The 47,785-nt window shown below is 40.8% G+C and carries 36 protein-coding genes and 1 other annotated feature (1 of these 37 only partly in view); of the genes, 1 reads left to right on the top strand and 35 read right to left on the bottom strand.

Annotated elements, in window-relative coordinates; all coding sequences use genetic code 11:
* Window positions 1-480: 480 nt before the first annotated feature.
* From trpA to G622_RS0109430, 11 genes are all read right to left on the bottom strand, one after another.
* Window positions 481-1,251: a tryptophan synthase subunit alpha gene (gene trpA, locus G622_RS0109480; RefSeq protein ID WP_026510520.1), complete on the bottom strand. Its 771-nt coding sequence runs from the start codon at window positions 1,249-1,251 to the stop codon at window positions 481-483.
* Entirely contained in the window at window positions 1,244-2,434 is a 1,191-nt protein-coding gene (trpB, locus tag G622_RS0109475) for a tryptophan synthase subunit beta (RefSeq protein WP_026510519.1), read from the bottom strand. Before trpB ends, trpA begins: the two co-directional genes overlap by 8 nt.
* Complete coding sequence (locus tag G622_RS0109470) at window positions 2,431-3,078, bottom strand: phosphoribosylanthranilate isomerase (RefSeq protein ID WP_026510518.1); 648 nt, start codon at window positions 3,076-3,078, stop codon at window positions 2,431-2,433. The genes trpB and G622_RS0109470 overlap by 4 nt, the downstream gene beginning before the upstream one ends.
* Before the next feature lie 133 nt (window positions 3,079-3,211).
* The gene (trpC, locus tag G622_RS0109465; RefSeq protein ID WP_026510517.1) at window positions 3,212-3,991 is read right to left on the bottom strand and encodes an indole-3-glycerol phosphate synthase TrpC; all 780 of its coding nucleotides are present in this window, start codon (window positions 3,989-3,991) and stop codon (window positions 3,212-3,214) included.
* Window positions 3,992-4,133: 142 nt separating this feature from the next.
* Window positions 4,134-5,168 (bottom strand): anthranilate phosphoribosyltransferase, encoded by a 1,035-nt coding sequence (gene trpD, locus G622_RS0109460; RefSeq protein ID WP_026510516.1) that lies wholly within the window; start codon window positions 5,166-5,168, stop codon window positions 4,134-4,136.
* A 121-nt stretch (window positions 5,169-5,289) separates the two neighbouring features.
* Window positions 5,290-5,537 (bottom strand) — a binding site (T-box leader).
* A 119-nt stretch (window positions 5,538-5,656) separates the two neighbouring features.
* The gene (locus tag G622_RS0109455) at window positions 5,657-8,050 is read right to left on the bottom strand and encodes an HD-GYP domain-containing protein (RefSeq protein ID WP_026510515.1); all 2,394 of its coding nucleotides are present in this window, start codon (window positions 8,048-8,050) and stop codon (window positions 5,657-5,659) included.
* A gap of 25 nt (window positions 8,051-8,075) precedes the next feature.
* Window positions 8,076-8,834 (bottom strand): response regulator, encoded by a 759-nt coding sequence (locus tag G622_RS0109450; protein WP_044957411.1) that lies wholly within the window; start codon window positions 8,832-8,834, stop codon window positions 8,076-8,078.
* A 254-nt stretch (window positions 8,835-9,088) separates the two neighbouring features.
* Window positions 9,089-13,357, bottom strand: coding sequence for a hybrid sensor histidine kinase/response regulator (locus G622_RS22390; protein ID WP_155831443.1), 4,269 nt, complete (start codon window positions 13,355-13,357; stop codon window positions 9,089-9,091).
* Between the two features lie 77 nt (window positions 13,358-13,434).
* The gene (locus G622_RS0109440) at window positions 13,435-15,606 is read right to left on the bottom strand and encodes an HD domain-containing phosphohydrolase (protein WP_049945772.1); all 2,172 of its coding nucleotides are present in this window, start codon (window positions 15,604-15,606) and stop codon (window positions 13,435-13,437) included.
* A 123-nt stretch (window positions 15,607-15,729) separates the two neighbouring features.
* Window positions 15,730-16,695, bottom strand: coding sequence for a methyl-accepting chemotaxis protein (locus G622_RS22385; RefSeq protein ID WP_044915028.1), 966 nt, complete (start codon window positions 16,693-16,695; stop codon window positions 15,730-15,732).
* A gap of 51 nt (window positions 16,696-16,746) precedes the next feature.
* Window positions 16,747-17,805 (bottom strand): FIST signal transduction protein, encoded by a 1,059-nt coding sequence (locus G622_RS0109430; protein WP_026510512.1) that lies wholly within the window; start codon window positions 17,803-17,805, stop codon window positions 16,747-16,749.
* Window positions 17,806-18,065: 260 nt separating this feature from the next.
* Between G622_RS0109430 and G622_RS24560 the strand changes: the two genes are divergently transcribed.
* On the top strand, window positions 18,066-19,253 hold the full coding sequence (locus tag G622_RS24560; protein ID WP_049945771.1) for an acyltransferase family protein: 1,188 nt from the start codon (window positions 18,066-18,068) through the stop codon (window positions 19,251-19,253).
* 10 nt (window positions 19,254-19,263) lie between these two features.
* On the opposite strand, the gene G622_RS0109420 is transcribed toward G622_RS24560, so the two are convergent.
* The 24 genes from G622_RS0109420 to G622_RS22360 all read right to left on the bottom strand — a co-directional run.
* Window positions 19,264-20,907, bottom strand: a complete 1,644-nt coding sequence (locus G622_RS0109420) for a bifunctional metallophosphatase/5'-nucleotidase (protein WP_026510511.1) — start codon at window positions 20,905-20,907, stop codon at window positions 19,264-19,266.
* Window positions 20,908-20,963: 56 nt separating this feature from the next.
* On the bottom strand, window positions 20,964-21,773 hold the full coding sequence (gene phnE / locus G622_RS0109415; RefSeq protein ID WP_026510510.1) for a phosphonate ABC transporter, permease protein PhnE: 810 nt from the start codon (window positions 21,771-21,773) through the stop codon (window positions 20,964-20,966).
* 13 nt (window positions 21,774-21,786) lie between these two features.
* Window positions 21,787-22,608: a phosphonate ABC transporter, permease protein PhnE gene (gene phnE, locus G622_RS0109410; protein ID WP_026510509.1), complete on the bottom strand. Its 822-nt coding sequence runs from the start codon at window positions 22,606-22,608 to the stop codon at window positions 21,787-21,789.
* 6 nt (window positions 22,609-22,614) lie between these two features.
* Window positions 22,615-23,403: a phosphonate ABC transporter ATP-binding protein gene (phnC, locus tag G622_RS22375; RefSeq protein WP_044915023.1), complete on the bottom strand. Its 789-nt coding sequence runs from the start codon at window positions 23,401-23,403 to the stop codon at window positions 22,615-22,617.
* A 349-nt stretch (window positions 23,404-23,752) separates the two neighbouring features.
* Window positions 23,753-24,856, bottom strand: coding sequence for a phosphate/phosphite/phosphonate ABC transporter substrate-binding protein (locus G622_RS0109400; RefSeq protein ID WP_026510508.1), 1,104 nt, complete (start codon window positions 24,854-24,856; stop codon window positions 23,753-23,755).
* A 231-nt stretch (window positions 24,857-25,087) separates the two neighbouring features.
* Complete coding sequence (locus G622_RS0109395; RefSeq protein WP_026510507.1) at window positions 25,088-25,453, bottom strand: DUF1667 domain-containing protein; 366 nt, start codon at window positions 25,451-25,453, stop codon at window positions 25,088-25,090.
* A gap of 15 nt (window positions 25,454-25,468) precedes the next feature.
* Entirely contained in the window at window positions 25,469-26,728 is a 1,260-nt protein-coding gene (locus tag G622_RS0109390; protein ID WP_026510506.1) for an NAD(P)/FAD-dependent oxidoreductase, read from the bottom strand.
* Window positions 26,728-28,188, bottom strand: coding sequence for an NAD(P)/FAD-dependent oxidoreductase (locus tag G622_RS22370; RefSeq protein ID WP_044957433.1), 1,461 nt, complete (start codon window positions 28,186-28,188; stop codon window positions 26,728-26,730). Before G622_RS22370 ends, G622_RS0109390 begins: the two co-directional genes overlap by 1 nt.
* Window positions 28,189-28,412: 224 nt before the next feature.
* Window positions 28,413-29,918: a glycerol kinase GlpK gene (gene glpK / locus G622_RS0109380; RefSeq protein ID WP_026510505.1), complete on the bottom strand. Its 1,506-nt coding sequence runs from the start codon at window positions 29,916-29,918 to the stop codon at window positions 28,413-28,415.
* An 85-nt stretch (window positions 29,919-30,003) separates the two neighbouring features.
* Window positions 30,004-30,582, bottom strand: a complete 579-nt coding sequence (locus G622_RS0109375) for a glycerol-3-phosphate responsive antiterminator (RefSeq protein WP_026510504.1) — start codon at window positions 30,580-30,582, stop codon at window positions 30,004-30,006.
* Between the two features lie 349 nt (window positions 30,583-30,931).
* Entirely contained in the window at window positions 30,932-31,168 is a 237-nt protein-coding gene (locus tag G622_RS0109370) for a hypothetical protein (protein WP_026510503.1), read from the bottom strand.
* A 111-nt stretch (window positions 31,169-31,279) separates the two neighbouring features.
* Window positions 31,280-32,698: a serpin family protein gene (locus G622_RS0109365; RefSeq protein WP_026510502.1), complete on the bottom strand. Its 1,419-nt coding sequence runs from the start codon at window positions 32,696-32,698 to the stop codon at window positions 31,280-31,282.
* Between the two features lie 16 nt (window positions 32,699-32,714).
* The gene (locus G622_RS0109360; RefSeq protein WP_044915013.1) at window positions 32,715-33,335 is read right to left on the bottom strand and encodes an NUDIX hydrolase; all 621 of its coding nucleotides are present in this window, start codon (window positions 33,333-33,335) and stop codon (window positions 32,715-32,717) included.
* A 97-nt stretch (window positions 33,336-33,432) separates the two neighbouring features.
* Window positions 33,433-34,128, bottom strand: a complete 696-nt coding sequence (locus G622_RS0109355) for a metallophosphoesterase (protein ID WP_026510500.1) — start codon at window positions 34,126-34,128, stop codon at window positions 33,433-33,435.
* A 156-nt stretch (window positions 34,129-34,284) separates the two neighbouring features.
* Window positions 34,285-35,658: a transglutaminase domain-containing protein gene (locus G622_RS0109350; protein WP_026510499.1), complete on the bottom strand. Its 1,374-nt coding sequence runs from the start codon at window positions 35,656-35,658 to the stop codon at window positions 34,285-34,287.
* A 249-nt stretch (window positions 35,659-35,907) separates the two neighbouring features.
* Window positions 35,908-37,440 carry a glycosyltransferase family 39 protein gene (locus G622_RS0109345; RefSeq protein WP_026510498.1) on the bottom strand — a complete coding sequence of 511 codons (1,533 nt, stop codon included), beginning with the start codon at window positions 37,438-37,440 and terminating at the stop codon, window positions 35,908-35,910.
* 245 nt (window positions 37,441-37,685) lie between these two features.
* Entirely contained in the window at window positions 37,686-37,913 is a 228-nt protein-coding gene (locus G622_RS0109340) for a hypothetical protein (protein ID WP_026510497.1), read from the bottom strand.
* A 381-nt stretch (window positions 37,914-38,294) separates the two neighbouring features.
* Window positions 38,295-40,595 (bottom strand): beta-galactosidase, encoded by a 2,301-nt coding sequence (locus tag G622_RS0109330; RefSeq protein WP_044957409.1) that lies wholly within the window; start codon window positions 40,593-40,595, stop codon window positions 38,295-38,297.
* A gap of 145 nt (window positions 40,596-40,740) precedes the next feature.
* Window positions 40,741-41,736: a LacI family DNA-binding transcriptional regulator gene (locus G622_RS0109325; RefSeq protein ID WP_026510494.1), complete on the bottom strand. Its 996-nt coding sequence runs from the start codon at window positions 41,734-41,736 to the stop codon at window positions 40,741-40,743.
* Between the two features lie 137 nt (window positions 41,737-41,873).
* Window positions 41,874-42,740: a sugar ABC transporter permease gene (locus G622_RS0109320; protein WP_026510493.1), complete on the bottom strand. Its 867-nt coding sequence runs from the start codon at window positions 42,738-42,740 to the stop codon at window positions 41,874-41,876.
* Window positions 42,737-44,134: a carbohydrate ABC transporter permease gene (locus G622_RS0109315; RefSeq protein ID WP_026510492.1), complete on the bottom strand. Its 1,398-nt coding sequence runs from the start codon at window positions 44,132-44,134 to the stop codon at window positions 42,737-42,739. The genes G622_RS0109320 and G622_RS0109315 overlap by 4 nt, the downstream gene beginning before the upstream one ends.
* A gap of 223 nt (window positions 44,135-44,357) precedes the next feature.
* Window positions 44,358-45,743: an extracellular solute-binding protein gene (locus G622_RS0109310; RefSeq protein ID WP_026510491.1), complete on the bottom strand. Its 1,386-nt coding sequence runs from the start codon at window positions 45,741-45,743 to the stop codon at window positions 44,358-44,360.
* A gap of 359 nt (window positions 45,744-46,102) precedes the next feature.
* Complete coding sequence (dprA, locus tag G622_RS22365; RefSeq protein ID WP_049945770.1) at window positions 46,103-47,272, bottom strand: DNA-processing protein DprA; 1,170 nt, start codon at window positions 47,270-47,272, stop codon at window positions 46,103-46,105.
* Window positions 47,269-47,785, bottom strand: the 3' portion of a protein-coding gene (locus G622_RS22360) for a YifB family Mg chelatase-like AAA ATPase (protein ID WP_081675253.1). 1,166 nt of this gene lie beyond the right edge of the window; 517 of the gene's 1,683 nt are visible here — the last part of the coding sequence; its start codon lies beyond the right edge, outside the window; it ends in the stop codon at window positions 47,269-47,271. The genes dprA and G622_RS22360 overlap by 4 nt, the downstream gene beginning before the upstream one ends.

Below are 47,785 nucleotides of genomic sequence, written 5' to 3'. Positions count from 1 at the left end.
CTTATGCCTGCCATGCAGTCTATTCGCGTACTTGCTTTCCATAGACTCCCTCTGCGGCCTTTTACTTATGCCTGCCATGCAGTCTATTCGCGTACCTGTTTTTATTAGACTCCCTCTTCGAGAAAAAAAATACTGTCAGTGATCAGTCTGTTATAGTGTTATTGTCTTATGAGACTGAATGCTGATATAAATGTGTTATTTTATAGTCAGTCACTAATGTATCATTCTTCTTCAAGGACTCATCCTTACCCTAAACTCTATTACAATCCTCACAGTCTATTTCAAATTTCTTCGCGCCCTGACTGATTACAGATCGTAACGATGTACCCGCGAAGGGAGTCTTAATCGGTAAATGTCACATTGGGACTCCTTCAACGCCAACACAAAAAAACTTTATTCCAATTGCTATATCAAAAAATGTCTTTATTTCTCTTGTTACACTAAAGATTGTCTTTATTCCTCTTGTTACACTAAAGAATATCAAGCATATGCACTCTTCATATTGTTAACAAACTGTCCAACGTGAGCTGGTGCGTCTTTTCCATACTGTTCAATAATTCGGACAATTGCTGACCCAACGATTGCACCGTCAGAGATACTTGCCATTTCTGATGCCTGTTCAGGAGTGGAGATTCCAAAACCCACCGCGCAGGGAACATCAGTAGCTTTTCTTATCTTTTCAACAAGTCCCTTTACATTACTGTTTATTTTGGTTCTTGTTCCTGTTACGCCAAGACTTGAAACTATGTAAATAAAGCCCTTTGCATCTTTAGCTATGGTTGCAATTCTCTCCTCTGAGGTAGGTGCCACCATTGAAATAAAATCAATTCCATACTGAGAAGCTGTGACTTCAAATTCTTCCTTCTCTTCATAGGGAACGTCAGGTAGAATAACGCCATCCATCCCAATTTCCTTGCATTTCTCAAAGAATCTGTCCATGCCATAGGAAAAGATCACATTAGCATAGGTCATAAACACCATTGGAATTGTGACATCTTTTCTGACTTCCTTTACCATCTCAAAAATGTCGTCAGTAGTTATTCCATTTTTCAAAGCTCTGATATTTGCGCCCTGAATCACAGGACCTTCGGCTGTAGGATCTGAAAAAGGGATGCCAAGCTCAATAAGGTCTGCTCCGTTTTTCACAAGCTCTCCTATGATTTTCCTGGTTGTGTTAAGGTCCGGATCACCACAGGTTATAAATGGTATGAACGCCTTTTTGTTGCTAAATGCTTCTGCTATTTTACTCATGGATATCCTCCCCTCTGTATCTGGCAATTGCTGCACAGTCCTTATCGCCTCTTCCTGAGATAGTAATTACAATTATGTCGTCCTTACTCATGGTCGGTGCTATTTTAATCGCATGGGCTACTGCGTGTGATGACTCGATCGCAGGAATTATGCCCTCTGTCTTTGATAAATATTCAAATGCATTAACTGCCTCATCATCTGTAACAGGAACGTATTCAGCTCTTCCGATGTCATGAAGATGAGCGTGCTCAGGTCCTACTCCCGGATAGTCAAGTCCTGCAGATATGGAGTAAACAGGTGCTATCTGTCCGTATTCATCCTGGCAGAAATATGATTTCATTCCGTGGAAAATCCCAAGCTTTCCGGTATTTATTGTTGCAGCTGTCTCAAATGTGTCTATTCCGCGGCCTGCTGCTTCGCAGCCTATGAGTCTTACTCCCTCGTCCTCGATAAAGTTGTAAAAGCTTCCGATGGCGTTTGATCCGCCGCCTACACATGCAATAACAGCGCTTGGAAGTCTGCCTTCCTTTTCAAGAATCTGCTGTTTGATTTCCTTTGAGATTACTGACTGAAAATCGCGGACTATTGTAGGAAAAGGATGAGGTCCCATTACGGAGCCAAGACAATAATGAGTATCATCAATTCTCGTTGTCCACTCTCTCATAGCCTCTGATACTGCATCCTTAAGGGTTGCTGTTCCTGAAGTAACAGGTATTACTTCAGCCCCAAGGAGGCGCATTCTGTAGACATTAAGTGCCTGTCTCTCTGTGTCCTCTTTTCCCATGAAAACAACACATTCCATTCCCATAAGGGCTGCTGCGGTTGCTGTGGCAACGCCGTGCTGTCCTGCACCGGTTTCAGCTATAAGTCTGGTTTTTCCCATCTTCTTTGCAAGAAGTGCCTGACCCAAAACATTATTAATCTTATGGGAACCGGTATGATTTAAGTCCTCACGCTTTAGATAAATCTTTGCCCCACCAAGATCTTTAGTCATTTTTTTTGCATAGTAAAGTCTTGATGGTCTTCCTGCATACTCATTTAACAGTTCTGATAGCTCTGCATTAAACTCTGGATCATTCTTATAATGATCATAGGCTTTCTCAAGCTCTATCACTGCATTCATAAGAGTTTCAGGTATATACTGTCCACCGTGGACTCCGAATCTTCCCTTTGATACTGTCATTGTTTACTCCTTTTAGCTGCTACGATTTTTTTCATTTTCTCCTCATCCTTTACGCCACCTGTTTCAATTCCAGAACTGACATCGATGGCAAAAGGAGATATCTGTATTGCTTCTTCGATATTTTCAATATTTATTCCGCCTGCAAGAAAATACGGACGGGTTACTTTTTGCAAAATCTCCCAATTGAAGGCTTTCCCTGTTCCCTGGCCGGAATCGATTAGAACCATATCTGCAGAGGAATTATTGATCTGTTCAATTTTCCTATCAATTTTCTTATTCTCACCATTTCCACCACCGGATTCGATGCCCTTCACATTTCTGATTTGAAAGGCTTTTATAATTTTGGCATCAGTCATTTTGCGGAGCTTTTCTATATACTCTTCATCCTCATGTCCGTGGAGCTGAATGATATCGATAGTCTTATTATTTGCTATTTCTGCAACTACCTCAGGCTCTTCATCCACAAAAACACCAACCGCTTTTATGCTTTTGTCCAGCTTTTGTTTTAGTCCTTTTGCCTCTTCAAAAGTCACATACCTCTTACTTTTTTCCCAGAAAACAAAGCCTATATAATCAGGCCTGAGCTCATTTGAAATTGTAATATCCTGCTCTCTTCTAAGTCCGCAAAATTTTATTTTTGTCATTTTGTTTTTCCTGCAAATTCAAAATCCATTTACCTGTCAAATGAATTTTTTAATATTATGAAATTCCAAAGCCATGCCATACCAATTGCTTTATTTTTGAAAATGGCATTCTACTCTGCATTCAAGAAATTGTTTAGATGCCCTTAAGCTCCAAAAGAGCCTTCTTCCTGTCAAAAGCCCTCATGAGTGCTTCTCCTACAAGTACTGCGGACACTCCGTTTTCCCTTAGGATTCTCACATCTTCTGCATTTCTGATTCCACTCTCTGATACATAGATAACATCCTTGGGAATCATCTGTGTAAATCTCATGCTGTTTGAGGTGTCCACTGAAAAGTCCTTCAGATTTCTGTTGTTAACACCGATTATTCTTGCACCTGCATCAAGTCCCATCTCTATTTCAGCTTCATCATGGGCTTCCACAAGGGCTGATAAACCAAGTTCATCACAGATTTGTATGTACTCACTCATCTGCTCTGCATCGAGAATGCTGCAGATAAGAAGAACGGCTGAAGCTCCCAGCACCTTTGCCTCGTAGATCATGTATTCATCAACTGTAAAGTCTTTTCTGAGGCAGGGAATCTTTACGTTGTCTGCTATCTCCTTAAGGTATCTGTCATCTCCCAGAAACCACTTGGGTTCTGTGAGAACCGAGATGCAGTCAGCACCTGCCTTTTCATAATCCAGCGCAATATCCAGATATGGAAAATCCTCAGCGATAATTCCCTTTGAGGGCGATGCCTTCTTACATTCACAGATAAAGGACATTCCTTCTTTTCTCAGCGCCTTCTCAAATGAAAAATCGCCTTTTGGAAGTGCTTCTGCCTCAAATCTAAGATCCTCTAATGATTTATTCTGTTTTGCTTTTTCTACTCTTACTTTTGCATATTCAGAGAGTTCATCTAAAATTGTCATATATTTTTCATCCATTCGGCCTAAGTGTTATCACTTGCGGTAACTCGACATCAGGCGGATCACCTTTATGGGAGAAGTCCTGATGTCGTTTATCATAGGTCATTCCAATTTTTTAATAACTTATTATCACTCCCCTGCAGAATCAGGCTGTCATCTCAGCCTCGCGGTTACTTACCTCGATAAGCTTTTCAAGTGTATCCAAAGCCTTTCCTGAATCAATGATTTCAGCAGCCAGCTCTATTCCATCCTTGAAGCTGTCAGCCTTGCCTCCGATGTAAAGTGATGCGCCTGCATTCAATAAAACAGCGTTTCTCTTGTGTCCTTTTTCTCCGCCCAGGATTTTTCTTGTAATCTCAGCATTCTCTTCAGGTGAACCACCCTTTAAATCATCCTTTGTGCATCTCTCAAAACCGAATTCCTCAGGTGTGATTGTGTAGCATTTATACCATCCGTCCTTGATCTCACAGATCTTAGTCGGTGCGCTCATAGAAATCTCATCCAGCTTATCCATGCCATACACCACCATGCCTCTCTTTACACCGAGATTGATAAGAACCTGTGCAAGTGGCTCAACAAGATATTCATCATATACACCAAGGAGCTGCATTGTAGGTGAACCGGGATTTGTGAGAGGTCCAAGGATATTGAAAACTGTTCTGAAGCCAAGCTCTTTTCTGATGGCACCTACATATTTCATTGAGGTGTGATACTTCTGAGCAAAGAAGAAACACATTCCTACTTCTTCAAGAAGCTCTATGCATTTTTCAGGACTTTGCTGAATATTCACTCCAAGAGCCTCAAGACAGTCAGCTGTTCCACAGTTTGAAGATGCTGCCCTGTTGCCGTGCTTTGCAACCTTCATTCCGCCTGCTGCAGCCACGAGAGCTGAAGTAGTTGAGATATTGAAGCTGTGAGCGTTATCTCCGCCTGTGCCAACGATTTCGAACACATCCATGCCAGTGTCAACCTTTGTTGCATGATCTCTCATGGCTGCTGCACAACCTGCAATCTCCTCTGTTGTCTCTGCCCTTGCACTCTTTGTTGAAAGAGCTGATAAAAATGCAGCATTCTGTGTGGGAGTTGTCTCACCGCCCATTATCTCATTCATAACTGCATAAGCCTCATTGTATGTGAGATCCTCTTTGTTTACGATTTTTACGATTGCTTCCTTGATCATTGTACTTCCTCCTCGCTGTGACTTTTATTTTCTACTATGCATTGCTGCAAGCATTCAGGTAATTTTGGTTGCATGGTTCTGCTTTACACTAAAAAAACGCCCCTGACAGAATTACACTTCTGTCAAGGACGAATAATATACTATATCCGCGGTGCCACCTTGAATTCATAGTTTGTAGCTATGCGCTTATCAGGATACCAACATATCCCCGGCAACTGACGTATGCCCTACGTAACGATATACTCGGTAAAATTCCTTTGTATCGTTCCCTCAGCGGTCCATTTGACAACTTGTTTCTTACCCGGCTCTCACCACCCCGGACTCTCTGTGAAGGCATCACTGCCGTTATCTCCGCTTCATCAGTTTAAAGTATTAAGTTGTTTAAAAGTTTACTTCCAATAAGTCCGCTTGTCAATCAATTATACAAAATTGATTAATTTTGTTAGTAAAGAAATTAAAATAAATCAATTGCACAAGAGTAATTTAGCTTACAAATACCTTATCTCTGTGAGGGCCACCTGGTCTCCGGAAAGTGATACATACACATCTTTGACATCCTCAGGGATATTCGTAATGTTCTTTATGGCTATTCCCCCGTTCTCGGTGGTAAGCGTGACTCTGCTTCCAAATCGCTTGAATTCCAGCTCGCAGTTATAGCCCTTTTTATTGAGCTCCTTCCAGGCATCCCAGGATTCGAAGTTCTCTGTAAAGTTTGTGATCATCTTGTTCTCAGAGTGACCCTTGGAATCCCAGTACTCACCATCAAGTCTTATGAGAGCAAATTCCCTGTAATTTTTTCCATCCACCTTTTTATCGTCTGAATAGAATAAAATTATGTGAGGACAATGCCAGATAAGTCTGGCTGTTGGAAGGCACATTGTATGGAATTCAATTCTCATACCATCCCTGACAGGCACACCATCAGTTTTGGCAAAGTGATATCCTTCAATCTGAATATTCGGAACATCCCCTTCAAGCCTGTCGATATAGCTGATCTCCTCAGCAATTCTGGGTATATAATCATTGGGCACAGGCTTTTTCGCCTTGTCAGCCGAAATATTATAAATATAACAATACTCACCTGTAAGTGCAGCATACATGTATCTTACAGCGTCCGGAAGAGCAATTATAGCTTCCACCTTGAGAAATTTACTGCTAATAACTATCTTTGCGTGATCTCTTATTTTTACAGCCTCAATGTCATATTCAATAACATCTTTACTCTTTATCAGTGCGTTATATTTTTCCCTGTCAGAGTATTCTGTCTTTACCTGAATATCTCTTGCACCGCTGCAGATTTTATTTCCGTCAAACCATAACTCGCCAAATTCCAGATAGCCTAAATCTTCAATCTTATCCGGCTGGTAGTATATCTTTCCATCCAGTGAATCATAGAGGACCAAAGCGGGTATATGAAATTCATTTTCTGTATCTTCATCCGGTTTACAGGATATATGAATTTTCACCGGAGTCTGATCAACAATTATTCCGTCTGAGATTTTGCTCCTGTACTCCGCAGGATGAAGGTCCTTATTTCCCGCAAGGCCTATGGTTTCTGTTCTCTCTTTCATTTCATAGGTGTTATCCATATCTATCAGGTGAAGCATTGTATTTGCAAAAACAGGATCAAACTGAGTTCCTGTACCTTTTATGATTTCTTCTCTGACCTTTTCCTGCGGTCCCGCATCCCTGTATTTTCTCTTGGAAGTCATAACATCATATGCGTCCGCTACAGAGATTATTCTCGCAATCTCAGGTATGTTTTCTCCTGCAAGCTTATCAGGATAACCTGTTCCATCATATCTTTCATGATGATATTTAGCCGCAATACTAAGGTAAGGGAACTCCGTAATACTTGATAAAATCTCCTCACCTATACTTACATGCTGTTGAACCTCTTCGTATTCCTCGTCTGTAAGTCTGCTGCTTTTAGCTATAATATCATCCGGAATTCCTATTTTTCCTACATCATGAAGAAGTGCCGCATAATAGATCTCATCGCATTCTTTTTCTGTCTTCCCCTGCTCTACTGCAATTCTTCTGGCATAATCCGCAACTCTGGCAGAGTGTCCGTGCGTGTGACTGTCCTTGGCATCAATCGCGGTTGCCAGAGCGCTGGCGGTTTGCTCGAAAAGCCTCTTTATGCTAACACTCTCTTTTTTCAGATAATCAATCTCACTCTGAGTTGCAAGTTCAGCTGTTTCATTGATATCTATCAACGTGAAGGTATATATGATCAGCAAAATGATCACAATAGTAATATTTGTGAGAGAAAGCCCATATAGAAAAATCTGGGCAATAGTGGATATTATCGGGGCAATAGTAAATGCCAGAAATCCAAATCTGAGTCTTCGCCTTAAATTTTTACGGTACTTTGTTATACATATGAGCTGAAATCCGAGAGAAAGCAGTGTACATGCATAGCAGACAAAAAGTCCCGGTTCTCTCTTATAATGGTTTGTCTCATCAAAGGTGTAGTAAAGACCTGTAAACTGGGATACAATAAGCAGCAATTCACCAATGGAAATAAAAAAATCCACAAACCGAAGCTCAATCGGCACCCGACCCAGATTACCTTTTTCACGAAGTATGTCTGCAAATAGCAGATTAAATGCATGAATTACTGAAAGAGAAATAAAGAATACCAGAAAATTGGTTATCCTGACCATCCAATATCCCAGTGTAGATTCATCCCCTCGAAAAATATAAGCAAACCTGTCGGCAAGCATAAGAATCATTCCATCCAACTCAAGGTATATAATGTATATCTTTCTCTTTGCCGGCAACGTTTTTGACAGAAGTGCATAAAACGCAGTTATACCGCACATTCCTGCAAGGAACAGCATTATGTTCAACTGGTGCACCCTTACAAATTCAAACATTAAAAAGCCCCCAACTAGTCAATATTTATCTATGCAATATAAAAAACTCCTCAAGCTTATCCAAAAGCTCCTGCTTTGCTATTGTCTTCAGGAAATAGCCCTCAGGCTTAAGTGCCATAACAGCCATAACGCTTTCCTTATCACTTTTTCCGGTAAGAAACATAACAGGAATATGCTTTGTCTCCTCATCGCTTCTGAGCATTTCAAGCACCTGAGGTCCTGAAGTTATAGGCATCTCATGATCAAGCAGAATGAGATCCGGCTTGTTTTTACCAAGCCACTTGATAGCCTGTAACCCCGAGCTTGCCATGGAAACCTTGTACTTTTCTCTCAGCCACTCCCTCACAAGTCCAAGATAGCTTGCATCATCATCAACAACCAATATGCTCTTTCTCAGTTCCCCAAGGGCAGCCTTACTGAAAAGATCATTAACTGTTGATACAAACTCCACATTATCAATGGGACGGACAAATGACTTGAAAACAAGGTCAGCCGGCACATGGTCTTCGATATACTTTATGTCGCTCCGCTCGCCTATTGGAATGATCTGCTTTCCTTCATCTGTCAGCTTGTCGATCAAAAAACGCAGAACATCCTCACTTGGTCTGTCACCATCAGTCATGTAGGCTGTAACAAGGTCTGTACCCTCCCAGCCCTCATTTATACTGTTGATGTCCCATTTTTTAAAGATACATTCCATATCAGCATCTTTAATTTTTTGTATAAGCACTTTTACAAGGAAGGTTTCTTTCTCCCCTATAACCATTATGCGCTTCTTAGTCATAATATCTCCTCATAAAAAACCAGGTTCTATCTGATAAACTCTGGCAGTAGTTACTGTTCACACCTTACGGTGCTCACAGCAACTGGATTTGCCCATTCCAGTTGCCTTCGGCAAAGGGGCAAATCCTATATTCAAGACATAGAACATTCTCACGCTCAGCGCAGCAAGTGCGCAGAGCTGTCTGAACAGTAACTGGCAGTATACAGATACCGCGCTTGCATTTATACCTTATGCCAGTGATATTCTTTATATATTTATTGTATCAGTTTTTCCATTTCATCCCAACTAAAGGTTTTAAGAAGCTTCTTAAGCTTCCCTATCTTTTCTGCATCCTCGTCCTTTAGCTTATAGTTCTTAAGCTCTCCAAAAACCATCTCTATGCTGTCATAATCCATCTGAGGAATCAATTCTTTAAGGGCTTCATAAGCACCTTCAAGCTCATCATCCGGTATGGGCTCTTTTTCTACACTGTTTTCAAAAGCATCTTCGCCTTGAAGCCTTGCCAGCTTATCTTTATATGCGCGGTAATCATGCAAAAGCTTTCCGGTATTGGCATCAATAAAGGCTATATTCCCTTTATTTCCCGCTTCCTCAAGCTGTTCAGCAAGGGAGGATAATTCCATAGCTCCCACTATCCTGCACGAGCTCTTCAAAGCATGCACTTTTACAGTGTAAAGCTTTATATCCCCTGTATTATATGCTTTCTCAATAACTTCTGAATTACTATCTATAGTATCATAAAACAGCGTAATTGAATTAATAAACGACGTAATTCCGCCGGAGTTCTTGATTCCGTATAATGCCGAAATTCCTTCTACATCATTTAACCAGTATTTATCCTCAGGAAATACCTCTTTCTCCTCAGCCGGTTTCACAACAGGTTCCATCATTATTTCCGAAGGAAGATGCTTCATTATGGCTTTCTCAAGTTCTTCAGTATCTACAGGCTTTGCAAGATATCCATCAAAGCCCTTTGATTTATAGAAGGCTTCACCGCCTGCTGCCGCATTGGCAGTAAGTGCGTAAACCGGAAGATCAGGATGTGTCTTTCTGATCTCCTGAAGCGTTTCAATACCATCCATTCCCGGCATCATGTGATCAAGAAGAACGATATTGAAGTTTCCATACTTTATCTTTTCAAGACACTCTTCTCCGCTTGCTGCAGTTGTGACGAACATCCTTGTAGCCTTGAGCAGATTCTTTATTACGTTCAGGTTCATGGGATTATCATCCACAACCAGAACCTCTGCATCAGGAGCTACAAACTTCGGAACATAAGGTCCTCTTGCAGCCTTTTCATCGTGCTCTATGAATTTGCCAATGCCCTCTCTGTCGACGATTTTCTGTGAAAAAGTGAATATAAATTCGGAACCTACTCCGTATTCACTCTCGCACCACAAATGACCCTCCATGAGCTCGGCAAACCTTCTTGAAATATCAAGTCCAAGACCGGTTCCCTGAATGGCACTGTTCTTTTCCTCATCGAGTCTTTCATAGGCTGTGAAAAGCTTATCCACATCCTCTGCTTTAACACCTATTCCGGTATCTTTGACAGAAACACGAATACTGCACTTATCCTCTGTCATCTCTGCAATTGAAACTTTTAAAGTGAATCCGCCCTCTTCTGTGTATTTTACAGCATTAGTAAGCAGATTAAGAATTATCTGCTTAATTTTACCGGAATCACCATAAAGCTTCTTGGGAAGCTGATCATCAATCTTAACTTCAAATGAAAGATCCTTCTGTCCACTGCGGACTCTGATCATTGTAACTACAGATCTTAATAATTCAATAGTATCATATTCTGTCTCAACAAGGTGCATTTTCCCTGATTCTATCTTAGATATATCAAGAAGATCATTTATCAGATTCATGAGTGCTTCGGTGGCATTCTGAATATCGTAGGAATAGTTGATCATTGACAGGAAATATGGCTTGGGAACGTCTGTCGGATCCTCACGCATTATCATCTCTGACATGCCGGCTATCGTGTTGATAGGTGTTCTGAGCTCATGGGAAATATTGGCAAGGAACCTTGATTTTGCAAGATTTGCCCTCTCTGCCTCATCCTTTGCAGCCCTTATCTGCTCATACTGCTTCCTGATAACAGTACCGGACATAATTCTCCATACTGTAAGTCCGACAACAGCTGCAACAACAAGTCCAAGCAGTATTCTTATTATGGTCAGCTCAAAAAAGTGAGGCTTTTTTATTATCTTAAAAATCTCATCCTGATAAACATCACCATTTGAAGGATCAATTATCTGTACATGCAGATTATAATTACCATATCTTAGCCTTGTGTACTCAAGAGCAGACATTCTGTTTTGGGTAGATGTGATTCCACTGTCTTCATTTCCCTCAAGATACATGTGTACCGTGGGATTAGTCATAGAATAATCAAGAATTGCCGGGCTTATCTGAACTCGCCCAAATTCTGCAGGCAGAATGTACTCACCATTCTCATTTGGATATATTGTCTCGCCATTACTCTGAACGCTTCTTATTCCTATCTTTATCTTTGAAGACTGCTCAAAGTAATGATTTACATTAACACTTGACACACCTGTGCGCCCTGAAATAAATATGGTTCCGGTCTCAGTCATATAGCTGAAGGAATTCCCTGTAGGTACACTGGGAAGGCCGTTTGCCACTGTGCTTAATCTGTAATCCTTTACATCATCATTAAGCATATCCTGCGCTCTTACACAAAATACACCATAGGATGATAAAACCCACAAATTATCATTATCATCAAAATAAATATCAAAGTTATTGTTATAGGGGAAAGATTCTACATTAACTATCTTTCCGTTTTTCATATATTCAATCGAATTGGATGTTACTATCCAGTAGATATCCCGCTTTTCATCATATTTTATGCGAAGAATAACATCACTGGTAAGACCCTCTTCTCTGCTGATCTTCTTAATCTCATGCTTGTTGATCTCATAGATTCCATTGCCGTCAGTACCGGCATATATAATGCCGTCTCCGCCATCCTCTATTGTAAGAATGACTGTATTTTCAAGCCCGTCTTCTTCTCCGTAGCTTCTTGCAACCCTTCCATCTTTTACAACAGAGACTCCGCCATTCGTTCCCACCAGTATTGAACCGTTCTTGGCAACAGTTGCACAGCGGACTTCATTACTGATAAGTCCCGTACCTTCTGTATAGCTCTTTATCACTCCATTGGGAGCTACGCAGATAAGACCCTTTTTATCGTCATAAGCGCATATCCAAAGGTAATCTTTATTATCTTTAACAATGCATCTGATTCTGGTTTTACCAAAAAAATCAGTCAGTTCATTGTGTACGATCTGTTCCTGGTCATCAATTATCTGTAATCCATTGTCCGTTCCGATGTACAGATTATCATTCCAAAGGCAGGTCGTATTTACAACCTCCTCCGGCTCACCTGAAATATTGGTAAGATTTCTGAAATTACTGCTTACTATCTTCATTACACCCTGTCTGGAAGATGTAACCCAAATATTGCCCTGATAATCATCAGTAATCATTTCAATTGAATTATCGATTGGAATTCCGTCTAAAGTGTGAAACTTCTGATTTTCATCAATATAGCCAAGAGCATAACTGGAACTGACCCAAATTCTGTCGCAGGCAGAAGTAATCCACACAACACCTCCGGACAATGGGTAAACTGAAATCTCATAATATCTGGTTTTCTTTTTTCCAAAAGGGCCGTGATAAATCTTATCCCCGTTCCCACCTATATATACATATCCGGGTTTATCAGGATCGGCATAGATGGCTGTGATAGCATCTACTCCTATATCTGCTCCGGTTATATATTCACTGACCTCCCCGCCTGCAATACAAAAGGCATCGCCGCTTCTGGTGTTTCCGTAAACCTTACCCTCTGCATCTGCAGAAAGTCTTATAATATATTGATTCCTGAGCCTGTCATCATCAATCTCATAAACCTTGTAGTCGTCCTCATCAACATATACAACACCATTTGCGGTGCCAATCCACATTTTTCCATCTTTACTTTCCCCAAATCCTCTGATGGACGATGACGGAAGCCCGTCTTCATAAGTAATCCTTATATTTTCGCCATTGTTTATGATCACAATTCCATTATCATTGGTTCCAATCCACATTCTATGTTTGTGATCTTCGTAAAAAACCTTACCGTTGGTAAGTCCTCCGGATGAATCAAGTCTGTCGAAAGACTCTCCGTCGTATTTGAATACTCCGCTGTAGCCACCTACCCATATATACCCATCACTGGCTGAATATATAGAATTAGCGTCAGATGTGGGAAGTCCGTTTTTTGCATCATAAAGAACAGTGGTGAAACCGACATCATTGATCTGACCTGATGCAGCATATCCACCTCCGGTCCTGACATCTTCATTATCTGCCATTCTCTGGATTAAATCTTCACCTGTTGCGGCATGGGCACAAAAATCCCCCACCAGCCCTGCCGTTATAAGTGAAATAAGAGCTGTCATCATAGCTATTCCGGATATTTGCTTTAAACTTCTGCCCTTCATACTTTAAGTATTCATCCTCCGGTTATTAAAATTGTTCTCAGAATATCAGAAACTTTTGATTCCCGAAAATACAGTATTTACAAATTCTGATATTGGATAAGTACCTCTTTTACCTCATCCATGGATTCCAAAAAGACTTCAACGCATTTGGGATCAAACTGAGTTCCTGCGCCCTCCTTCAAAATCTCTATGGCCTGTTCAAGCGGAAATGCCGGCTTATAAACTCTCTTTGATACAAGAGCATCAAACACGTCCGCAACAGACATTATTCGGGCTGACAACGGAATGACTTCACCATGAAGTCCCTCGGGATATCCCTTTCCATCCCATCTCTCATGATGATAAGCAGCCATGTTTCTGGCTTCCTTCAAATAGTTCTCACCGCTTACTGTGCTTATGGCATGCTCCATTATCTGCTTACCCGCTGTGGTATGAGTCTTCATTATCTCAAATTCCTCCGGAGTAAGCTTTCCGGGTTTATTCAATATGGCATCCGGTATATTTATCTTACCTACATCATGCAAAGGAGCTGATGTAACCACGTCTCCAATATACTTAGGAGTAAGCTTTGATGCGTAATATCCTTTTCTCTTTAATCCTTCAAGTATTATTTTGACATATGCTGCGATTTTTTGGCTGTGTGCTCCTGTTTCAGAATCCCTGTTTTCAACCATATCAGCCATAGTGATGATAAGGCCGTTCTGCATTTTGGCATTGGCATCTGCATAGTGCCTGATATCTCTCATCTGTTCTGCAGTGGCTGAAGCCATATGACATATTGACCTGTATAGTTTTTCAACATCATCACCAGTTCGTATATTGAGGGATTTGATATTCTTTACATTTTCATCAAGCTTTTCCTGATTAGTATTATCTTCGATAAAGTCATCAAGGCATGACGCCATTGAATTAATGGGATATATGAGATAAAAGCCTGTCATCCATAGACCATATCCCAGGATAAGTATGAAAAATCCTGAGAAAATAAGAATAACTCTTAAAGTAAATACCCTCATATAATCACCGATATAAGACTCTGATATATCTGCTCCGGCATATCCAACACATTTGCCCTTGGAATCAAAAATCGGTTCATAGGCAGTAATAATAAAGCCGAAAACATCAGCTCTTTCAAAGTTATCAATTTTCTCTCCTGCAAGAAGTGCCGGAAGATATGGATCAAATGATTTGTCGAAGGGGATAACCTCTCCTATATACATTTCCGTCCGAAATGCTTCATCTGAATGAAATACTATGTAGCATCCATCCTCTTTTATCTGGTATATGTAGACATATTCTATTCCGGGAACAGTATCCCTGATTGAAGAAAGAAGCTTATTCGTCTTCTGATATTCTGAATTATTATATTCTATAGGTTTTTTACCACTGTTCAGATACCAGTTTATAGAATTGGCATTTACCACCTCTGATGCGAGTTTTGCGGCATTTTTAACATTGGTTCTGTACTCGCTTTTAAGATTTGAATAATAGAGTCTTAAGCCTGTGATTCCCATGATGACAGCAATAGCAAATGAATCTACTACAAGCATGGTGGTTATTTTTCTCTGGAGGGATTTTCTGTTTCGAATATTTTCTCTCTTTATTTTTTCTCTTTCTTCAACAGAAAGCGGCTTTTGTCTCCATCCACCTTCAAACGCTGCCTCTCTGTACCTTTCAGGAATTATTTTCACAATAGACAGCGCAATAAAAATAGTTACGGATTTATCCAATATATTAAGCAGCAAATTTATGACAAAGGTGCAAAAAACATAATTGATTCCAAGCTGCTCATTGATAAACGCAGCCATCTCGACAACTTCCACAAACTGAGGCTCACCAAGAAGAATCCACTGGAATGCCATTCCGACGATACCGGCGGCAAACGATACAGCGAATACAAATACAAAGAAATTCATTTTTTTCTGTTGCCTCATTCTATATGAATATAATGAGGTAATCTGCGCTATCATTACGTTTATTATCATGTAGTAGATTGCCGTGGGATTAAACAGCATACACACCACATTCGTAAGTACTGCAGTAACAATTCCCGGATAAATTCCGCAAAGAACAGACACTGACACAGTACCTATGGTATCAAAATAAAGCGGCAGCTTAAAAACATTCATTATAAAGGCAATGATGATATTGAGCAGAGCGCCGGCTATAACATATAACGGAATGCCAATTTTTTCAAAACACATTGTCCTGATATCAGATAGTTTTATCCTGGGCAATTTAAACTTCAATACCAGTTACCTCCGAATAGCGCAAAATGTCCAAGGCTGTTCTGAATTAACCGAACCCCCTGGACATTATAATACATTTTCGCATATATGTTGTCTATTTAATGTCAAAATAGGCTTTCATTTTTATTTCCTATCTTTTACAATAGGCTCAATCTGAGATACCAGATTATCGATGTGCTCGAAAACACTACTCTTTGTCGTACCGAGCGAATTAACTCTTTCAAGCTGGTTAACGAGAGCATCATATTTATTATTGATATCAGTGAAGCTGTTGCCGATTCTTCCAAGTTCATCAGAAGCCGCATCTGCAGTATCAGCAATTTCCTGCTGAACTACATTCGCTCCGTTAGCACTTTCTATGATCTCATCAAATGTTGCATTTGTCTCATCAACCTCCTGGATGCTTCGATCCATAGCTGCTATGGAATTCTGCATGCTCAGAGATAATTTCTCACTCTCCTGCCCTGCTGCGTCAATAGAAGCATTTACCTGACTGATCATCACCTTGATCTCATCTGCCAGTTCTCTTACCTCTGTAGCAACAACCGCAAAACCTTTTCCCGCAGCACCTGCTCTTGCAGCTTCGATTGATGCGTTAAGTGCAAGGAGGTTTGTCTGGGTAGCAATACCGATGATTTTTTTCATGTAATCGGATATCTGATCAACTGCACTCTTAAAGTTCTCAAACCCTTGGGTCATCTCATCAAAGCTTGCACGGACTTCATTTGAAGAATCCTTAAGCTCTGACACTTTATTCTGGGCATTCTGAACACTGTTAAGGATATTCACCTTAACATCCTGGAATTTTCCAGCGCTTTCGTTTACAGCCGCAAACATTTCATTAAAAGCATCCATTTCATTTCTAAGCTGTGTATTACTGCTGATAACATTTTCCACTGCCTCGCCCATATCATGGATTTCTGTAAGCGAGGATACCTCATTTCTTACCAGCTCCTTCTGAAATGTCTTCACAGAATCAGCAATATAAATAAGGGCTTCCCTTTTTTCTGCATCAAAAGCTTCTTTAGAAGGCTCATTGCTCTGAGCTTCAGCCGGTTCCGTCTTTTTCTTAAAAATATCTGTAAGCATTGCTATCTCCCTCTCATCTTTAAACAAATGTTTATCTGGCTAAGACCACGGTTATTCAAAAACAACACATGTCATCGTCTGATTAACAAATTGAGTGTTATAATGCTCTCCAAATCCGATAAGTCCGCAGGATGGTCCAAGCTGAGCTATTTTACCAAGATATGTATCCATTTCTCCTCTTCCTGAGAGTACCAGATATCTGAATATACAATTGACAGAATAAATACCGGAAATCCTTGAAAAATCATTCCTGATCTTATCTATAGTATGCTGCGCAACTTCCATCGGATCGCGCATTTCGAGAAGTGTGAGAATATCTGAGTCATTAATCTGTCTGTAAAGAATAAGTCCGCTTCCTGACACATCCTTTACTGAGCAGATACAAACATCATTACCTACCATCTTTCCAAGAGGATTCTGGAAAGTCTGGTCCATTATTTCCTTGTCAGTTCTTGCACCGGTGAGATCCATATAAACCTGCTTAGCAGATCTGCCGTTCAGCTCACCCAGAAAATATTTAGCCTTATCAGTCTTGGATGCTATAAGCTGTCTATTATCTTTGGGTTCGTAAATATTTTCTTTATAAGTCTTAACGCGGCCGCCCTCATTTTTAATGACAGCGTAAACCATAGCATCCTCATAGATTTTACCATTTACAGAGGCTTTTCCTGCATCACCTGTAGCCCCCATTACCTGGAGGTTAAACTTATCTACAAGTCTTCTTAATGTTGTAAGTACCGCTGCATCATTTCCTGTACAAAAATCAATGATTGCGGTATTCTCTTTTCCGGGCTTGATATCCTCAATATCCTGCTCGATTCTTTTAATATGACGTGCAGGCATGGAAGAAACAGTCTCAAGAACACCTGTCTTTACCTTAACTCCTTCAGTGAATGCAGTAATGTTAACTCCTTTTTCCTGGATCGTAGAATCATACCCCATACCTATACAACCAATACTGGGCACTCCGGGAAAACGCTTTTCAATCTCTGCAACATTTGCATCGAAGTGATCAGCATCACTTGTGAAAATTATGAGTTGGGGATTTGAGAGACCTTTAATTGCATCAGCTACATTTGCCGATGAATTTTTTCCTTTATACATTTTCATAATGCATTTCTCCTACTTTTTTTAGAAAAAATAAGTTAAACTCTGTATTAATCATGATACCATTCAATCATGAGGGTATACAATTATGTAAAAACTATATTTAATTAAAAAATCTCTTAAAATTTCATAAATTACTATTTCCAAATATGATAAAATTAATCTGATTTATAGAACATTGAATTTCTTGAACGCTTTTTTCCTCAATATGTTCGGAAAGTCATTGAAAACTATCTGACCGGGAGGATAATCTGACAGTTACCATGAATAATCGAAGTGAAAATGCATTTGGATTTCTTAGATATTATGCTGCTTTCTGTGTGATGTATCTTCATTTTACAGGTCACGTACAGGGCAATCTTCCTGAATATGCAGGTGAACTTGGTATCCTGAGATCAATAGTGGATTTTTTTCAGCCCACAGTTATAATGTTCGCCATAAGTGGTTTTCTTATTTCTGCATCTTTAGAACGTTCCGGATATGACGCTAAAACATTTATAAAAAAGCGGTTTTTCAGACTTTATCCCGACCTTTGGCTTAGCATGCTAATCTATCTGGGTGTGTTCTATTTGATAATTCCCAAAAAATTTGACAGTTCAATCTTCAAATGGCTGCTTACACAAGGGGCAGGCTTTGCAAGTACCCCGTCCTGCTTTAAGAAATTCGGTACAGGTAGCCTCAACGGTCCACTGTGGTATATAACAGTACTATTACAGCTCTATATTATTGTTTTTCTCTTTAAAAAGCTGACCAGAGAAAAGCGGAATTTTTATTTGTATGCAGCACTATGCTGCGTTCTTGCTGCTTCAAATTTATTTTTTTACTTTATTCAGAGCAGCGCAGGGGATACTATTGCAAAACTGATCGAACGCTTTTTCCTTCCTTATGCTATCTGGTTCTTTGTAGGAGTTTTCTTTCAGACCTTCAAATTACATGAAAAAGAATGGAGAACAAAAGCATTTATCGCCCTCCTGATACTTCACTGCTTTTTTAGAATAAGCGGTATTTTGAATATAGGCTACTACACAGGAATCATCACGGGGATAAGTACCGCGTGCCTTACGATCCTTGCAGCCTTTATCATTAAACCAATAAAAAATGATTCTACTCTCAAAGGCTATACAAGAAAGAATGTCGCTTGCGACATTCTCGCGCCGAGCGCGGTTGCTGAAGGCAACATATTCCTATCGCGCGAGTGCGCATCCATAGCGGAGCGCTTTTTATCATATAGGAAATCCAACGGAATTTCCTATATGATAAAAAAGACAGACCTGTCCTATGGAATGTACCTCTATCACTGGCTTTTTCTGAATATTATTATTCATTACAAGCTATATCTGAGATTCCACTGGATAGTCTGCCTTATTATGTTCACAGTCGGAACTATTCTGTTTTCTTTTGTTTTCAGGTACTCATTGCTGAAGCAAATACCTGTATTTCGGAAAAATTAAGGTTTTAGTTTTATTCAGGCAAAATGCATCTGAATCTGTTATTTATGATCTCGCCTACAGGGCTGTTTCTTCTTACAAAATCAATGACAAGGTCGGGCATTTCCTCAGGATAAGTGCGAATTGTCCTGCAGGCTCCTATACATTCATATCCGCCTGTTCCCGTTGCTCTGTAGTTACTGGTAACAAGAGTATACTTTTTGTCATCAATGATGTCGGTTCCATCAAGCTTTTTCAAAGTAACAACTCTTTCTCCCACAGGCTTTGTCAGGTCAAATTCATACCACAAGCCTGCATAGAAGTCATAGTTGTAATGCTCAACCTTGGGTTTTAAAAATACATCGGAGATTCTTACTTCATTTGTATTTTCGTCAATCTCAAAATATTCAGCACATCTCTCAAGCGCCATCCTTAAGACAGCTCCCGTAACCTCTTTGACCTCCTCAGTATTTGCAAACTGATATATACCAAGGACATCTCTGACCGTGATCTCTTTATGTAGACCAAGCGGATCATTTGCAAGACTTGTACAGGAAAAATCTGCTCCTGTAAGCTCCAATTGCACCTGATTGAAAATCGAAGCCACTTTACTTCCGTATAATGCTGCCTGAAGTTTATCCTCCGGAGCAATCTCACTTTCAAGACATCCTATGGGCTCATCAAGCCAGGTCTGAAGCTGTGTATTCATTGATTCCATAAATGAATGAGCCTTAAGTATCTCATCATATGCTTCACCCGCCTTCTCTACAGGTATAAGCTTTGATTCAACCTGCCAGCCCTTATGGGTTGAATTCTTAGACTCTGACATTTGAGCTGTAGAATTTTCCATTTGAAGGCTGCCTTCTGCCTGATTACCTGCTGCCTTCTTATCCTCTGTATCGTTATACTTTTGTATATCCAGCACACAGTACTTCATACCATTTGCCGGAGGCTGAACACCATAGGATTTATTAACCATAGTTCCTTCAACAGCCATGTGCTGATGTCCTGTCAGTAGAATATCAAAGTCAAGCTCTCTGGCTATTTTGCATGCCTGATTTTCCTCTGTCTCAGAAAGCTTATTGCCTGTATTTAAGTCCTCTTCAAAACCGCCATGATATATACAGACTGTTATATCTGATTTATCCCTTATGATATCAAGCTCGGCTTTTAGAGCTTCCACAGGATCTGTAATCTTTAACTCTGTCAGGTTTTTCTCCTGCTCCCAGACATTTACATAACCTGTAACTGCACCTGTTATTCCTACTCTCGTTCCATCCTCAAGTACATGAATAGCATGCTTTTTAATTCCAAGCTCTCCGCGCAGGTCCTCGACATTCGCACAGATAAGCTCCGCTTTCATAGCTTTGGTATAATCCAGAACCGCATCATAGCCAAAATTAAAATCATGATTGCCCAAGGTGTAGTACTGTAATCCCATGGCGTTAAACCCCTCTGCCATAGGATTAAAATCATAGCTGCCGCGGTTACTAAGATAATACGATAACAGCGGTGTTCCCTGAAGGCTGTCACCTCCGTCAATTAAAAGAGTATTGCCATCCACCTTATCTTTTATCTGAGCTGCAATATAAAACAGACCAGAATTTTCTTCTTTATTTGTCGAATAGTTTATTGGAAATACATGACCGTGCGTGTCTGATGTGAAAACAATTTTCATTTCTAAATCCTCAAATCCCCCACTGCAAGCAGCGGGGGAGTCATATCTGAATATTTTTAACCTCTTGTAAGTTTTAATCTGATTCTTGTAGAAATATACTCGATTATCAGAATAAGTATGATAAGTCCTGCAAGTATTGCTCCTGCTTCATTCCAGCGATAAGCGTTCATAGCAAAGATAAGGGGCGCACCAAAGCCTCCGGCACCAACCATACCAAGGATGGTAGCATCTCTCATATTTATATCAAATCTGTAAATTGCTGTTGATGCAAAGTTAGGAAGCAGCTGAGGAAGTATTCCAAAGCGGATCTTCTGCCACATATTAAAGCCTGATGCGTCAAGTGCCTCGATAACATGCGTATCAATATCCTCTATAGCTTCGATGTACATCTTACTTATCATTCCCACAGAACATACACCCATTGTCAAAAGACCTGCAAAAGCTCCGGGTCCTGTAACTCTTATGAACATAAGACCATATACAAAAGCAGGCACAGTTCTCACTGCCATGATAATCATTCTTCCTGCAAAGGCAATTGGCTTAGGTGTAAGGTTTGATGCTGAAATAAACGCAAGGGGAATTGAAAGGATAGCACCTACAATTGTTCCCAGAAAAGCTATACATATTGTTTCAAGCATCAGATACGGAACGCCCTGAGTGGTGAAGTCAAAAAGAAATGACAGGTCAGGTTGAAAAATTCCCAGTAGTACGTTAAGGGCTATCTGTCCACCATCCTGTGTAGTACCTGCTGTTTCAACAGCACTTCCGCTCCATACCATGAGCCCCACAAAGATAATTCCGATGGCAAGATTATACATCCAATCCTTGGGGCGTTTTTCATATGCTTCTAAAATTCTATTGTTCATAATCCCATCCCCTTTATACAAGCTTCTTACGAAGCATTCTGCTGATTGACTCGATAACAAATACTGCCACAAAGAGAGCTATAAGCATCATTCCAACACTTGAGTACTCTCTCCATGATATCTTCTCGTTAAGGATAAGTCCGATACCACCTGCTCCTACGTAACCAAGAACAGCTGCATATCTCACATTACCCTCAAAGTTGAAAAGGCAGTTTGAGAGGAAAAAGGGAAGAACCTGAGGAACTATGGCAGAGATAAATGCTCTTGCCTTGGTAGCTCCCATAGCTTCCATAGCTTCGAAAGCTCCCATGTCTACAGTCTCAATCTCTTCATATGTAAGTTTTCCGATATATGCAAATGAAAAAACTGCAATCGCAAATGTACCTGCAAGTGTACCAAGTCCAAATACAAGAGTTGCCACAAGAGCAGTTACCAGTGTAGGCAGAGTTCTAATAAGCGAAAACATAACTCTGACAATTGATACAATCACCTTATTAGGACAGACATTTGTACTTGCCAGCATTGCAAACGGAACTGAGAGAAGTGCTCCTACTACTGAACCCAAAAGTGACATTTTAATAGTATCAAATAAGGGCCCCCAGACTTTTCCCATAAAGTCTGCATTTGGAGGAAACATCTCACCGACTATAACAAAAAACTGCCCGATACGCTGGGTTAATACTTTCATATCAAAACCGGTGATTTTTACTGACAGCGCACTCATCAGTATAATGAAAATAAAATAGACAGGCGCACGTGATGCCTTTTTCTCTACTGAGTTGCCGTTAGGCAGTGTATATACTTTTGGTTTAAAAATCTTATCGTATACGCTCACTTCAGATCACCTCATTTCATTATGATCATTTGCATCAAGAACATTTCCTTCATCATCCACTTTGCCGTTATAAATCGTAGCAAGCACGTCCTTATCCACATTTTCAGCAGGGCCGTCATAGACGATTTTTCCTTCTCTTATTCCAACGACTCTTGTGGCATATTTAAGAGCAAGATCCACGTGATGTATATTGATAAGAATTGAAATATTCATCTCCTCGTTGATTCTCTTAAAGTCATCCATTACCTGCTTGGCAGTTACAGGGTCAAGCGCGGCAACAGGCTCATCTGCAAGGATAATCTGAGGATTCTGGGCGAGAGTTCTTGCAAGAGCTACTCTCTGCTGCTGTCCACCTGAGAGCTGATCTGCACGAACAAATGCCTTTCTTAAAATTCCCACTTTATCAAGGCATTCAAGCGCCTTCATCTTTTCTTCCCTGGTATAGATTCCAAACAATGCTCTAAACCAGGGCATATCAGGAACAAAAGAAGTCAGAACATTGTTAATTACTGTTGTTCTGGTGATCAGATTGAATGACTGGAAGATCATTCCGATTTTTCTGCGAAATCTTCTGAGCTGTTTTCCGGACAAGCTCATCACATCAACACCATCCACCGTGAGTTTACCGCTTGTCACATCGTGCATCCTGTTGATGGTACGAATGAGTGTGGATTTACCTGCACCTGAAAGTCCGATAATTGCTACAAATTCTCCCTGTTCAATAGTAAGATCAATATGTTTTAATCCTTCAAAACCATTGGGATATTTTTTTCCTACATCTTCAAACTTGATCATTATTCCTCTCCTGAATCTAAAACACTGTCCATTAATAATTTCAATATCCTAAAATAAGAATTTCTTAAATCAGAACAAAGAGTCGCTCGCGACTCTTTGCGCGCTGGTGCGCGCAAGCTTTAGCTTGCAAAATTCATCTGCGCACCAGTCGCATCCTTAGCGGAGCGCTTTTTATTCAATAGGAAATCCGAAGGAATTTCCTATTGAAAAAATAGGGGAGGTTAATAACCTCCCCATATAAAACCATTATCACAACAAATTTGTGATTCCCCAAAACAAATCCTGCTCTCATGATCATGAATCAGAACAAGATCCTCCGTACGCGAAATCATCGCACTAAGTGATAACTTTAGTTCATTGATTTGATGAGCTCCTGAGCAGCTCTCTCTGAATCATAATCAGCAGCATTAGCTTCTACATAACCATTGTGGTTGTAGATTGAAATAACTTCCTTACCTGCATCTGAATTACCAATGTTAATGAATGCCTTGGAAAGAGCAGCCTTGAAAGCATCGTCCATAACAGGAGATGTCTTGCTTACGCTGATTGTATCATTATAAATACCATCTGTAACACCGATTACTGATGTCTCATCCCAGATGCTGGCTTCTCTGCCATATTCTGTTGTCCACTTCTCCTCATTGTCACGTCTTGCATCTGCATAGCAGCAAAGAACGTCGATCTGGCCTGAAGCAAGTCTTGCGAAAGCATTACCATATGAGTCAGACTGTACAGCGTGTGAAAGGTCTGTTACATGCTTCTCATAGTTTGCCTGAAGCCAAAGTGAAGGATAAATATATCCAGCTGAAGATGAAGAGTTCATTACGCTCCAGTTAAGTCCGTCAAGATCTTCCCATGTAAGCTCTTCGCCGGCATCAACCTTAGCTGCAACTGCCTTACCAGCCTCTGAAGGTCCTGTAATAATAAGTGCACGATAGAATGTTACCTGATCCTCTGTAGGCTCTGTGGGCTTGTTGTCATTCCAATCCTTTGCATTAGGGCTCTCGATTGAAAGGCCATCCCTTGTAGCTGTAAGAAGAACATCACAACCATCATCGTAAAGTACATAAGTACCACCGGGGATAAGACCTATATCAATTGTTCCTGCTGAAAGGCCTTCACCAACTGCTTCATAGCTTGTACCAACTGTGATGTCAACTTCGCCAACCTCATAGCCAAGAGTAGCAAGCTCATCTGTAAGAAGCTGCTTAAGAGGTTCTGTAGCAGTAACAATCTCATCGGGCTCACGTGAAGGTACAAAACCAATTGTAAGCTTATCAATCTTTACTGTCTCAGCAGCGTCTGCGCTCTCTTCTGTTGCATCAGCAGACTCTGTTGCCTCTGTTGCCTCTGTTGTTGTCTCAGCTGCAGTTTCTGCAGTCTTGCTTCCGCAGCCTGCAAGCATTGATACTACAGATGCTCCGGCGATCATCATTGCAAATAATCTCTTCATAATTCCTCCTAAAATTAAAAGTTTTTTGAGCATTTACGTACTCTACTCAAAAAAAAGCCCATGTAGAAAACTACGCTACATGAGCTCCTTACAATAACACTCAAATTATATTTAAGTTGATTGCGGTTGTCAATGAACTGAAGTAATAATAATTTTAAGATTTTCTTAAGTTTCCATTTTACATAATAAAGTTCTGCTCTCGTTTCACATAGCAAAACTAAGTAGTACTTATTATTTTTCTGAAACTTCCCGCGTTGCAACCACATCCACTCCTGTTCCGGCTACATTTTTCACAATAACATCACCTATATGTACCGGTGCCTTTACACATGCATTATCTATTTCCTTCATGCATTCGAATATTTTATCCTTTGGTATATTGGATTTGGTTTTCACTGATACCCGGGGCTTATCTCCCCCCAGTATTACAGCAGTACTTGTCACCGTGCGCTCAGGATGAGTCACTTCATTTCTTGCATATTTATCTCCAATGGCACAGGTGTTTCCTTTTACGGAAATTACCTGTCCCTCATCAAGTTCTACTGTTATCTGGCATCCCATAGGACAGCCGATACATGTAAGTTCTCTCTTCTCCATGGCTTCTCCTTTTTCTTACTCTGCTTCTATCTTTATAGTAACCTTCTTAGGATTGGCTTCCTTTAGCTTAGTCTTTTGGAGGATTACCTGCTCCATTTCACCGGGAGCCATGATACGCTTTTTATTGTGCATCACTCTCTCATCATCGAAGTAGACACTTACATAAGAGTTCTTATAGACTGCTCCCACTCGGAATCTCACTGTCAGAAGATCGTCCATCCTGTCAGGATTGATTGTTGAGGGAACCGTATATCTTGCGCCCTCTGTAGCGAAAAGCTCAATGATGCTTCCGCCCTCCTGCTCTCCCTCTTTTACAAACTTCGCAGCATTTTCGCCTGCTCTTGTTGCCTCCTCGGAAACATAATCCACAAGATCATGAACGTGAAGCACATTACCACAGGCAAATACTCCGGGAATATTGGTCTCAAGAGATTCATTTACCACAGGTCCGCTTGTTACCGGATTCATCTCTACGCCTGCATTTCTCGAAAGCTCATTCTCCGGAATAAGTCCGCAGGAAAGAAGTAATGTATCGCAGGTGTAACGCTCTTCTGTTCCCGGTATGGGCTTCATGTTTTTATCTACCTCAGCAATCGTAACTGCCGTAAGGTGCTCTTTTCCTTCAATATCAACAACGGTATGAGAAAGCTTAAGCGGAATTCCAAAATCATCCAGGCACTGAACGATATTTCTCTTAAGTCCGCCTGAATAAGGCATGAGCTCGGCCACAACCTTAACCTTTGCTCCTTCTAGTGTCATACGCCTTGCCATTATAAGTCCGATGTCACCTGATCCCAGAATCACTACTTCACGCCCGGGCATATAACCTTCCATATTAACAAGACGCTGTGCCGTTCCTGCTGAGAAAATCCCCGCAGGCCTGTATCCCGGAATGTTGAGAGCTCCCCTTGGACGCTCCCTGCAGCCCATGGCAAGAATTACTGCCCCGGCTTTTATCTGATACATCCCATCTTCGCGACTCATGGCTGTAACTATGCGATCTGATGATATATCCATAACCATTGTATTTAGCTTATATTCTATTTTTTCATTGAGTACCTGGTCTATAAAACGCTGTGCATATTCAGGACCTGTGAGTTCTTCCTTAAAGGTATGAAGCCCAAATCCGTTGTGAATACACTGATTCAGAATTCCGCCAAGTTCTTTATCTCTTTCAAGAATTAGTATTTTTTCTACTCCGGCTTTTCTGGCAGAGATAGCTGCAGCAAGACCTGCAGGGCCTCCGCCCACGATCACAATATCATATGATGTCATCACTGCTCTCCTCCCTTCTGGTGTTTGGTACGCTCCACGACTATGTTGGAATGGCCGCCGCTCTTTGTTATCTCCTCATAGGAAAGTCCAAGCTCCCTATGAAGTATCTCCATGGTACGGGGAGAACAAAAGCCTGCCTGACATCTTCCCATTCCCGCTCTGGTTCGTCTCTTAACACCATCGAGAGATCTTGCTCCGAGAGGTCTGTGAATGGCATCGAGGATCTCGCCCTCAGAAATTGATTCGCAGCGGCAGATGATATTGCCGTATGCGGGATTTTTCTTAATAAGTTCATTCCTTTCTTCTATAGAAAGTCCTGATGGATCCACAACATCTTTTCTTGTAGCTATCCAGTTCTCTTTAGCTTTAAGCTGCATCATGTCCCTTAACATATTTCCAACCATTTCGCCGATTGCAGGGCTGGCTGTAAGCCCGGGGGATTCTATACCTGCTACATCAATAAAGTGATCTGCACCTTTTACCTCTTTGATTATAAAATCATGACACACTTCATGAGCTCTAAGTCCCGCAAAGGATGTAATAACCTTTTTAATGGGGAGATTCTTTACATGATCGCTGGCCTTGGTAATAAGGTCATTTATCCCCTCAGCAGTTGTATTGGTTCCTTCGGGATCATCGATATCCACAGCAGTAGGTCCCACAATAAGATTTCCATGGACTGTAGGAGAAACCAATACGCCTTTTCCAAACTTTGAGGGCTGCGGGAAAACTGTGTGAGTTACATGATTTCCAACCTCTTTATCCAAAAGACAGTATTCACCGCGGCGTGGAATGATCTTTATCTTATCATCATCCATACTTACCATATTGTGTATAGTATCCGCATATACTCCTGCCGCATTAACCACGTATTTTGTAATGTATTCACCGTTATTGGTGCGAATATGCCATAAGCCATCTTCATGCTTTTTAATATTCTCAACCTTTGTATTGAATCTGAAATCAACTCCGTTCTCATTGGCATTTTCCGCCATTGCTATGCAAAGTCTGAAGGGGCAGATAATTCCTCCGGTAGGTGCATAGAGCGCTCCCTCTGTACTGTCTGATAAATTAGGTTCCATTTCAAGAGCTTCACTGCGACTAAGTATTCTCATATCCTTTACTCCATTAGCCACACCTCTGTCATAGAGCTTTTGCAGCTCCGGCAATGTTTCTTTATCAATGCAAACGACCATAGAACCGTTTCTTTTAAAAGGTATATCAAGGTCCCTGCATAGTTCATCCATCATCTCATTGCCGCGGACGTTTAATTTCGCCATCAGTGTATCTGTATGTGCATCAAAACCTGCATGCACTATAGCTGAATTAGCCTTTGATGTTCCTTCGCAAACATCCTCACATTTTTCAAGTACACAAAAGTTTCCTTCATAGCGCGAAAGCTCTCTGGCAACCGCACTACCCGACACTCCTGCGCCTATGACTATGACATCATATACCATATCTTTTTCACCTCTGTCCTTTTTATTGTTATCCTGAAACAAACGATTATATATTTAGCAACTATATTCCTTTCGCGCGAGTGCGCATCCACTGCGGAGCGTTTTTTATGATATAGGAATTTCGGAGAAATTTCCTCTATATCATAAAAAAGGAGCAGCCTAATAAACGCATCTCATCATGCGTTACTATACATACTCCCATTCTCAGCGTATCAATTATTAAGTTAAACGGTATTTCTTGCCCATCCTCTGGTAGCCGCTACAGCCTGATTCCAGCCCTTCAGCGCCTTTGTTCTTTCAGTATCCGGCATCTGAGGTTTAAATTCTCTGTCTACAGCCCAGTTCTTAATCACATCTTCCTTGCTTGTCCAATACCCCACCGCAAGGCCTGCCAGATATGCGGCACCTATAGCTGTAGTCTCAACACAGCTCGGACGAAGTACATTGGTATCGATGATATCTGACTGGAACTGCATCAGGAAATTATTCATCGATGCTCCGCCATCAACCTTCAGTGCTGTAAGATGCTTACCCGAATCAAGTTCCATACAGTGAAGTACGTCATAGCTCTGGTAAGCCAGTGATTCAAGCGTTGCGCGAATAATATGATATTTATTGACACCTCGTGTAAGTCCTGTGATGGCTCCTCTTGCATATGGATCCCAATATGGAGCTCCAAGTCCTGTAAATGCCGGGACTACATAGCATCCATTTGTATCCTTTACTCTTGTGGCAAAATATTCTGAATCCGGTGATGAATCAACAATTTTCAGTTCATCCCTAAGCCACTGGATAGCTGCACCTGCTACAAAAACCGAGCCTTCAAGGGCGTATGTAACTTTATCATCAATGCCCCACGCTATTGTGGTTATAAGATCATTCTTAGAATATATCGGCTTATCTCCTGTATTCATAAGGATAAATGAGCCTGTTCCGTAAGTATTTTTAGCTTCTCCCTCCTTAAAACAGGTCTGTCCGAATAGCGCAGCCTGCTGATCACCTGCTGCTCCTGCTATTCTTATAGGGCCTCCAAAGAACTCCGGATCTGACTCGCCATATATACAGCTTGATGGCTTAACTTCAGGAAGCATACTCTTTGGAACTTCAAGTATCTGACAAAGCTCGTCGTCCCATTCGAGAATATTGATATTGTAAAGAAGTGTCCTGGATGCGTTTGAATAATCTGTTACATGAACCTTCCCCTTTGTCAGCTTATAGATAAGCCAGGTATCAACAGTTCCGAAGCAAAGCTCTCCTTTCTCTGCTCTCTCTCTTACTCCCTCAACATTTTCAAGAATCCATCTGATCTTGGTTCCTGAAAAATAGGGATCGAATTTAAGTCCTGTCTTTTGCTGGAACTTCTCAACTATTCCCGGAATCTTGCCCTTCATCTGCTCCGCGTAATCCGCAGTACGGCGGCACTGCCATACAATTGCAGGATATACAGGCTGTCCTGTTGCTCTGTCCCAGACAATTACAGTCTCGCGCTGATTGGTTATTCCAATTGCAGCGATATCATCTGAAGTTGCTCCTATCTTTTTCATAGCTTCACGAGCTACAGAAAGCTGTGTCTGCCAGATTTCATTAGCATCATGCTCAACCCAGCCCGGCTGCGGAAAAAACTGAGTAAATTCCTTCTGCGCCACTGAACACATCTCACCTTTCTCGTTAAACAGGATGCATCTGTTACTGGTTGTTCCTGCATCCAAAGCCATTACATACTTTGCCATTACATTGTTCTCCTTAAAACTTTTTATAAGCTCTGCATTACTATTCTTTGTTCAGGTCCGTCCTGATTCTGAAGCTGTCTGTTCGTTACAGTTCCCACACATCCCTGTTGGTTGAGGAAACTGCCATAGCTCCACTCTGCAAAGCATTCATAACATCATCCCGATCTGAAATAAGTCCTCCTGCAATCACAGGAACCCTGCTTATTGCATTTACCTTTTTAATAATCTTCGATACTACAACTCCCGGCAAAATCTCGATTACATCCGGAAGTGTCACACCATATCCCGCCTGTTTTTCTATATTCACAAGCGCCATGCTGTCTATTACAAAATATCTAAGTACTGTGTATAATCCAAGCTCTTTTGCATGCTGGATAAGATTCCCCTTGGTGGTTATGATTCCGTCCGCCCTGGTGTTACTTTTAATAAAATCAAGGCACACCTCTCTGGTGTTGTTAAGGCCTGTCACAAGATCCACATGGACCACTGCCATCCGTCCTGCATCCTTAACCCTTTTTACGATATCACCAATCGTGCAAATATCACCATACAGAATAAAGATAATTCCCACCTCTGTTTTTAGCGCCGCAGACAGTCCATTATCGTCCTTAACCGCTGCTATTATCGGGTTTTCTTCGATTTTATCTATAAAATCTCTATGCATCAAAAATCATCCTTACAATAATAATTAAACTAAATATAGTCAATATCCAGGCATAAAAAAAGAACATGTCTAACAAACAGGCGTCAACCTGATAATTTGATAAGCCACATTCTCTAATCTCACTGGCAATCATTAACTTTACTAAACTACTTTAACGCATTTTGACTATTTTTTCAATATTTTTTACAAAAAAGGTGGCGAATTTAATGGCTTTTTGGAAAAAACATCCAAAAAAACACTTTTTAAAATTCCCCATTTATTTTCAAATATCATCCCGGGGGAGAAATGCCTGCTTTACAAACATTAGCCAAAACAACATTTTCTCCCCGGGATAATAAAAGCTTTTATATTATTTACTGTTTGCCATCATTGCAAGGCTTCTTGCAATAGAATCGAAGGTATCAGACTGATTGGATGACTGTCCGTCTGCTATCATTGCCAATGTATGGGAAATATCATTAAGCGACATTACTATATTTTCCATAGTAGCCTTTGTGATCTCAGCCTCATTTCCTTTTTTTACAATCTGGTCAAACTTTAATGATCTTTGCTGCTGTAATCCGGTTACTTCAGATAATCTGCTCATAATTGTACCCCTTTCAAAAGAAATAATATGTTACTTATTACTATAATCTAATACCCTGTTAAAAATCTCTTAAATATCTATTACCATTTGTTTATAAAGCCCTCAAATGCCTTATTCTACTATCTGTCCATAGAATAAGATTTCTTTATTTTTTCCTGATGTGGTTATCAGATATTTGAAAGGTTCGTTAGCTATGAATTCCTCAGGTATTACCTCATCCTCCAAAGGCGCAGCACCTAATACTGCCATTGCAGTTGCAGCTGCTGCCTCCAGACCATTCTCGTCTGTTGTAATCTTGGTTTTCTGGATCACATCTGAAATGTAAAATCCCTTATCCATAGTCATTGCAGTAAAGTCGGCATTCTTTGAAAATGCACTGACCACGCCTCTTTTCTTCAGGAATTTTATAAGCTCGCCCTGATTCAATGAGGTCTCGGTGTCAAATTTAGGAAGCTTAATATGTACGTGCTCAGTAGAAGCCTGCTCCAGCTTATCCTGAATACCTGTTATATCTCCTATTGCAAAAATAGCTTCTACCCTGCCGTTCATAGGAAGCACTACAAGTTTTACAGAATCATCCTCATAGAACTTGAAGGTATCCGTCTTTTCCATAAATACCTTTTTAATGTTGCATTCATCAAATGCCTTGAAGTCCCCTTCCTCGGTAAGATATTCATCAAAGTTCTTCACCCAGGTCGCCTTAAGATAAAGCGTATTAATAAGCATTATGTCCTTTTCTGACAGATCGTTACTGATTTGGGGGATAAGACCATTTGTTCCTTCTTTAACCCAGCTGTTTACTTCACCGGTGATTTTGTCCGGAACAACATCCTTTGCCTCGGCACCAAAGAAAGCCTTAACATACTTCTTATATTTTTCGGATATGTTTCCAGGCATTTTTCTGTTATGCCACACGGAATTCAAGAGCTTAAAGGTCAAAAGTCCACTTGACGTATCCGGTGCATTTATAAGGCCTTTATACCAGAGATTCATTTGCTTCTCATCTTCAAAGCCTGCTGCCGCAAGAAGTTCCTTCCTGGTACTTGAACCGGCGCCTGCTACTGCCATGGCGATGACTGCCCTTAAGGATGCCGGTGATACCATATAATTCTCAATATCATATCCAGAGGATTCCAGGAACTTAATAAGTGACTTGTCAAACTCACTCATGGCTTTGACCTTCGAATTATCTGTGTCGTCATCATCATAATCCTCTGCATCAGATTCCGTATCTTCATCGTCAGCAGCTTCTTCATCATCTGCTTCCAATGCAGCAGCTTTTGCCTCAGTCACACTCTCTGCTTTATCTTCAGAAGTCACTTCATTATCCACTTCACCTGAATCCGTTGAGTCCAAAGCCGCTTCTTCCGATTCATCCTCTCTCTCCGGTATTTCTTCCTGTTCATCAGAAGATTCTGAAGCTTCCTCGATATACTCTATATTATCATTTCTGGATTTTATAACCATAAACGATATCAGAAGCAAAAGACCCGCAACTGCAATTATTATTATCAGTATAATATCTCCCATCCACTATCCTTTCATATTAACTGCTTTTCCTCATACACTCCTTTGCGAGAAGCCATGCCATAACATGAACACTCTGCTGAAATCCGCCTTTTTCTATGAGTTTTTCTATGTAATCCGGGGTGTTTATCTCAATATTTAAAAACTCAGTTTCATCAAGATTTTGTCCTGTCACTTTTCTGCAGTCAGTAGCCAGAAAAACATATGCATAATTATCGGCAATTGTAGCGTTTGACGGAATTTTGATAAGATATGTCCATTTTCCTGCCTCATATCCTGTCTCCTCTGAAAGCTCCCTTTTAGCGGCTTTCAGGGCTTCCTCGGCATTCTCTTTTCCGTCACCGTATTCCTTTCCATCACTTCTCTCTATTCCTCCTGCGGGAAATTCCGTTGTAACTTCGCGGATTCCCTGTCTATACTGGCGAACGCAGATAAGATTGCCATTTTCATCAAAGGGAACTATTACCACGTAATCGCGTCTGCTGTAACTGTAATAGGGTTCAAAGATCGTACCGTCCGGAAATCTGAAAGCAGACTTTCGAAAATCAATCCATTCATCTTGTACTAAATGCTCTGTTGAAACCTCCTCCCAGGCTAAATCGTCTCTATTTTTCTCCAGGTTACTTTTATTCTGATCCATAATGTTCCTTTTCTTATTTGTTATTTTGATGAAAAGCAGGTTTTCCTAAGAAGGAAACAAAATCTGACTTTGCCGAGGTGATAAAAACCACACCTCCTTACAATATTCTCTGAGGTTTAAAATCCAGGTAATCACCGGAAACCAGGCTGTAATTTATGCCATCCACTTTTCCAAGAAGGCTGTCATGAAATCTCTCTTTTCCGTGACAGTGGGCATACACAACCTGGGTGACACCATACGCCTTGGCAATAAGTGTAAATCTGCTGCTTCTCTCCCCTATCTCCGTTGGAGGGTAATGTAAAAACATTACATATTTCTCAAAGCCCTCTGCTCTTGATGCTTCAAAGGAAGCCTTGAGTCTCTTAGCCTCCCTCTCTATTAGCATATCGGCATGTTCTCTGGTATCAAAGCCCTCATAGCAATATCCCTTGGTTCCAACTATTGCCACATCCCCATAGGGATAGAAATTGTTTTGCAGAAAAAAGAGTCTGTCCTTATATAAATCGTTAAGTCTCTGAGTCTTCTTGGCACTCCAGAAATTATCGTGATTGCCTCTTATCAAAACCTTTTTACCGGGAAGCCCCTCGATGAATCTGAGATCCATCTCACAGTTTTCAAGGCCTTTTCCCCAGCTGTGATCTCCAACAAGTACAAGGGTATCCTCATCGGTCATTATTTTATTGCAGTTTTTCTCAATCTTCTTTTCATGATTTTTCCATACCTTGCCAAAAATATCCATTGTCTTCTCAGACTGAAAGGCAAGGTGAAGATCCCCCAATGCGTATAACGCCATCTGATTCGCTCCTCCAAAAATATCATTTATCAGGCTTACTCCTGTCGTATATAGATCCCGCAGGTGTCACAAAACGCATTCTCATACAAGCCTGCTCTATATATGATTAGAAGCCCGGATAGCACCTAAACTACCCGGGCTCATATTTTTACATATTTAATTTATTGATGCAATAAATGTTCCTTCATTGCAGGCAGGAAGATAAACTGAATTAAACATCCTCTTATGCATATAATTATCAGCATCGGAAAGATTGAAATAATCATATACCGTAGGATTCTGATCATCCCAGGTGCAGTCGACATTGTAGTAATTATCTCCCAGTTTAATTATGTTCCATGCGTGCATTTCCCCTGCGGATCCAACACAGAGATATGTAGGAACTCCGAGCCTTTGCATCAGATACTGAAATGCCTTGGCATATCCGGCACAAACGGTATTATCACCCACGATTGCACTGTAAGCACTCTGATCAAGGGGATTATGCTTGTATGTCAGCTTGTCCGCCAGATAATTGTGTATATAAAGTTCCTTCTCATAATTATCGCTTAGACCTGATGCTCCTGCAACTATTGCATCAGCATTTGCCAAAAACTTCTGATTAGCCGAAGGTATATCCGGTATTCTGTCATAATAGCGGAGTCTTAATTTAAGTGCCACGCCGTTATAATCATACTCCTGATAAAAAGTAGTATCCAACCAGAACAGTTCAGGATGATCAAATACTACGCTAAGAAGCACCATCTGCATCGTGTCCATCGATACCTGTTCAATGGGTCTGAAGGTAGTATTAAGCGCCAGGGTATTTGCATATATCTGTCTGTACAGAGCTTTCCCGGTATCATTTAACATATGATAATAGGGATAAAACTGTGTATCAAAAGTAAGCCCGTCTCCAAGCTGTCCATAATCCGCACTATTAATAGCCTGTTTTGCAAGACCTGGATCCGTAAGCTCAATTATTTCAGGATCAAAGGCTGCATAACTGCTTCTTCCAGCCGGAACCCCGGGTGCATAAGCAGGTGTTTGTTCCTGATTGTCCTGAGCTTTACTAAGCTCCTCAGCCTCTGAGTCTTCGTTCTCATCCTTAACTATAACCTTGATGCCTTTATCGCCGTTTCCTGTAACAGCATTTACAATAGCATTGGCAGTATTTGCCACATCCTCTACCGTGACATCCTGCTCAGCAGGGTTACTGACTTCTGTAGCTTCAAGCTCGTTTATGGCATCTGACAGTCCGTTGACCGCGCTCGTTATCATGTCTCCCAGCGCTGTAGACGCATTGCTGCTTCCATCGACATCCACATCTTCAGAATTCTGGTTTCTTCCGTAAATGTAATCCCAATCCGGCACCTCGACATAATACTTTTTTGAATCGTCCTGTACCGGTGCTTCAACCTTATCCTCCGGTCTTATTAGTTCATTAATCCACACGCCAATATCGGGATTGATGATACATGCAAGTATCGCAACAACCCCGGCAAAAATAAGCCCCAATATTCCGGATGCAATATTCTGTAATATTTTCATAATCACGTCCCTGTCCCCTCATCACTGAGGTATAACTGTTGTTCTTCCGTTAACAACAAAAGGGAGCACTAAGCCCCCTTCATAATTATTATAAAAAACTATTCTGTTTTTTGATATTAAATTATTCTAAAAAAAATCAAAATTCCGATAAAACATATGGGAATCGGATTCTTCTATACCAGGAAACAGCTTGGAATCAGATTCTGTTACTCAGCTAAACAGCCTGAAAGACTGCAATAACTTCTGTCATCACTTTACCTTCTTATAAAGATAGTACTTAAACTCTGCACCATCCCAGCCATAATCTTCTTTATCTATAAGTTCATAATGCTCGTTTATTGAATCCGGAATGTGATCTCGGGCGATGACATAGTCGATAAGCCCCTCTCTTATGTATCGCTCCTGCTCAAGATATGGATTATTCTCCGGCTCCCTGATATTAAGAGTCTGGGTCTGAAACCATCTGCAGCTTGGTACAATATCACAGAGTGTATAAAGCCCCGCATCAAGGCATCCCACATTTAAAAGTGTAGGATTCTCAGTTTCAAGGACCTTATCCCGAAATCTGTACATAAAATAGTCGTCTCTTTCAACCTTCATAAAAGGTATGTTCATCGAATTGGAATAAATAAACACCACTGAAACAATCATGCTCACTACTAAAAGCCCCGGACCTGCGAGACCTTTGTCAGATTTTTCCTGCTCATCCATCCTGCATAGCTTCACCAAAAGACTCCCTACAAGTGAAAAACCAAGGACCGCGAACACCGAAAGAGGGAGCGAATAGTAAGGAAGCTCTCTTCCTCCTCCAAAAAATCCTAAAAACATAAATACAAAGAGTACCGGAATATTGATTCGCGCCATCAGCTTTTGCCCTTTTTCAGCCAGGGTATACAGAATTCCTACTATAATAAATAAAAAGTACTGCCAGTTATCACGGATGAGCCAGTACAGTATTTTTGCCATCTGATATACTCTGCCGGTGACTCCCGGATTTGCACTCTCAACATCTGTGTATACAAATACATTTACATAGACATATCCCCAATACCATTCCTGAAGGCCCCCCTGAACTCCAAAGTAAATAATCCAGGGAACAAATGGCAAAAACATGCCAAGAAGAAATACAAAACAAGCATTTATTCCTCTAATAAGCTCTTTATGTGCAAGGAATGAAAAGAACACCATCATCATCCATGCAAAGAAAAAGCCAAGACCTGTAAATTTGATATTTGCAATCAGTCCCGCAAGCATTCCTCCCAAGAATACATCCTTAAAGGGCATGTTTTTTTCCGGATATTCATGCTTAAAATACCGAACAGAAAGGTACAATCCCCACACATAGCAGGGCAGAGATATTTCCTCAGCTGCTCCTCCCCACCAAAAGCTACGGGAGCAGACTATTACGGCAAAAGTCATAACAGCCAGGGAAGACGGGATTATTTCACTATTTTTATTTATAAAAAGCTTTATGATTTTATAAAAACCGATTACATCAAGTATCCCCAGAATAATCTCCAGAACAAACACTCCCGCAAAGGTTGTGTGAGACAAAAGGTATGCTAGTCCATACAGAAAATACAGGTACATTCCTTTCTGATCAAAGACATCCCTGTAGGGCATTTTTCCGTTAAAAATAGCCTTACCCATAGAGAAATAGCTGTTTGCATCATCCCAGTTATTCAATGGATATAAGAAAGATGATCTGCTAGCCAGCATAAGACAAAGCAGAACTGATATTGATATATATATATATAATAAAAGCTTTCCTTTTTTTGACATTCTTCTTCTCCGCCAGGTATTTTTTCGCTTCAATTATAAAATATCCACACTAAAGCAACAACCCTGACGGGAGCCAGGTTTTAAACAACCTCCGGTAAAGCAGAATAGAGCCCCGATAAATACTGTGAGAAAGCCTTTTTATATAAAGATTCCCTTCAAAACAGAAACATCCCGCACTGCGATGAGAAACACAAAACCACTTTGTGATGTTGTGGTCCCAAAGCCGTGCGGGATGCTCGTTACATTTACAGTCTTCCGTCCCTTGAGTCCAAATAAGTTTCCAAAAGATCGCGTTCTGCTAAAAACGAATAGACAATCAGCAGCTCATCTCTCAGTAAGTTTCTGGCCTTTTTCATATTAACCAGTTCATCCCTGATAAGCTTACAGCGCTCAGTTGTATGCATTGCCAATATAACAGCAGTGCTCTGACCTCCCCGCTTGTAGCATAAATCTTTGATTTTGTTGTACTCCATAAATATATATCCTTTCACACAAAACGGTTTATTGTTATATATTGATTTAACATACAATTTTGTGTAATAAAATTAACTATATATTTAATATTTATATATGCATAATAAACAAAAACTTAACAAAGCCTTAAAACTGCTTATTTACTGATGTTTTGGCAATTGTATATGCGTATCTTACTTTCGCGTATGCGCTATGGACAAGCCATTATTTTACGATCATAGCGGTTTCTCTGTCAGCAAATGCCTTTTCATCCTTTGCATGGAGGATATGCTTTCTTTTTATATTTTCCAGAGAAGGAAGGCAAATATTATCCTGAATAGTATCGTTTATTACCAGGCGCGAAAAACCCACCAGATGAAGCTTGTTGTTAAAGAAAATTTTTACCATATTTTTATTTTGTATTGTGCTACCGAGTCCACGCCCTCAATCCTGCAGGCAGCGGCTTTTCCGTCAGACTCTTCACTTAAGTCCGGCCACTCCTGAAGATAAATCTTCTGGTCCTCAAATAGCGGATAAATAACAGCTTTTGCTTCAAAGCTCTCCTCAAGAGATTCTGCTGTCTCTGAACCGATAAATCTCTTTAATCCGATTTCCCAATCCTGTCCTGTGTAGAAACTATCTGCAATCAGTTCTCCATCATGTATAGCATCCAGATCACCGCAGGATAGAAGCTCTCCCCTGTCTCCTGCATAATGAACATGAAGATATACTTCGTCGATGTCTTCATCAATATTTGTCACACTGATCTGATACTCACCTGCTACCACACCTTCCGTGAGCTTTGTTTCAACAGGATTGGTTAATTCATCCACATATCTGTAGTCTGCAAAATCCATACTGTCCACCATATAGGTGTCGCTTACATTCTCAGCATCGGCATGAATGAACCCTATCGGAGTCTCATCAAGATCAGGCCAGACACGGAATGAAACCGTATGACCTGCACCATCCGACGGAATCTCTGCATAAATCTCATAACCATTGGGATTACCGTTTTCAAGCACTCCTGATCTTCTTCTGTTCGTGGGTACTATCCTGTCAACTACAGCGTGCTCACATATAACAAGATGCTCCGCACCTCTGTCATCCTTGATCTTTACAGCATTTTCAGCTTCATAATCTGAAAGTATCACTATACTGATAAGTCCAAGATCCCCTTCAATCTCAAATGCAGCTGAATCTCTGTCATCAGTATAAAATACGTAAGCATTTTCTCTTCCCTTTTCATCATGAAGTATGCACAGAGGTGTCATATTAGCTCTTTTTAAAACAGCATCCTCACCTATCTGCATATTGAAAGGATAGAAGAAATAATCTCCGTTCTTGATATTTCTCTCTTCAAATTCGGCAACAATATTTCCATCAGGATCATATGCCTTGAGGATTTCTTTATCGTGATCAGCCATGTTGCAGCGTCTTACGTAATTATTTACAAAAAGATATCCGCTGAACATCTCTTTACCGTTCACATCTTTTATCGCGCCTCTGACAGCTGTTCTAAGGTCAGTCATATTGTCAGGCATATCGGGATTTCCCGGCTGTGGTATATATGGCATCTCACAGAGTCCTTCACCAAAATCCCTTGTAAACATCGCAAGTCTTCTGATTCTTCTGTAGGTCTCAGACATCTGGCCGTATTCTTTCAAAGGAGCGTTAAAGTCATATGATAAAACCGGAAGGTCATTGGGATAGCCTGTTTCCCTGCTCTCCTGCAAAGTAGTCAGTTTACCCTCCGGATTTGTTCCGCCATGGTACATATAATATCCCAGGAGGTTGGCTCCGCTTCCCATTTTCACAAGGCTCATAGCCTCAGTATCCCTACCGGTGGCAATGCATCTTCTGTGATGTGTAACCTGCAGTCCTCCGCCAAGTTCAGCAGTAAGATATGGGAATTTGTCCATGTCAAAGGTAATGCCAGCGCCGATTCCGTGGTCAGAGCCTATGTTGTGATCATTTCTCTCTCTTGTGAAAATATAATTTCCGCTGGGCTCTATCTCAGTAGTTCTCTGATCCCAGGGTGCTTCACAATATCCCCCCATGACAGGAAGCATTCCGCCGGTAACTGCTCCTCCCCAGCCTGTAGCTGTGTAGATTGGAACATCAAAGCCTATCTCTTTTGCCATGTCACAGAGAGTCCTCATGTGAGCTTCTCCCTCTTCACCGCCAAAACCGCCACAATGTCCATACTCATTTTCAATCTGAACACCGATTATCGGTCCGCCATCTTTCAGAAAAAGCCCCTCTGCCTGCTCATAAATATGCTCATAAAAAATTCTGGCATGCTGAAGATACTCAGGTGCATTACTTCTCACTTCATACCCTTTCTCTTTTGCATCCTCCAAAAGCCAGTCAGGGAATCCTCCATTTCTAGCTTCACCATGAGCCCAGGGCCCAATTCTTAAGATACAGTTAAGGCCTACTCTTTTAACTGTCTGAAGAAATTTTCTTAAATTTCTGTCACCGCTAAAATCAAATTCACCACGAATTTCTTCATGATGAATCCATATTGTATACAGGGATACTATTGATACTCCGCCGCTTTTCATCTTGCAAAGCTCTTCTTCCCAGTATCTGTTTCTATATCTTGAAAAGTGCATTTCACCCATAACCGGATAGAAAGGTGTTCCATCCACTGTAAGCGACATAGGTGTATAGGATAGTATATTTTTATTTGTCAGCATAAATGATTGCTCCTTATCAATCACATCTTGTAGAAAATCAAACCGACTCTCCTACAAGACAAGTAGTCATGATGCGATTTATGCAAACATAATCGCTTTATGACCTTTCCCCTGTCATCATATTAAAACTACGAAAGGGGAGCACTTACTTAGTGCTCTCCTTCATAATAACTTCGTAATCTTTAAGTTTTTGCTTCTCAACCTTTTCACCATCGATAAGACTCATAAGCATTCTTGTAGCAACCGCTCCAAGCTTTCTGTCATCAAAGTTCAGAGATGTGACTGGCACAATAGCATTTTCTATCATATGGCTGTTGTAAAACGAAGCCAGCCTTATATCCTCCGGAATACGTATTTTTAAAGTTCTGCAAATACTCATAATATATCCTGCAAGCTGATCGTCCATGCATATCACTCCATCGACCTTCTTGGCAGCAAGATGTTTTACTATTTCCGTAAGCTTCTGCTCATTGCCCTGATTAAGGAAAACCAGAGATTCGTCAACTTTTTTCCCTGCCTGCGCAAAAGCGCTCACAAAACCTTCATACCTTATTCTGGTAATCATATGATTTTGTGAACCGCCTATTAAAGCAAGCTTTGTCTGGCCCTTCCCAATAAGAATTGAAGTAAGCTCTCTGCAGGCATCAAAGTGATCATTATCCACAGTGATAATATCATCGTCAAGAGATGCCCCTATAGCCACAAAAGGAATCTGACTCTTCTTAAGGTACTCTGCCGACTTGTCATCAATGAGCGTTCTGGTAAGGATTACTCCGTCAACCTTATGATTTTCGATGATTCTTTTCAGGTTTGTAATCTCGTCTCCTGTTACCAGAGTTATAACAATATCATAATTGTAACCGCTTGTTACTTCACTCATACCAACGAGGCATCTTTGAAAGAACGGAAGATCCACAAGTGTGGTATCCCCGGGCCACACTACGCCTACATTGTAGGTCCGTCTTTGTGCAAGGCCCTTAGCGACTACATTAGGTCTGTAATTATTCTGTTCAATGTACTCAAGGACACGGCTTCTTGTGGCTTCTCCAATTCTTCCTTTCCCTGATATTGCACGGGATACGGTAGTCTTGGATACACCAAGAGCCGCCGCGACATCCTCGATAGTTATCTTTTCACCCATAATACCTCTCTGCGTGTTACTATGAGATTTTTGTAAAGTGCTCTGCTCTGGGATTCTCACTAGACTCGTAAAAAACCTCGCCAGGTGATCACCCATGGCTCGCACTAAGCTCGAAAATACCTCGCTAAGTGCTCTGCTCAACCTTTAACCGCGCCGCCGGTTACACCTTCAACATAATATTTCTGAAGGAACATAAACAGTAGTGTTACAGGGATTGCAATAAGTACTCCGCCTGCGCAGAATCGTGTAAAGTATCCCTGATAGTCATTGGTCTTAACCCATCTGAACATAGCAACCGCAACGTTATAGCTCTTGTCATGTCCAAATGCTACGTATGAAGCAAAAATGTAATCATTCCATGGTGCCATGAAAGCAACAAGTGCAGTGTAGATAATAATAGGCTTACTCATAGGAATGGTCATTGTGAAGAATATTCTTGCTCTTGAAGCACCGTCTATTCTTGCAGCTTCATCAAGGGCCTTGGGAATAGTGTCAAAATAGCCCTTGCATACATAATATCCCATACCAGAACTTGCAACAGATACAAGGATCAATCCAGGAATAGCACCGGCCTGTGTAAGTCCAAACTGTTTAAGCAAAAAGTAAAGGCAGATCATTGTAAGGAATCCCGGGAACAGTCCAAGTATCAACCAGGATTTCATAAGCAGTGTTCTTCCTGCAAATCTCATTCTTGAAAGTGCATAGCTGACACACAAAATAACTATTGTCTGCAGCGCTGCTACGAAGAAAGCAATTATAACTGTATTTTTGTACCAAAGCAAGAAGTTTGTCTCGCCTGAAAACAAAAATTTATAGTTATCTAATGAAAACTGGTGGGGGATTATGTAACTCTCCATTCCTCCGGATTCAGTTGCAAAAGATCTAAAGCTCTGCAGCACAATTCCTACAAACGGGAACAGCCAGATTATGCTGATCAGTATAAGAAAAATATAAGCAAAGAAATTACCAATTCTCTGTTTGGATTTATATCCGGTTTTAATCATTGGAAGCCCTCCTCATCCTTAACTGACGGAAGTAATCCATATACTCCCAGTGCGAATATAGCAGTAACAATAAATACCATGATACCAATGACTGCTGCCATTCTATAGTTGGAATCATTTACAGTCATTTTATAAAGCCATGTAACCAGAAGGTCGGTTGTACCTGCATTACCGGCATAGCTCATGGTTCCGGGGCCACCTCCTGACAACAGATATATAACGCCGAAGTTATTCAGGTTACCTGTAAACTGAGTGAGAAGGAAAGGTCCTGTTACAAACAGCATGTATGGAAGCGTTATGCTCTTGAACATCTGCCATGCGCTTGCACCGTCTATTCTTGCACTCTCATACAAATCTTCAGGTATATTCATCAAAAGACCTGTAGCAATAAGCATCAGATAAGGAATACCGATCCAAATGTTTACCACTACGATCGTAACTCTCGCAAGCATAGGATTTGACCAAAACGGTATTGCACTTTGAATAAGTCCTACACGTTTAAGAAATCCGTTGATAATTCCATCATTAGCAAACATTTTAGCTACATACAAAAGTGATACAAACTGCGGAACAGCTATTGTCATAACAAGAATTGTTCTCCACAGCTTTTTAAATCTTATTCCCTTTTTATTAATAAGAATCGCTACTGCAAGTCCAAGGAAATAATCTATAAAGGTTGCCAGAAATGCCCAAACAAGCGTCCATGCCAAAACCTTGAAGAATGTGGGTCCAAGTCCCTCGCTTCCAAATGAAACAAGTTCTTTAAAGTTCTGAAGTCCTACCCATGTAAAAAGATTTGCCGGAGCCTGATGGTTATAATCGTAATTCGTGAACGCAATAAAAATCATGAATACGATGGGAAGCAATGTAAAAAGGAATATTCCGGTTACAGGAAGGAAAAGTAATGTTTTATCAAAATTCTTATCAAATAATGATCCAAATGTTTCCAGATTAGTGGGAAGCTTTTTGCCTGCTTTAAGTGTGAGCTCTTCCCTTCTGTTCTCCTCAACATTCAGCCTCCATAATGCAATAATAGCTATCACTGCAAAAATCGAAAGCACACCAAACAGAAGGATAAGGAAACTGTTGTCACCATAAACTGTTTTTCTTTTTACCTTATGTGTTGCTACCGTACCAAGTGTGGTGATTTTTGAAAGATATGTCCAACCAAAGCCTGTCATATACCAGATAAAAATTACCTCTGACAGCATCAAAGCCAGACCTACAAGAATCTGTCCTCTAAGAATAGGACCAAGTCCCATGATTATAAAAGAAAGCTTTGTCCTGATATCCCCCTCTTTAAATGTAAGCCCGATTTTTTTACAGTCATTTCCAAGTGCACTAAAAAAAGTGGCTATGTTATTCTTTTTCTCTTTTTTCGAGCCGTTTGCCATTTCCGGCCTCCCTTCCTATATCATCCTGAATCTAACAAGCAACAGGTGCTCTGTTCAAGCAAGCTCCACCAGATTCGAAAACACCTTACCAAGTGGACTTGCATGACTCGCACTAAGCTCGTGACATACCTCGCTAAGTGCTCTGTTCAAAAAGGGCCCGGGACGAAACAGTTCCCGAGCCCTTTAAGGTAGTATTACTTTTAGTTAAATAATCTTATATAGATTACTTTGCATATGACTCACATGTTGCCTGGAAGTCTTCAAGTGCCTTCTTAACAACATCCTCTGATGCGTCAGCTGCAATCTCACCTGAAATTACAGAATCACCAAGTGATGTAGCAAGACTCCAATAATCTCCAGGATACTGGCCCTGAGGAATAGCAAACTTGAGCTGTTCGCCAAGAGCTGTAAGAGCTTCATCAGACTTAACTTCGTCTGCAGCCTGAGCCTTAAGGTTTGAAGGGCCCCAACCTACTGCATTGAATCTTGCAAGCTGTACTTCTTCACTTGAAAGGTAATCAGCAAGTGCATCACATACAGCAAGCTTGTTCTCATCTTCCTGAGGCTTTACACCAAGAAGCTTATATCCACCAAAGCCTGAAAGCTGGTAGTTCTTTCCATCTGAACCTGTGAATGTAGGAAGCTTTGCGCAAGCATAATTGTCACCAAACATTTCCTTAGCTGCTTCAGCATCCCATGTTCCATCAACGATTGCGCCGCAATCTGTTGCTGAAGAAACTGAAGAACCATTCTGGAATGCAGGTGAGTTAGCAAGCTCAATTATCTCATTAAGAGCAACTACACCTTCATCACTTGCATATGTAGAATTGCACTTTGTGAAGTTACCATCATTATCTGTATCATATGTAAGTTCAGCACCTGTTCCGAAGAAGAATGCTGTCTGATACCAACCTGAGTTGATTTCGAAATAGAAGTTCTTTCCTGCAGCTGCACACTGCTCAGCAATACCTTCAAGTGTAGAAGGATCTGTTACAACGCTCTTATCATAGTAAAGGAAGTATCCGTTATCAGCAGTAAGAGGATATGCATAAAGTGTGTCACCAACTGTAGCAGCTGTTACTGCACCGGCATCGTTATCTGCCTTAATCTTTTCAGCGTTTGAATCCTCAACAACTTCAAGAGCACCTGCTGAAACAAGACGTGCGATCTGATCCTGAGCGAAACCGAAAATATCAGCTCCTGCCTGCACGTCTGTTATCATGTTTCCGGCTGCATCGCCTTCACCTGTTGCCTCAACAACAGCTGTATAGCCTGAGAACTGAGGGTTCTTCTCAATAAACTTATCAAACTGTTCCTTTGTAAAATCAACTACATTATCAGCAACCCAGATTTTTATCTCTCCAGTACCATAATCTGTGTCATCTGCAGCAGCCTCTTCCTCAGCTGCATCTTCTGTAGTCTCTTCTTCAGCAGTTTCCTCTTCTGCTGCTTCTTCTGTTGTCTCCTCAGCTGCATCTTCTGCAGGAGCTTCTGTGCTCTCAGCAGTATCTGCTGCAGGCTCTGCATTTCCGCCGTTTGATCCACATCCGGCAAGCATTGAAGCGGCCATCGCTGTTGTCAACAATACTGATACCAATTTCTTTTTCATTTTCATTCCTCCATGTATATACCTTCATAAGAAAAGGTTTGTTGTCCGCGCGCAAGATACCAAATTGCGCAATCGGTTGTTCTGAAAGTAATTGTAATTCTGTACCTTTTTATCGTCAATGGTAATTTTTTAACAAACGTAAAACGTTTTCCTTGGTGAAATTTACTAAATTCGTTTCCGGTAATGTATTGCTTGGTAAAAGCCTTGCGCAAACGGTTGCAACAGCTTATTTAAGCCTTTGGTAACGTTTCCGTTTTATTTTTTCAGTCAGTCAAGCTTTTAGTGCTTTTTAACCAAGTTTATGCGTATTCGCTGCTTTCCTTTCAGCTTTCACCATTTCTTTGTAAAAGCAATACAACTCACCCCCGCTTATAGAAACCTGTCCCATTCTGTGCAACAATTCCAATAAGACATAGCTCTACCAAAGCATTCATCACCTCAGAAACTGTCATTTCCATGCCTCTTTCCACCATCTTCTCAAATATTGCCGCTGTTGTCTGAGGATAAAAATCCAGTTCCTTATATATACACTTTTGTGTCTCATTACAATTAAGCAGTTCCGCTTTTTCATTATTTTCAAATACAATGTTTTCGCACATTTCTCCGGCTTTTTCTTCCTCTTTTCCACATTTTTCATCTACTCCCGGTCTGTCGCTATGAATTTTTCTTCTAAGGTACTCCAGTATTTCCTCAGGTCCTGCTGCCATTCCTGCACCTTGTCTTATCAAAGAATTGCATCCATAGCTCAGCGAATCACATATTCTTCCGGGAACTGCAAAAACTTCCCTACCCTGTTCAAGTGCCATATCTACGGTAATAAGAGTCCCACTTTTTTCTCGTGCCTCAATAACAAGTACAGCATCAGATAATCCACTTATTATCCTGTTTCGTGGTGGAAAATATTGTGGCTTCGGCTGAGTCCCCGGTAAATATTCTGATATAATCCCTCCGCTTTTTATAAGCGAATTATATAAAGCTCTGTTTTCCTCAGGATAACAAACGTCCACACCACTTCCGAGAATCCCGTATGATTCGCCACCTGCATAAATGGCTGCCTGCTGGGATATACCATCTATTCCCCTGGCCATTCCGCTTATTATCTGGATACCTGACAACGCAAGCTTGTCACCAAATAATTTAGCCGCATACTTACCATATTCCGAGCTGTTTCTGGCACCGATTATGGAAACAGAGGGCTTATTTTCATCAGGAAGGTTTCCCAGACAGTAAAGGGCAAATGGCGGGTCCGGAATGTCCTTTAGTCTGCGTGGATATTTGACATCAGAATAGTAATAGAAATCTATTCCCCTTCTGTAAAGATATTCATACTCCCCTTCTAAATCCCAGGTTTTCTGCATTCTTTCAAAAGCTTTATACTGCTTTGAAGTTATAAAATCTCTAAGTTCCTTTTCTGTAGCCTTTGCAATCTTACTGCAGCTTCCAAATTCATCAAGGAGCTTTAGTAAAGTCTTATTTCCCCATCCCGGAATATTGTGCAGCATGTAGGCATATACATTTTCAGTAGTCATGAAACACCTCTTTCCCCGGGAGTATGCATTTCCGATCTGCTCTTTATTCTCTCAGCAAAGCTTCCACCCCTGTCCCTTACTTTGTCAGAAAAACCCGGCTCTGCGCTTGACGCGGATTTTGAAAAATATTTGGAATCCATCATTCTATAGCATGCTGCTTCCGAAATGTGAGCTGTTTCAATTTTTTCACTCCCATCAAGATCAGCTATAGTTCTGGCAATTCTAAGGACCTTATGATATGCTCTGGCAGACAGATCCATTGTCATAAAAATCCTCTCCATCAGCCTCTGCTCCTGATTCCCGAGTTTGCAATACTTCTGGATCTGTGACGGAGTCATCTCCGAATTAAACCTTATGCCATCATTTTTAAAACGCTTTTGCTGTACACTTACAGCTCTCATAACTCTTTTTCTGATCTCTGCGCTTGTCTCATTGCACTGAGTGCCATGATTCAGCTCTGTCACATCTATCTTTGCCGCCTCTATGCATATGTCGATTCTATCCAGTATTGGT

This window comes from Butyrivibrio sp. LC3010 (assembly GCF_000424385.1).
Classification (GTDB): Bacteria; Bacillota; Clostridia; order Lachnospirales; family Lachnospiraceae; genus Butyrivibrio.
Note: the sequence above shows the minus strand (reverse complement) of the source record. Positions and strands in the feature narration are given on the sequence as shown.

Bases quoted from the DNA above. Each gene is read 5' to 3' on its own strand.
- G622_RS0109395 (WP_026510507.1), bottom strand. From the start codon at position 25,453: ATGGAGAAGAGAGAACTTACATGTATCGGCTGTCCTATGGGATGCCAG.
- G622_RS0109310 (WP_026510491.1), bottom strand. From the start codon at position 45,743: ATGAAAAAGAAATTGGTATCAGTATTGTTGACAACAGCGATGGCCGCT.
- G622_RS0109325 (WP_026510494.1), bottom strand. From the start codon at position 41,736: ATGGGTGAAAAGATAACTATCGAGGATGTCGCGGCGGCTCTTGGTGTA.
- G622_RS0109330 (WP_044957409.1), bottom strand. From the start codon at position 40,595: ATGCTGACAAATAAAAATATACTATCCTATACACCTATGTCGCTTACA.
- G622_RS0109320 (WP_026510493.1), bottom strand. From the start codon at position 42,740: ATGATTAAAACCGGATATAAATCCAAACAGAGAATTGGTAATTTCTTT.
- G622_RS0109390 (WP_026510506.1), bottom strand. From the start codon at position 26,728: ATGACATCATATGATATTGTGATCGTGGGCGGAGGCCCTGCAGGTCTT.
- G622_RS22385 (WP_044915028.1), bottom strand. From the start codon at position 16,695: ATGCTTACAGATATTTTTAAGAAAAAGACGGAACCGGCTGAAGCTCAG.
- glpK (WP_026510505.1), bottom strand. From the start codon at position 29,918: ATGGCAAAGTATGTAATGGCTTTGGATGCAGGAACAACCAGTAACAGA.
- trpC (WP_026510517.1), bottom strand. From the start codon at position 3,991: ATGACAATTTTAGATGAACTCTCTGAATATGCAAAAGTAAGAGTAGAA.
- G622_RS0109375 (WP_026510504.1), bottom strand. From the start codon at position 30,582: ATGCATAGAGATTTTATAGATAAAATCGAAGAAAACCCGATAATAGCA.
- G622_RS0109420 (WP_026510511.1), bottom strand. From the start codon at position 20,907: ATGAAAATTGTTTTCACATCAGACACGCACGGTCATGTATTTCCAATA.
- G622_RS0109450 (WP_044957411.1), bottom strand. From the start codon at position 8,834: ATGACTAAGAAGCGCATAATGGTTATAGGGGAGAAAGAAACCTTCCTT.
- trpA (WP_026510520.1), bottom strand. From the start codon at position 1,251: ATGAGTAAAATAGCAGAAGCATTTAGCAACAAAAAGGCGTTCATACCA.
- G622_RS22370 (WP_044957433.1), bottom strand. From the start codon at position 28,188: ATGGTATATGATGTCATAGTCATAGGCGCAGGAGTGTCGGGTAGTGCG.
- G622_RS0109400 (WP_026510508.1), bottom strand. From the start codon at position 24,856: ATGAAGAGATTATTTGCAATGATGATCGCCGGAGCATCTGTAGTATCA.
- G622_RS0109345 (WP_026510498.1), bottom strand. From the start codon at position 37,440: ATGTCAAAAAAAGGAAAGCTTTTATTATATATATATATATCAATATCA.
- G622_RS0109355 (WP_026510500.1), bottom strand. From the start codon at position 34,128: ATGGCGTTATACGCATTGGGGGATCTTCACCTTGCCTTTCAGTCTGAG.
- G622_RS0109350 (WP_026510499.1), bottom strand. From the start codon at position 35,658: ATGAAAATATTACAGAATATTGCATCCGGAATATTGGGGCTTATTTTT.
- G622_RS22390 (WP_155831443.1), bottom strand. From the start codon at position 13,357: ATGAAGGGCAGAAGTTTAAAGCAAATATCCGGAATAGCTATGATGACA.
- G622_RS0109430 (WP_026510512.1), bottom strand. From the start codon at position 17,805: ATGAAAATGTATAAAGGAAAAAATTCATCGGCAAATGTAGCTGATGCA.
- G622_RS0109370 (WP_026510503.1), bottom strand. From the start codon at position 31,168: ATGAGCAGATTATCTGAAGTAACCGGATTACAGCAGCAAAGATCATTA.
- phnC (WP_044915023.1), bottom strand. From the start codon at position 23,403: ATGATCAAGTTTGAAGATGTAGGAAAAAAATATCCCAATGGTTTTGAA.
- G622_RS0109315 (WP_026510492.1), bottom strand. From the start codon at position 44,134: ATGGCAAACGGCTCGAAAAAAGAGAAAAAGAATAACATAGCCACTTTT.
- trpD (WP_026510516.1), bottom strand. From the start codon at position 5,168: ATGATCAAGGAAGCAATCGTAAAAATCGTAAACAAAGAGGATCTCACA.
- G622_RS0109360 (WP_044915013.1), bottom strand. From the start codon at position 33,335: ATGGATCAGAATAAAAGTAACCTGGAGAAAAATAGAGACGATTTAGCC.
- dprA (WP_049945770.1), bottom strand. From the start codon at position 47,272: ATGACTACTGAAAATGTATATGCCTACATGCTGCACAATATTCCGGGA.
- G622_RS0109470 (WP_026510518.1), bottom strand. From the start codon at position 3,078: ATGACAAAAATAAAATTTTGCGGACTTAGAAGAGAGCAGGATATTACA.
- G622_RS24560 (WP_049945771.1), top strand. From the start codon at position 18,066: ATGAATAATCGAAGTGAAAATGCATTTGGATTTCTTAGATATTATGCT.
- G622_RS0109455 (WP_026510515.1), bottom strand. From the start codon at position 8,050: ATGTTTGAATTTGTAAGGGTGCACCAGTTGAACATAATGCTGTTCCTT.
- phnE (WP_026510510.1), bottom strand. From the start codon at position 21,773: ATGAACAATAGAATTTTAGAAGCATATGAAAAACGCCCCAAGGATTGG.
- G622_RS0109340 (WP_026510497.1), bottom strand. From the start codon at position 37,913: ATGGAGTACAACAAAATCAAAGATTTATGCTACAAGCGGGGAGGTCAG.
- trpB (WP_026510519.1), bottom strand. From the start codon at position 2,434: ATGACAGTATCAAAGGGAAGATTCGGAGTCCACGGTGGACAGTATATA.
- G622_RS0109365 (WP_026510502.1), bottom strand. From the start codon at position 32,698: ATGGGAGATATTATACTGATAATAATAATTGCAGTTGCGGGTCTTTTG.